Origin of the sequence: Streptomyces lacrimifluminis (genome assembly GCF_014646095.1) — a bacterium.
GTDB classification, from domain to species: Bacteria; Actinomycetota; Actinomycetes; order Streptomycetales; family Streptomycetaceae; genus Streptomyces; species Streptomyces lacrimifluminis.
In genome coordinates this window covers 1-56959 of sequence record NZ_BMMU01000027.1, presented here as the reverse complement: position 1 = coordinate 56959, position 56959 = coordinate 1, and the positions used below count along the sequence as shown (strand labels likewise).

Sequence of the window (56959 nt, the reverse complement as noted above, 5' to 3'; positions counted from 1 at the left end):
TCCCGGCGGTATCCATCAGCACCGGAGCCGTCGCGGTCGTAGTCGTCGGCGGCGTGGTCCTCACCGCACTCCTCGCAGCCGTCGCAGTCTCGGCCATCTCCGTAGCCATCGCCGCCGTGGTCCTGCGCTCCCTGATGCGCGAGCAGCACCGGCGCTGAACGATGCCCGACTCCCGGGGCGGCCATGACACGGCCAAGCATCCGGCCGCCCCGGGGCCATCCCTCCTGACCAAGCCAGCCAGCCAGCCAGAAGGAGTACGCCATCTTCACCCGCACCACCACGCCTCCACTGCCGGAACTCGCCAAGCTGGCCCAGCACGGCACCCTGCCCGGTATCGTCCAGCAGCTCTCGGGCCTCGGCGGCTGCACGCACCCGATCCGCCTCGACGGCCACCGCACCGAGTACGACGTGAACACCCGAACCGGCGAAATAGGCAACGTCCTCCACCACCTCGACTCCGCCACCCTCCCGGCCGGCCATCTGCTCGTCCGCTGCAACAACCGCCGTACGACCCGTTGCGCGGCCTGCTCCGAGGTCTACCGCCGAGACACCTTCCACCTGATCACCTCCGGCCTGCGCGGAGGCAAGGGCACCCCGGAACAAGTCGCTGCACACCCCCGCGTCTTCGCCACCTTCACCGCACCCGGCTTCGGCCCCGTCCATAACCGCCCCACAGGCCCGGCCGGAACGGTCCGCCCCTGCCGCTGCGGCACCCGCCACGACCAGGACGACGACGCCCTTGGCACCCCGCTCAACCCGGACACGTACGACTACGAAACCGCCGTCCTCTGGAACGCTCACGCCGGACCGCTCTGGCGACGCTTCTCCACCTACCTGCGCCGTGAGGTCGCCAAGCGTGCGGGCCTGTCACAGCGACGCTTCCGCGAGCACGCGCGCGTGTCCTTCGCCAAGGTCGCCGAGTACCAGAAGCGCGGCGCCGTCCACTTCCACGCTGTCATACGCATCGACGGCCCGACCGGCGGCGACACCCCGCCCCCGGCCTGGGCTACCGCCGAACTCCTCACCGACGCCATAGAAGCGGCGGCCACCAAGGTCCGCGTCGACGGCCCGACCATCGACGGACGCGCCCATACCTTCACCTTCGGCCGCCAACTCGACGTACGCACCATCCGCTCCGCCGACTTCGACGACGGCCAGCAACTCACCGAGCGCGCCGTGGCCGCGTACATCGCCAAGTACGCCACCAAGGGCGCCGAAGCCGCGACGGGTGCCCTCGACCGCCCGCTCAAGTTCGCCGCCGAACTCGCCCAGCTCGACATCAGCGACCACGCCCGCCGACTCATCCGAACCGCCTGGACCCTCGGCGCACGCAAGGACCTCGAACACCTCCGCCTGCGCGCCTGGGCCCACATGCTCGGCTTCCGCGGCCACTTCTCCACCAAGTCCCGCCGCTACTCCACCACCCTCGGCGCCCTACGCACTGCCCGTGCCGAATGGCGCCGCGCCCAACACAACGCCCCGCCAACGCAACACGAGACCAGCACGACGTACGTCCTCGCGCACTGGGTCTTCGCCGGAACCGGCCTGTCCGACGCCGAAGCCTGGCTTGCCGCATCCCTCGAACCTGCCCCCGGAACGGAAGGAGAGCCCACCTGTGGCTGAGCCCCAAGTCACCACCCTCCGGCCAGATTTCTCCGACCCGTCCTTGGCCCTCCTCACCGTGGAGGAGGCGGCCAGACGCCTCCGTATCGGCCGTACGACGTGCTTCCGACTCGTCCTCGCCGGAGAGATCGAGTCGGTCATGGTCGGTCGGCTGCGTCGCGTCCCGGCCGATGCCGTGCCCACCTTCGTGGCCAAGCTGCGCCACCGACCTGTCCAAGCGGCCTGAGGGGGACGACATGGCAGAGAAGAACCGCACCCGTCAGCCCAACGGCGCCTCGTCGATCTACCTCGGCAAGGACGGCAAGTGGCACGGCCGAGTGACCGTCGGCGTCCGTGATGACGGCAGGCCCGACCGCCGTCACATCGAGCGCAAGACCAAGGCGGAGGTGACCAAGGCCGTCCGCGAGATGGAGCGGGCGCGAGACGACAAGAAGCTCAGGAAGCCGGGGCAGAGCTGGACGCTCCAAGCCTGGCTTGAGCACTGGGTCGAGAACATAGCCAAGCCGTACGTCTCCGAGAACACGTATGACGGCTACGAGGTCGACGTGCGCGTTCACCTCGTCCCCGGCCTGGGCGCCCACAAGCTCGACCGCCTGGAGCCGGAGCACCTCGAACGCTTCTACGGGAAAATGCAGGCATCCGGGAGCTCCGCCGGCACCGCCCACCACACGCACCGGACGATCCGGGTCGCCCTCGGTGAGGCCGTCCGACGCGGGCACGTCACCACGAACGCGGCAGAGATCGCCAAGGCTCCCCGCCTCGAAGAAGAGGACATCGAGCCCTACACGATCGAGGAGGTACAGCGACTCCTGGTCGAGGCGGCCAAGCTTCGCAACAGCGCGCGTTGGGTCGTCGCTCTGGCCCTCGGCCTCCGCCAAGGGGAAGCGCTCGGACTCCACTGGGAAGACGTCGACCTGGACGCGGGATACACACGCATCCGCAAGAACCGGCTCCGTCCCAAGTACGCGCACGGCTGCGGCACCAACCCGTGTGGCCGTAAGGCGGGCTACTGCCCCAAGCGGGAGCAGACGCGTCGCGAGCACAAGTCGACCAAGTCTCGGGCCGGACGGCGAACCATCGGTCTCCCCGATCCGCTGATCAAGATTCTCCGGCTGCATAAGGAAGCCCAGGAGCGGGAGCGGATCGCGGCCGGCGCCGACTGGGAGGGCAAGGGGTACGTCTTCGCCTCGCCGATCGGTGGAGCGCTGAGCCCGAACACCGACTTCCACATCTGGAAGCGGTTGCTTCGGGATGCCGGGGTCCGGAACGGCCGTCTCCATGACGCTCGCCACACCGCCGCGACCGTCCTCCTGATCCTCGGAGTCCCGGACGTCGTAGTCGACGCCATCATGGGTTGGGAGCCTGGGGGAGCCGCCAGGATGCGTGCTCGGTACATGCACGTGACGGGCTCCATGCTCAAGAAGGTTGCCGACCAGGTTGGTCACGCGCTGTGGGACAGCGACTGGCGTAGTCGGCAAACGGAGACCTGATGATCACGGAAGCCCAGACCGCTAGTCGGTCTGGGCTTCCGCTTTGGTCTGGGAAATTCCAAGACCTTGTGACCTATCACTCTCTATCTTGTCTGGCATGTTGCTTCACCATGTCCGCCGCTACAGCCGTTTGGTCCCCGTTCATCCTCTTCTCCTCGGGTGGAGGTGGGATGGTGGGGTCGTCATTGAACGGTGAGTCCTTGCGCCGCCGAGAGGCACTGCGGGGATTGCGACGCATGCGCGCTGCGCCACCGGGTATGGCAGGACAGAATGCGCAGCGCTTGCGGACGTTCCAGGCAGCGCTGGAGCAGGCAGAGCAGTTCTTGAGCAGCGCTGAAAGCGCTGGGTACGAGACGAAGCCGGTCTTTGCGTTCTACGCGCTCTCGCAAGCGGGTCGAGCGATTGCGGCGGCCTCTGGGCACCTGACCGATGACGAGTACCGTCCTTCGGGTCACGGCATGAGGGTCCTCAACACCCGTGATCAGGCAGACCTGTGGGCGGCAGAGGTCGAGGTCAATAAGGCTGGCACGCCCCAGAGCGTGGCTCGGGCCATGGGCTCGCCTATGTGGCCAGCGAAGACCAAGTTGACGCTTGCTGAGATCTGGCCTTTGGTTCCCGAGACTGCCAGTGAACACCCGCCCTCGGCGGTGCCGAGTGACTTCCCTGCCCTCCGCTACGAGGCTCAGGGCACGAGTGGTGCGTGGGAGGTGGCCTATCTGCACGGAGTCCCAATGACCGTCTTCAGGCAGCGGGAGGACTCAAGCGCGGTGGCCAAGTGGTTGTCCCACTACCCCACGCTCGCCGGATGGCAAGGCGGCACGTCCACACACAACAGGGCGTTGCCCGCCATCGACTGGGTCGGCGGCGAACTGCGGATGATGTTGCTGTGGCAGAGATCCAGGACTCATCAATCAAGGCAGGTTGATCCTGCCCAGTGGGTTCGGCACGCTGAGCAGTATCGCGGCGGTTGGTGGGTGCTGCCGGCCCACGCGGGTATGGCACAGCCCGTCCAAGCCATGGTGGCGTGGTGGGCGGCACTGTTGGCACTCTCTACTTTCGCTCGTTACGAGCCGGAGTCGTGGGCAGCGATGATCGACGTCGATAATCCGGGGTCCCCGGCAGTGGCGATTGAGCACTTCCTCGACACGGCGTTGGATGCCATCCCCGAGCTGGTGGGCGGAGCCCTGTCGTATGTGTCGGCGTTCGCCTCCGACCCGTACGTTGCCGGGCAACCTCCTGCTCCGTGAGCAACTGAGACGGAAACTGAGACGGACAACGAAGAAGGGCCCCACCGCGAACGGTGGGGCCCTTCGACATCGTGCCCGGTGAGGCACTGGCGGAGGATACGAGATTCGAACTCGTGAGGGGTTGCCCCCAACACGCTTTCCAAGCGTGCGCCCTAGGCCACTAGGCGAATCCTCCGACGCGAACATTACATGACCGTGGGTGGTGCTTGCGAACTCGTTCGGGCCCCCTGCGATCAGGTACGCTGGGCCTCAGCCCCTCACGCGGCGCTATCTGACTGAACTCCCCCAGGGCCGGAAGGCAGCAAGGGTAGGTTGGCTCTGGCGGGTGCGTGGGGGGTCTTTGTGTGCCCTGGCGGGACTGGCCGGAGCGGCGTCCCGTACGAGGGGAGCCGGGCGGGCGGGGTCGACTGTCAGTGGGGCCCGATATCGTCGTATGCGTGTCGTCCCTTGCGCTGTACCGCCGCTATCGCCCGGAGTCGTTCGCCGAGGTCATCGGGCAGGAGCATGTAACCGACCCGCTGCAGCAGGCGCTGCGGAACAACCGGGTCAATCACGCGTACCTGTTCAGCGGGCCGCGCGGTTGCGGCAAGACGACCAGCGCGCGCATCCTGGCGCGCTGTCTCAACTGCGAGAAGGGGCCGACGCCGACACCCTGTGGCGAGTGCCAGTCCTGTCAGGACCTGGCGCGCAACGGGCCGGGATCGATCGACGTCATCGAGATCGACGCGGCGTCGCACGGTGGTGTGGACGACGCCCGTGACCTGCGGGAAAAGGCCTTCTTCGGGCCGGCGAGCAGCCGCTACAAGATCTACATCATCGACGAGGCCCACATGGTCACGCCGGCCGGTTTCAACGCGCTGCTCAAGGTCGTCGAAGAGCCGCCGGAGCACCTCAAGTTCATCTTCGCGACCACGGAGCCCGAGAAGGTCATCGGGACGATCCGCTCCCGGACCCACCACTACCCCTTCCGGCTGGTCCCGCCCGGCACGCTGCGCGAGTACCTCGCCGAGGTCTGCGGACAGGAGAACATCGCGGTCGCCGACGGTGTGTTCCCGCTGGTCGTCCGGTCCGGCGCGGGTTCCGTACGAGACTCGATGTCCGTCATGGACCAGCTGCTGGCCGGCGCCGGTGCCGATGGTGTGACGTACGCCATGGCCACCTCCCTGCTCGGTTACACGGACGCCTCGTTGCTCGACTCCGTGGTCGAGGCGTTCGCCTCCGGGGACGGAGCGGCGGCCTTCGAGGTCGTGGACCGGATCATCGAGGGCGGCAACGACCCACGCCGCTTCGTCGCCGACCTGCTCGAACGGCTGCGCGACCTGGTGATCCTCGCCGCAGTGCCGGACGCGGCGGAGAAGGGGCTCATCGACGCTCCTGTGGACGTGGTCGAGCGTATGCAGGCCCAGGCCGGCGTCTTCGGCGCCGCCGAACTCAGCCGTGCCGCCGACCTCGTCAACGACGGGCTCACGGAGATGCGGGGCGCGACCTCGCCCCGGCTCCAGCTGGAACTCATCTGCGCGCGCGTGCTGCTCCCCGCCGCGTACGGCGACGAGCGCTCCTTCATGGCCCGGCTCGACAAGCTGGAGCGCGGCGTCAACTTCTCCGGCGGCCCCGCCGTGGGCATGGGCGGCGCCGGAATCGCCATGGGGTACGTCCCGGGACCCGGTGCGCACGACGGCGGGGTGTCCGGCGGTCCCGTGGGCGCGTCGGTTCCGGCGGGCGGCGTCGCAGCGGCGCGGGCGGCTGTGCGCGGGGATGCGCCGGGCATGCCCGACCCGGCCGGTACGGCGGACACGGCCGGCGTACCCACCCCGTACCCGCAGCCCCAGCCCCAGTCCCAGTCCCAGCCTCCGGTCCAGTCCCAGCCGCCGGTGGCACCGACGCCGCCCCCGGCACCGGCGGCTCCCGCCCCGGCTGCCCCCGGCGCCTGGCCCACCGCGACGAGCGCGGGCAGTGGCCGGCGTCCCGGTGGCTGGCCCACGGCCACACCTGCGGGCGGCGGACAGTCCCCGGCAGCCGGCCCCGGCCCGGCGCCCGCCTCACCCGCTCCAGCAGCGGCCTACTCCCAGGCCCCCGCCCAGCCCCAGTCCCAGGCACCGGCCCAGGCACCGGCCCAGGCCCCCGCTGCGCAGGCCGGCGCCCCCGTGCCCGGCGGCCTCGACCCCCGCATGCTCTGGCCGAACATCCTGGAGTCGGTGAAGAACCGCCGCCGGTTCACCTGGATCCTGCTCAGCCAGAACGCCCAGGTCAGCGGCTTCGACGGCACCACGCTCCAGCTGGGCTTCATGAACGCGGGCGCGCGGGACAACTTCTCCAGCAGCGGCAGCGAGGAAGTGCTGAAGCAGGCGCTGGCGGAACAGTTCAACGTCCAGTGGAGGATCGAGGCGGTCGTCGACCCGACGGGTGGCGGCGCGGCGGCCCCGGCGGCCGGTGGCTACGGCGGGGGCGGCCCCTCCGGCGGTTACGGAGGCGGAGGCGGAGCTGGAGGTGGCTACGGAGGCGGTGGGTCGTCGCCGGCTCCTCGCCAGCAGGCCGCGCCCCCGGCACCAGCTCCCTCGGCCGCGCCCGCGTCGACACCGGGTGCCCCCCGCCCTCAGGCCTCCGCCCCGGTACCGCAGCCCTCGGCCCCGGAACCCCCGCCCATCGCACCCGAGGACGACACCGCCGAGGACGACGACCCCGACCTCGACGAGTCAGCCCTCTCCGGCCACGAACTGATCGTGCGTGAGCTGGGGGCGACGGTGGTGGAAGAGGTCTCGAACGAGTAGGTGGAAGGAGTAGACGGGGCTCGTGTCCCACCCGGCCGGTGTCCCGTCGGGCGAGGCCCGCACCGGCACCGGCAGGGACTCCCCACCCCGACCACTAAGCTGGCCCCGTGAAGGTCCTCCTCATCGGTAACGGCGCCCGCGAACACGCCCTGTGCCGCTCCCTGTCCCTCGACCCCGACGTCACCGCGCTGTACTGCGCCCCCGGCAACGCCGGCATCGCCGAGGTGGCCGAGCTGCACCAGGTCGACCCCCTCGACGGCGCGGCCGTGGCGGCGCTGGCCCTGGAGCTGGGCGCCGACCTGGTCGTCGTGGGGCCGGAGGCGCCGCTCGTCGCCGGGGTCGCCGACGCCGTGCGCGAGGCGGGCATCCCGGTCTTCGGTCCCTCCGGGGAGGCCGCGCGGCTGGAGGGCTCCAAGGCCTTCGCGAAGGACGTCATGGCGGGAGCCGGCGTCCCCACGGCCCGCTCGTACGTCTGCACGACGCCGGAGGAGGTCGACGAGGCCCTCGACGCCTTCGGTGCCCCGTACGTCGTGAAGGACGACGGACTCGCGGCCGGCAAGGGCGTGGTGGTCACCGCCGACCTCGAAGAGGCCGCCGCGCACGCGAACTCCTGCGACCGCGTCGTCATCGAGGAGTTCCTCGACGGCCCCGAGGTCTCCCTCTTCGCGATCACCGACGGCGTGACGGTCCTCCCGCTCCAGCCCGCCCAGGACTTCAAGCGCGCGCTGGACGGCGACGAGGGCCCGAACACGGGCGGCATGGGCGCGTACTCGCCGCTCCCGTGGGCCGACCCGAAGCTCGTCGAGGAGGTCCTCCAGACGGTCCTGCAGCCGACGGTCGACGAACTGCGCCGCCGCGGCACCCCCTTCTCCGGCCTCCTCTACGCGGGCCTCGCGATCACTTCGCGCGGCGTCCGCGTGATCGAGTTCAACGCCCGCTTCGGCGACCCGGAGACCCAGGTGGTCCTGGCCCGTCTGAGGACCCCGCTGGCGGGCATCCTGCTCGCCGCGGCGAACGGCGCCCTCGCCGACCTGGAGCCGCTGCGCTGGAGCGACGACGCGGCGGTCACCGTGGTCATCGCCTCGCACAACTACCCCGGCACCCCGCGCACCGGCGACCCGATCACAGGCCTCGCCGACGTGGCCGCCGAGGACGCCCCGCACGCGTACGTCCTGCACGCCGGTACGAAGCGCGACGGCGACGCGATCGTCAGCGCGGGCGGCCGGGTGCTCTCCGTGACGGCGACCGGCAAGAACCTGAGCCAGGCCCGCGACCGCGCGTACTCCGCCCTCGGCCGCATTCACCTGGACGGCTCCCAGCACCGTACGGACATCGCGGCGAAGGCGGCAGCGGGGGAGTAGGAGTACCGGTACATGTCGATGAACCTCTCGGGCCCCGCAGCCGTCTAAGGATGCGGGGCCCGAGAGTCGTTGTGGCGGTCTTCGGGACGCGGTCCTCAGGACGCGACCGCAGGCTTCTGGACCCTCTCAACCGCCCTGCCGTCGTCGCTGTGTGTCATCCACCTCTCCCCAAAGCCATTCCATCGGGTGACCGATCCCCCATCCGGCTGACGAGGACCGGGCCCCCAACTATGGTGCGGCGCAAGCGTTCCGGCACTTGGCCCACCGGCATTGCGATGTCAGTGCCGGGTGCCACAGTGGGGGAGTGAGCAACGTCAGGGTGAGAGCGGAAAAGGTAGGGGGTGGCATCCGGTCGTGACCGGTATGGGTGTGGAGGCGGGCGCGCAGGTCGCGCGTTCCCGGGCCCTCGCCGTGCTGCGCATCCGCGGCAGGGCCCTGGCCGTCGCCCTGCTGCCCGCGGCCGCCGCCGTCGTGCTGCTGGCCGGCGGCTCCACCGACCATCTCGTGGGCGGCGGCTGGCACCTCGCCCGCTGGATCACGAGCGTCGCCGCGCTGGTCGTCCTGCTTGCCGCGGCCGTCGTCGCCCTGGTCGTCGCCCGTGCCCGCCCGGCCATGAGCCCCACGGTCCCGATCGCCGAGGAGTCGGCGCTGGACCTCTATCACCTGGTGCGTGACCTGGCCGACCGCCTGGGCGTCCCCGCCCCCTCCGCGATAGCGCTCACCCCGGACTGCGACAGCTGGCTGGAGGACCGCACCCACCCCGCCAACGCCCCGCCCGCACCGGAGGGCCGGGACGAGATATCGGGCGTACGAGGTCTGCGCCCCGCCTTCCAGGGACAGCGCCGGCGTGCGGCGGCCACGGCGTCGCCCGTGCTGGTGATCGGCTCGCCGTTCCTGTGGTGGATGCGTGTCGGCGAGCTGCGCGCGGTCCTCGCCCCGGTCGTCGCGGGTACGGGACCGTCGGCGCACCCGGACATCGCTGCCGCTCGGCGCTTCGTACGGGGCCTGGACGCGGCGGTGGCCGTGGCCTCGGCCCAGCGGCGTGACCCGGTGTCCCGGGTGCCGCTCGCGGGTGTCGGCTGGGTGGCGAGGCTGCTGCTGCGCAGCTGCCGGGTGCACGCGGCCGAGATGGAGCGCGGGGTCGCGGCGGCTGCCGCCGAGCGTGCACAGGCTGTGGATTACGGGCTGCGGATCGTCGCCCAGGAGCAGGTCGGCCTGGCGTACGCGGGCTGGGACCGGCTGCTGACCCGGGTCGCGCTCCCCGCCTGGCGGATGGGCCGCTGGCCGGCGCGGCTGGACGCGGGAGTGGTCGCGGCGCTCACGGAACTGTCCCGCCGGGACCGGCTGGCCGAGGGCTTCACGACACGTCTGGGCGAACGCCCGGCCTGTGACCTCCTCGAAGAGCCAGGCCTGGTCGACGAGGCGGCCTCACTGCTGGCCGCCCGCCTCTTCCACGGGGGCCCCGCCGAGACCGGCCCGGACTGGGCGCCGGTGGACTGGCAGGAGTACCCGGAGGAAGTGGTCGACCGTAAGTGGCGTATGGACGCTGCACGCCTCCACCGGGTCCTGGACGCCCTGGACGCCAGCGGAGTCCACCGCACCCCCGCAGCCGCACCCCAGGACCCCGACGCCCCCACCCTGTCCCGCGTGATGAACCACCTGACGACGCCCCAGCCCTCCGTAACGGATGCGGAGACAGAGACGACGGCGGGGACAGCGGAGGAGACAGCGAACGACGAGTACGAAGACGGGGACGGAGACGACGAGCGCGTGGGAAGCGAGCGTGGTGAGGCTCTCGCCGCCGGGCTCAGCGCGGAGGTCGCCCGCGAGGAGGCGGCGGCGCCGGTGGGTGGACAGCAGGCCCCGGCAGGGCTGACCGGCCAGGGCCCGGACACGGCGCTCTGGGACGAGGGCTCGCTGCCCCTGTTCCCGTTGCAGCCTCCGCGCACGGGCCGCGAACTGCTCGCCGATCACGTCACCGCGATGGTGTGCTGCGCGGCGATGGACACGGCGGGCGCGATGCCCGGCCTGGACTGGCTCGACGGCCCCTCGCTCCTCCTGAACGGCGAACGGGCGGCCGACCTGGGCCCCAAGGTCCTGACCCTCATAGAAACGGGCGACCCCGCCCCCCTGGACGCATGGCTCCGCACGACAGGTGTCCGCCCGGAGAAACCCGTACGCCTGGTGTGACAGGCACCCTCCAGCCCGTCCGGCGTTTGAGGACGAGGCCGTTCAGGCCGAAGCGGGGGTCTGGGGGCGCAGTCCCCAGGTTCAGGATGGGGGACGGGCAGGGGCGGCGGGGGTGAAAAACCAGCCGGAACCCCCTCTTCCGCTTCTGCTCAATTCGCGACGAATGGTGACGGAGCGCGTGCGTAATGTGATGTGCTGGGACCGATCGCGCACATGGCAATCGCACGGGACATAAGACAGCTGCCGGGGGAGCCAGGGAAGGACGCCGTCATGGGACCGCAGCCGATCCGCCGCTGGGAGTCGGGAGCACTCGCGCACGCCGTCACGGACCCCTTCGGTCTGGGCCCCGTCCCCTGGCTCCGAGGCAGCGAGACCTACTTCGACGACACCGGCCACGTGGTCCCCTGGTACGTGGACCCCTTAGACCCGCCCCCCACCGCCGCCTCCACCTCCACCACACGCCAGAGGGACTCCAGAATCCCCGCCCCCCGCACCTCCCGCACCTCCCGCCCCGCCACCGGCGGCCCCCGCGCCGCCGACGACGTGCACCGGCAGATCAAGGGGTTCGTCTCCACCGGTCCCGCCTCCCCCGGCGAGGCCGTCGACTTCCACATCACGGTCGACCCGCCGCAGGAGTTCGCCGTGGACATCTATCGCATCGGCCACTACGGCGGTGACGGCGCGGCGAAGATCACCACCAGCCCCCGCCTCTCCGGCATCGTCCAGCCCCCACCGCTCACCGCCGACCGCACCGTCTCCTGCCACCACTGGTGGCTCTCCTGGCGCCTGCAGATCCCGTCGTACTGGAACGTGGGGGCGTACGTCGCCGTCCTCACCACCGCCGACGGCTACCGCTCCCACATCCCCTTCACCGTCCGCGACAACCACCCGGCGGACCTGCTGCTCCTCCTGCCGGACATCACCTGGCAGGCGTACAACCTCTACCCGGAGGACGGCCGTACCGGTGCCAGCCTCTATCACGCGTGGGACGAGCAGGGCCGGCTCCTCGGCGAGTCCGACGCCGCGACCACCGTCTCCTTCGACCGCCCGTACGCCGGGGCAGGGCTCCCCCTCCACGTGGGCCACGCCTACGACTTCATCCGCTTCGCCGAGCGCTACGGCTACGACCTCGCCTACGCCGACGCCCGCGACCTGCACGCCGGCCGCGTCGACCCCACCCGCTACCGGGGCCTGGTCTTCCCGGGCCACGACGAGTACTGGTCCACGGCGATGCGTCGCACCACCGAGCTCGCCCGGGAGAGCGGCACGTCCCTCGTCTTCCTCTCCGCCAACACCATGTACTGGCAGGTCGAGCTGGCCCCGTCCCCGTCCGGCGTCCCCGACCGCCTCCTCACCTGCCGAAAGCGCCGCGGCCCGGGAAAACCGGCCCTGTGGCGCGAAGTCGACCGCCCCGAGCAGCAGTTGATCGGCATCCAGTACGCGGGCCGGGTCCCCGAGCCCACCCCCCTGGTCGTCCGCAACGCCGACCACTGGATCTGGGAGGCGACCGGCGCCCACGACGGTGACGAGATCGACGGCATGGTGGCCGGTGAGGCCGACCGCTACTTCCCGCGCACCCAGCTCCCCGAGCACGACGACCGCATCCTCCTCGCCCACTCCCCGTACGCCGACAGCGAAGGCGCCCTCCGCCACCAGGAGACCTCCCTCTACCGGTCCCCCTCCGGGGCTCTGGTCTTCGCGTCCGGTACGTTCGCGTGGTCGCCGTCCCTGGACCGCCCCGGTCACGTGGATGCCCGGGTCCAGCGGGCCACCGCGAACCTCCTGGATCGCATCTGCAAACGGGACTGATCCCCTCACCGAGACGCTTCCTCCCGCCCCGGCGACAACGAGTGGTCCGCATACGGGAGAATCGAGCCACTTGGACATCACCACGGGGAGGAACCGTGTCCGGATTCGTAGAAAAGCCCGAGCCGCTCCAGGTTCCGGGTCTGGTGCATCTGCACACCGGCAAGGTGCGCGACCTGTACCAGAACGAGGCGGGCGACCTCGTGATGGTCGCCAGCGACCGCATCTCCGCCTTCGACTGGGTGCTGCGGACGGAGATCCCCGACAAGGGCCGCGTCCTCACCCAGCTCTCGCTCTGGTGGTTCGACCAGCTCGCCGACCTGGCCCCCAACCACGTCCTGAGCACCGAACTGCCGCCGGGCGCCCCCGCCGACTGGGCGGGCCGCACCCTGATCTGCAAGTCCCTGCGCATGATGCCGGTGGAGTGCGTGGCCCGCGGCTACCTCACCGGCTCCGGCCTCACCGAGTACAACGCCTCCCGTACGGTCTGCGGCCTGGCCCTCCCCGAAGGGCTCACCGACGGCTCCGAGCTCCCCGCCCCGATCTTCACCCCGGCCACGAAGGCCGCGGTCGGCGAGCACGACGAGAACGTGTCGTACGAGGAGGTCGCCCGCCAGGTCGGCGCCGAGTCCGCCGCCCAGCTCCGCCAGGCGACCCTCGCCGTCTACTCCCGCGCCCGGGACATCGCCCGCGCCCGGGGCATCATCCTCGCGGACACGAAGTTCGAGTTCGGGTACGAGAGCAGCGAGGACGGCGAGACGCTCATCCTCGCCGACGAGGTCCTCACCCCGGACTCGTCCCGCTTCTGGCCGGCCGACCGGTGGGAGCCGGGCCACGCGCAGCCCTCGTTCGACAAGCAGTTCGTACGGGACTGGCTCACGTCCCCGGAGTCCGGCTGGGTCCGCGCCGACGAGCAGCCCCCGCCGCCGCTCCCGCAGCACGTCACCGATGCGACCCGCGCCAAGTACATCGAGGCGTACGAGCGCCTGACGAGCCTGAGCTGGGCGTAGCCGACGCCCGGCGCGGCACAGGACAGCACACGAAACAGCAAACGAAGAAGACCCCGGTCCAATGGACCGGGGTCTTGATCTGGAGCGGACGACCAGGTTCGAACTGGCGACCTCAACCTTGGCAAGGTTGCGCTCTACCAACTGAGCTACGTCCGCATCGCGTCCCGTACGTGTTGTACGTGCCGTGGCGCGAGAGCAACTATACCCAACCCCGAAGCCGTGCGAGCCGCACTGCCGCATGCCGGTTCTCCGCCCCCAGTTTCGAGACGGCCGACGACAGATAGTTGCGCACGGTCCCCTGCGACAGCGCGGCCCGTTCCGCGATCTCCGCGACCGGTGCACCGTCGGCGGCGAGTTCGAGCACCTCGGCCTCGCGCGGGGTCAGCGGCGAGTCCCCGGCGGAGATCGCGTCGGCGGCCAACTCGGGGTCGACGTAACGGTTTCCGGCGTGCACGGTACGGATGATCTCGGCGAGCCGCTGTGCGCTGACCGTCTTGGGGACGAACCCTCGCACACCTGCCTCAAGCGCCCGCTTCAGATGCCCGGGCCGGCCGTGGCTGGTCACGATCAGCACCCGGCACTCCGGCAGTTCGGCCCGCAGCGATGTGGCGACCTTCACACCGTCCGCGCCCGGCATCTCAAGGTCGAGCACCGCGACGTCGGGCCGGTGCGCCCGGGCCATGGCCAGCGCCTCGGGCCCGGTGGCGGCCTCGGCGACGACAACGAGATCGTCCTCCAGGGCGAGCAGCGCGGCAAGCGCCCCCCGGATGAGGTGCTCGTCGTCGGCGAGCAGCAGCCGCACCCCGCTCATGAGGTGACCTCGTTCACCACGAACCCCGCACGAGACGCGGACCCCGACCCCGAACCCGCCCCCGCACCTGCCCCTGACTCCGACCCGGCACGAGACGCCGACCCCGGCCCCGAACTCGCTCCTGACTTCGACGCCGAACCCGCGCGAGACCCCGAACTCGCCCCCGCACCTGCCCCTGACTCCGACCCTGAACTCGCCCCCGCACCTGCCCCTGACTCCGACCCGGCACGAGACGCCGACCCCGACCCCGAACTCGCCCCTGACCTCGACCCCGAACGCGACCCCGATCCCGAACGTGATCCCGACCCCGCAGGCAACGGCACGGTGGCGACCACCCGGAACCGCTCCGCACGCTCGCCCACGACCCCCGCCTCCAGCCGCCCGTCGACGGCCGACAGCCGCTCCCGCAGCCCGACGAGCCCGGACCCCGTCCCCGAGCCCTCACCGGCCTGCTGCCGGACCCCGTCGTTCTCCACGGTCAGCACCACCAGCCCGTCATCGACCCGAACCCGCACCCCGCACCACCCGGCATCCCCGTGCCGCAGCACGTTGGTCGTCGCCTCCCGGACCACCCACCCGAGCGCCGACTGCACCTCACCCGGCAGCCCGACGGCTTCCCCGGTCACTTCGCAGGAGATCCCCGCAGCGGTCAACACCCCTTGCGCGCCGAGGAGTTCCGCGCCGAGGTCGGCCTCGCGGTATCCCCGTACGACATCCCGTACCTCCCGCTGCGACTCGCGCGCGATCCGCTGCACCTCGATCATCTGGTCGACGGCCTCGGGCCGTTCGCGCCGTGAGAGCTGCACGGCCAGTTCGCTCTTGAGGGCGATCACCGCCAGGTTCCGCCCCATCACGTCGTGCAGATCACGCCCGAACCGCAGCCGTTCCTCGGCGACGGCGAGCCGGGTTTTGGTCTCCCGGGCCTCGTCGAGTTCGTACACGACCTTGAGCAGCCAGACGGAGAGGGCGCAGGTGAACGTGATGAACCCGGCGCTGAGCAGTATCGCGAAGCCCGTGCCGACCGCCTCGCCTCCCGAGAAACCCAGCAGGTAGGCCGCGACGGTCGAGCCCACGGCCAGGCCGGTCACCAGCGCCAGCATCCGTATCCGACTGCGCACCCCGAGGGTGAGACTGCCCGCGCCGAAGGTCAGCACCCCCACGAACAGCGAGCCCGCACCGGTCTCCATGTCGTCGCCGCCCGGCCCGTGCTTGACCAGGACCAGGGCGCCGACACCGATCAGCACGGTGACAGCACCGAGTGCGACCAACAGCCGTACGGGCTGCTCCCGGGTCCCGCGGATCCAGTCCAGCGCCCGGGACGCGGTCACCGCACAGAGCGCGGCGTGCACTCCCACCACCAGGGACAGCCAGAGCACGAACCGCATCTCCCCCAGCCCCAGCACGGGCAGCCCGATCGCGGTGACCTCGACGAAGGCGATCACATGAAAGGTCCAGCGCGTGTAAGTCTCCACCTTCTCCGGCGTGCTCTTGCGCCCCCACCAGCTCCCCGGCCTGCGCATTTTCCCGATCCCCCGTCCCCTACCGCCGCGGTTCCCAGCGGAACCACCGGCGTACAGCAAACACCGACAGGGCGGTCCAGGCCAGGCCGGTCAGTACGGCGCCCAGGGCCTCGTACCCCGACAGGTCACCGGTCCAGGCGCCGCGTACGAGGGTGATCACGGGCGTCAGCGGGAGGAGTTCGCAGAAGGTGGCGAGCCGGTCGGGCAGCACCTCCAGCGGGACGGTGATCCCGGAGCCGAGGAACGAGACGAGCATCAGCGGCAGTGAGGTGACCTGCGCGCTCTCGGTGGTCCGGCTGAAGCTGGCGGTGAGCGCGGCCAGCGCCACACACATCACCACCCCCAACAGCAGTCCGATAACGGCGAGTTGGGGCGCCGGGGGCACGTCGAGATCGAGCAGGACAGCACAGCCGACGGCCAGCAGCAGGCTCTGTACGAGGCATGTCACGGCAGCCGGGAGCGCCGACCCGGTGAGTATCTCGATGTCACGCAGCTCACCGGTGCGCAGCCGCTTGAGGACGAGTTCCTCGCGCCGGGCGACGAAGACGCCGACGAGGGCCGCGTACACGGCGAAGAGCAGCGAGAAGCCGACCGAGGCGGGCAGGATGAGCGTCCCGATGTTGAGCCCGGCCTCCTTCAGGTCCGTGTCCGACATGGCGGACCGCACACTGAACGGCAGCACCAGTGGCACGAACAGGGCCGCGACGAGCGTCCCCTTGTTCCGCAGGAACAACGTCGACTCGGCCCGAACCAGGGCGCGCATCCGCCCGGCAGGGGTAGTCGTACTGCCACTACCGACAACCGCACTCACGCGACACGCTCCTCAGCGACAACGGAAGAACTCCCGGCCTCGGACGCGTCCTTGCCGGACGCCTGCCGGGCGATCCGCAGAAACGCCTCCTCCAGCGAGGCCGACCGCACGTCCAGCCCCCGCAACGTGACCCCGGCCTCCTCGGCCCAGACGAGCAACCGCGTTGCCGCGCGCTGGAGTTCATGGGTCCGCAGCCGTACGACGCGCCCCTCCTCCTCGTACCCGCTGACGCCGAGCGGGCCGAACGCCGGCAGATCGCCCACGAAGTATCCGGAGGGCAGCTCGAAGGAGATCCGGGAGGGCTGCGAGGCGGTCACCTCGGCCGGCGTACCGGCGGCGGCGATGCGCCCCTCGTGGAGGATGGCGAGCCGGTCGGCGAGATCCTCCGCCTCCTCCAGATAGTGCGTGGTGAGCAGCACGGTCGTACCACCGTCGCGCAGTTCCCGTACCAACTCCCAGGTGGCCCGGCGCCCTTCGGCGTCGAGGCCCGTCGTCGGCTCGTCGAGGAACAGCACCTCGGGGTTGCCGAGGAGCGCGAGCGCGAGGTCGAGTCGCCGCCGCTCACCCCCGGACAGCTGCTTCACGCGTACGTCGGTCCGCCGCTCAAGACCGACGAGCGCGAGCGCCTCCGCCTCGGGCCGCGCTCCGCTCGTGCACCCGGCCCACATCCGCGCGGTCTCGCCGACGGTCAGCTCGGACGGGAAGCCGCCCTCCTGGAGCATCACGCCGGTGCGCGGCCGTACGACGGCCCGCTCGGTGTACGGGTCATGGCCCAGCACCCGCACGCGTCCCCCGGCCGGCGGCGCCAGCCCCTCCAGCAGTTCGACGGTCGACGTCTTGCCCGCGCCGTTCGTGCCCAGCAGGGCGAAAATCTCTCCGCGGCCCACGGAGAAAGACACCCCGCGCACCGCCTCGAACCCGCCCCCGTACACACGCCGCAGGTCAGTGACCTCAATCACGTGTTCGTGTTCGTTCGTTTCCATGCCTTCAGCATCCCGGCCGGAAGGTGAGGAAGGCAGTGCGGGGTGTCATCACCGCACATGACAAATGTCAGACGCCCGTGGCAGATCAACCCGTGGCGGATCAACCCGCGACAGACGAACCCGCGATAGGTGAACACGAAGAAGACCCCGGTCCAATGGACCGGGGTCTTGATCTGGAGCGGACGACCAGGTTCGAACTGGCGACCTCAACCTTGGCAAGGTTGCGCTCTACCAACTGAGCTACGTCCGCATTGCCTCCAGTCGGCTTTCACCGACTGGCGCGAGCACCAGCCTACCTGATCCACAAACGTGGTCAGACCGGCGATGCAGAGCGGGTGACAGGAATTGCACACTGCGCCTTCCCCCTGGAAGGGGGATGTTCTACTACTGAACTACACCCGCAAGCCTCCGTGAGCCGGGCCTTTCGGCCTCGCCCCTCGGCGTGCTCCGAACTCTAGCTGATCGGCAGGGGGGCAACGCAAGTCGGTTGCGCCGAGGGGCTCCTGGGGGACGGCGGGGGTGCTGCTCGGCCGTTTCGAGGCGGCTACTGGGCGGCGGTGAAGGCCTCGTACACCTTCTTGGGGATGCGCCCGCGGGTCGGTACGTCGAACTTGTTGGCGAGGGCCCAGGCCCGGACAGCCGAGGGGTCGGGGGCGACCTCCGTCTGCTTGTACGCCTTGCCGGAGCGCGACCGCTTGCGGCCGGCCTCCACGTACGGCTCCAGGGCCTTACGCAGTTTCTTGGCATTGGTTTGATTCAGGTCGATCTCGTACGACTTGCCGTCGAGTCCGAAGGCGATGGTTTCCGCCGCTTCCGAGCCGTCGATGTCGTCTGAGAGTGTGACCACGACACGCTGAGCCACGAATATCGGTCCCTTCGTGCGACACCTTGGCCGCGACGTGCGAAGACGTCGGGAGGTGTCGGGAGATCTCGGTTGTCCGACTGTTATTGGGCAAAGTATCGGCTAATGCCTTTTCCTTTGTACAGTGCCCGGCATTGCAATGGGAAGACCGACTAAATCTGTCCGCGTGTCTCCCCCGCAATAGACATCCTGGGTGCGAACACGGATCTTTCCCAGAATTTTTCGGGATGGCACCGCTCCGATACCGGATCGTGATGCCGCCCTCCCGGGTTTCCGTAGATTCCTACGAATCTACCCGCGTAGAAATTTTGTACGGGTAGTCTGAAGTCACCTGTAGGAACCTGCTCAGCACCACAACACCGGGAGTGCCAGTGGCACGCGTCGTAGTCGACGTCATGCTCAAGCCGGAGATCCTCGACCCCCAGGGCCAGGCGGTGCAGCGTGCACTGCCGCGCCTCGGTTTCGAGGGTGTCTCCGACGTACGTCAGGGAAAGCGATTCGAACTGGAAGTTGACGGACCGGTGGACGACGCCGCGCTCGCCCGCATCCATGATCTTGCGGAATCCTTCCTCGCCAACACCGTGATCGAGGACTTCACCGTGAAGGTGGAGGAGATGGTGGGGGAAGAGAAGTGACTGCTCGTATTGGAGTCGTCACCTTTCCGGGTTCCCTGGACGACCGGGACACCCAGCGCGCGATCCGCCTCGCGGGTGCCGAGCCGGTAGCCCTCTGGCACAAGGACAAGGACCTGAAGCAGGTCGACGCGGTGGTTCTGCCCGGCGGATTCTCGTACGGCGACTATCTGCGCGCGGGTGCCATCTCGCGTTTCTCGCCGGTGATGGAGTCGGTCATCGAGCAGGCGAAGTCGGGCATGCCGGTCCTCGGCATCTGCAACGGCTTCCAGATTCTCACCGAGGCGCACCTGCTCCCGGGCGCGATGCTCGGCAACAACCACCTGCACTTCATCTGCCGCGACCAGAAGCTGCGGGTGGAGAACGCGGACACGGCCTGGACCGTCGACTACGACGCCGGCCAGGAGATCCACATCCCGCTGAAGAACATGGACGGCCGCTACGTCGCCGACGAGCACACGCTCGACGAGCTGGAGGCCGAGGGCCGGGTCGTGTTCCGGTACCGGGACTTCAACCCCAACGGCTCGCTGCGCGACATCGCCGGCATCAGCAACGCCGCCGGGAACGTCGTGGGCCTCATGCCGCACCCCGAGCACGCCGTGGAGCCGCTGGTCGGCAGCGGCCGTACCGACGGCCTCCCCTTCTTCACCTCGATCCTCAAGAAGCTGGTCAACGCATGAGCCGGACGCCTCTGGACACGGTCGAGCACGCGGCCGAGACCCCCGACGTCGAGCTGCCCTGGGCCGAACTCGGCCTGAAGAAGGACGAGTACGAGAAGGTCGTCGAGATCCTCGGCCGCCGTCCGACCGGTGCCGAGCTGGCCATGTACTCGGTCATGTGGTCCGAGCACTGCTCCTACAAGTCCTCCAAAGTCCACCTCCGCCAGTTCGGCGAGAAGGCCCCGCAGTCCGACGCCCTGCTCGTGGGCATCGGCGAGAACGCGGGCGTGGTCGACGTCGGCCAGGGCTACGCGGTCACCTTCAAGGTCGAGTCGCACAACCACCCGTCCTACGTCGAGCCCTACCAGGGCGCGGCCACGGGCGTCGGCGGCATCGTCCGCGACATCATCGCGATGGGCGCCCGCCCGGTGGCGGTCGTGGACCCGCTCCGTTTCGGTGCGGCGGACCACCCGGACACCAAGCGCGTCCTCCCGGGCGTCGTCGCGGGCATCGGCGGCTACGGCAACTGCCTGGGCCTGCCGAACATCGGCGGCGAGGTCGTCTTCGACGCCTGCTACCAGGGGAACCCGCTGGTCAACGCCGGTGCGATCGGTGTGATGCGGCACGAGGACATCCACCTGGCGAAGGCGTCGGGCACGGGCAACAAGGTGATCCTGTACGGGGCTCGTACGGGCGGTGACGGCATCGGCGGCGCGTCGATCCTGGCGTCCGAGACCTTCGACGACGCGAAGCCCTCCAAGCGCCCCGCCGTGCAGGTGGGTGACCCCTTCCAGGAGAAGCTGCTCATCGAGTGCACTCTGGAGGCGTTCAAGGAGAAGCTGGTCGTCGGCATCCAGGACCTGGGCGCGGCGGGCTTGTCGTGTGCCACGTCCGAGCTGGCGTCCAACGGCTCAGGCGGCATGCGCGTCACCCTCGACGACGTACCCCTCCGTGACTCGACGCTCTCGCCCGAGGAAATCCTCATGAGCGAGTCGCAGGAACGCATGTGCGCGGTGGTCGAGCCGGAGAAGGTCGACCGGTTCCTCGCTATCTGCGACAAGTGGGACGTCATCGCCACGGTGATCGGTGAGGTCACCGACGGCGACCGCCTGGAGATCTTCTGGCACGGCGGCAAGATCGTCGACGTCGACCCGCGCACGGTCGCGCACGACGGCCCGGTCTACGAGCGCCCGTACGCCCGCCCGGACTGGCAGGACGCCCTCCAGGCGGACGACGCCAACAAGCTTGCGCGGCCCGGGACTTCGGAGGAGCTGAAGGCCCAGGTCGTTCAGCTCGTCTCATCCCCCAACCAGGCCTCCAAGTCCTGGATCACCTCCCAGTACGACCACTTCGTGCAGGGCAACACGGTGTTGGCGCAGCCCGAGGACTCCGGGATGATCCGCATCGACGAGACGACCGGCCTCGGCGTCGCCATCGCGACGGACGGCAACGGCCGCTTCGCCAAGCTGGACCCGTACGCGGGCGCGCAGTTGGCGCTGTCGGAGGCCTACCGGAACGTGGCGACGACGGGTGCGAAGCCCCTCGCCGTCTCCGACTGTCTGAACTTCGGTTCGCCCGAAGACCCGGCGGTGATGTGGCAGTTCGCGGAGGCGGTACGTGGACTCGCGGACGCCTGCCAGCAGTTGGGCACCCCGGTGACCGGCGGCAACGTCTCCCTCTACAACCAGACGGGTGAGGTGGCCATTCACCCCACGCCGGTCGTGGCGGTCCTGGGCGTCATCGACGACGTGGCGCGGCGGACGCCGGTCGCGTTCCAGGAGGAGGGGCAGCTGCTGTACCTCCTCGGGGACACCCGCGAGGAGTTCGGCGGCTCGGCGTGGTCGCAGGTCGTGCACGACCACCTGGGTGGCCTGCCGCCCAAGGTCGACCTGGAGCGGGAGCGGCTCCTGGCCGAGATCCTGATCTCCGCGTCGCGTGACGGCATGATCGACTCCGCGCACGACCTGTCGGACGGCGGTCTGATCCAGGCGGTCGTCGAGTCGGCGCTCCAGGGCGGGAAGGGCGCGCGTCTGGTCGTACCGGACGGGCTCGACGCCTTCACCCTCCTGTTCTCGGAGTCGGCGGGCCGCGCGGTGGTCGCGGTTCCGCGCTCGGAGGAGCTGCGCTTCAACGACATGTGCGGGGCGCGGGGGCTGCCGGTGACGCGGATCGGCGTCGTCGACGGCGACTCCATCGAGCTCCAGGGCGAGTTCACCCTGACGCTGGCCGAACTGCGCGAGGCCCACGAGGCGACGATGCCAGCGCTGCTGGCGTAGTCGTCCAGTTCCCAAGTCGCCTTCGGCTGTACGAGGTTGAGGTCCCGTCCGGGTTCGGGCGGGACCTCTTCGTTTGGAGGGAGTGGGGGCGTATGGGGTTGGGATGTTCGGGTTCGGCGTGCTGGCATTGTTGCTGTTCGTGCTCGCCTCTGCCTGGGTTGTCGTCGGGCTGCACGCCCTGCTACTCGGCCGAATGCCGGGCAAGCGGCTCCCGCGGCTGGTGAGGCAGCCGAGGCTCTGGGGAGCGGGCGCCATTCTGGTGGTGGTCAGCGGGTACGCCCGGTCACCATCACTGCTCGCTGTTGCCTTCGGCGTGGTCGTTCTGGGGCATGTCATGAAGTCCCGGTGACGAGCGGGCAGTTGGCGTGACGCGGGCTGCGCACGCCTACGGCTTACCGCACGTAGTTCTTGAGGATCTCCGTGTCGAGTTCGATGCCGACCGGGTCGGGGAGGAGCACCTTCTCGCCGAACTTCGCCGTGCGGATGTCGCGGTAGCCGCCGACCTTCCGGTCCGGGGAGCTGTGCACGGTGACGGTGCAGGCGTCCCGGTCGATCAGGAGGTACAGGGGGATGCCGGACTGACCGTACGCGGCCGGCTTCTCGTGCCGGTCCCGTCGGCCGGTGTCCGAGTCGTACGAGGTGACCTCGACGACCATCAGAGCCCCGTCCGGGTCGGCCCACTCGCCGTGTCCCGCGAAGTGGGCCTCGGGTGCAAGTACCGCATCGGGCTTCGCCCGGCCCTCCCGGTAGGACTCCACGCGGAGCCCTTTGCCCTGGTATAGGTCCAGGTCGGGTCTGGACTGCATACAGTGCCGGGCAAGCCAGGTGAGGATGGTGCTGCGGTCCCCGTCCGGCGTTCTCTTGACGCCGATGCGTCCGCCGAGGAACTCCAACGTCACGGTCTCGGGGGCGGCGGAGGCGATCGTCTCGAACTCCGCCACCGACATCTCGGGCGTGTGCTCAGCCATGGCGGTCACGTTCCCACGACCCTGCGGTCCGTGCAGTCCAGACATGCGTACGAGGTCCGGCCCGGCCCCGTGCCCTGGTCCACCGTGGGCAGGGCGACCAGCGGGGTGCTGGTGGGCTGTTGGCAGATGGCGCACAGGCGGGTGCGGTGCAGGCACTCCGAGCACATGCGGCCGGTGTTCTCGAGGGTGCCGTAGCGGAGGAACGGGGCGCGGCCGACCTTGCAGATGTCGCAGCGGGGGTCCACCTCGATGCCGGTCACGGGCTCGGCTCCGTGTCGGCCACGAGTGACTGACGCTCGGTGCAGTCGGCGAGCCGCACCCAGAGGAAGTCACCCTCGGCGTCGACCTTGGGGTAACCGGACCCCACTTGTACTACGACTCCCTCGAAGCGTTCGGGTGCCTCGCGTTTACGGAGGTCGGGCGGGACGTAGGTGGTGCCGCGGACGCGGTCGCCGACGAGGAAGGGGGCGTTGGCTGGAGGAGTGGTCATGGGAATCACGGTCCCTCCGCGCGGACGGCTGCGCAATCGAACGAGGGAATCCCACACGAAGTGGTATATGCCTGAAAGTGAGGAAGTGTCTGCGAGTGGTGGGCTGGTGCTGTCACACTCAGGGCACGGGCAGTGATCTGCCGGGCACGGGGAGCCAACTGGCAGGCATCGACGTACGGTTGACCTGCTTGGCCGCGAAAGGAACGGACACGATGGCAGCGAAGACGGGGCCGACGATTCGGCGGATGCAACTCGGCCAGGAGCTAAGGCGGTTGCGCGAGCAGGCGGAGCGGGACGATGGCACGGGCAAGGGGATGACCAGGGTCCAGGCGGTCAGGGGAACCAGCGTTTCCGAGTCGACGCTGCATCGTGTGGAGAAGGGGCTGACCAGCCTTCCCAAGGTTCAGGACCTCAAGGAACTGCTGGACCGGTACGGGGTCGGCGACCCGGACGACGTGGAGTTCCTGCTCGACATCCACAAGAACTCGCTGAACCGGGGCTGGTGGTCGCCGTACCGCACCTTCATGCCGTCGGGATTCAGCATGAGCGTGGGACTGGAAGGCGATGCCAAGGTCCTTCGGATCTACCAGCCGAGCGTGATGTTCGGGCTGTTCCAGACCCCGGGGTACGCGCGGGCCATGTTCGAGACCGCCAAGCCTGTAGACGAGCGGAACACCGAGTTCGTCGAGCGGAACGTCGAGATCCGAGTGCGGCGCAAGGAAGCCATCACCCGCAGCGACGGCCCTGTCGAAGTCCACGCGATCCTCGACGAGGCTGCCGTCCGCCGCGTCTACGGAGGTCCGGAGGTGATGCGTGAGCAGTACGAGCACCTGATCGAGCTGACGAAGCTGGAGCACGTGACCGTGCAGATCCTGCCGTTTGCCGAGCCCGTCTACCGCGCCACGGAGAACTTCATCCTCATGGAGTTCATGCCGCCGCTGCCCACTCTGGTCAGCGTGGACACACACGACGGGGTGAGCGTCACCGACAAGGACACGGAGATCTGGCGGCACGCGCGCCGATTCGACGCCATGCGGGCCGGGGCGCCCGGGCCTCGGGAAACACCGCGATTCCTGGAACGACTAGCACGAGAGTTGAAGCATCCATGAGTACCCACTCCAGAGCCCTCGAACTGGCTCCAGAAGCCGCCTGGTTCAAGTCGTCGTACAGCGACGACCAGGGCGGCAGTTGCGTCGAAGTGGCCACCGTCGCCTCGGTCAACATCGCCGTCCGCGACTCCAAGATCCCTACAGGGCCCGCCCTGTTGCTGTCTCCGACTGCCTTCACTGCTCTCACCGAGTACGTGAAGGAATCAGGGCGATGAACGAACGCTGGTTCAAGTCCTCGTACAGCAGCGACGCGGGTGGCAGCTGCGTCGAGATAGCCACCCTCGCCTCAGCCCATGTCGCCCTCCGCGACTCAAAGTTCCCCCAAGGCCCCGCCCTCCTCCTCCCCCCAGAAGCCTTCGCGGCGTTGCTGGACCACGTACGGAGCTGATCCCCATGCCCCCAGCGCCGGCCAAAAAGCCAAAGCCCCGCCCCCGCACCTACGAGCCCGCCAAGACCCGCACCGCGGTCCTCACCCAGTACGCCAACATCCGCACCGCCATCGTCACCCTCACCCCCGACCAACTCGCCCTCCCCACCCGCCTCGGGGACTGGACGGTTCAGGACCTGGCCGCGCACGTCACGATGGCCGTCGAGACCGTCAGTCGCAACCTTGACCGGGACGAGCCGGAGAAAGCCGAACTCGCCCTTCTCGACTGGCCGTTGGCCACCGCTGCCCGCGCCGCCGACATCGCCGGGAGCACCCGCGAGCTGGCAGCCGCCCACCCCGACCCCGATTCCCTCAACGCCCTCTACGCCCGCACCGAGGAACGCCTCACCGAGCGCCTCGCCACCGCCCCCGGCAGCCGCCGGCTCGGCACCCGCACCGGTGGCATGACCCTCGCCGACCACCTGGTCACCCGTACCGTCGAACTGGTCGTCCACACCGACGACCTGAACGCCGCCGTCCCGGGCCTCGACATCCCGTACGACCGGCAGGCGCTGGCCACCTGCACCCGCCTCCTCGCCGACACCCTCGCCGCCAAGGCCCCCGGCGGCTCGACGGAGGTCCGTATCCCGCCGTACGCCGTGGTGCAGTGCGTCGAGGGACCCAGGCACACCCGCGGCACCCCGCCCAACGTCGTCGAGACCGACCCGCTGACCTGGATCCGCCTGGCCACCGGCCGGGTCCAGTGGGCCGACGCCCTCGACAACGCCCAGGTCAGCGCGAGCGGCGAACGAGCCGACCTCTCAGGGCTGCTGCCCCTCATGGCCTGACGGCAGCCCCCGTACGGAGAAGCCGCATCCCTCCGTACGGAGAAACCGCGGCCTCCTCCGAAAAGTAGCCGGACGGGAACCGCCCACCCGCCCCTTCCGTCTCATCGGCATGAAAAAGCAGCGACTGACGAGCGTGAGCCTCAGCGTCCTGACCCTGGCCCTGCTCCCCCTCGCCGCGGCCTGCGGCAGTGAGAAGGATGGCGGCGGCAGCCAGACCGTCGGGGCAGGGACGGGATCCGGAACATCGGAGGTCACCGGTGTCCACTGGAGTGTCAACGACCTCACCGTCGACGGGAAGAAGAGCGCGGCACCCGCCAGTGCCTGGCTGAAAATCGACAAGAACGGCAAGGTCAGCGGCAACCTCGGCTGCAACGGCTTCGGGGCCGATGCCACCGTCGACGGCGACGAGATCTCCTTCGCACAGTTCCTGTCGACGGACATGGCCTGCGCGAACGACCCGATGACCTTCGAGAACAGCCTTGCGAAGGCACTCAGGGACGGCACCCTCACCGCAAAGGCCGACGCCGACGCCAAGGGCGACAGCCCGCAGCAGCTCACCCTCACCACCGAATCCGGCGACACCATCCACCTCACCGAAGAGAAGGCCGCCCCCCTCTACGGCACGAAGTGGACGATCACGACAGTCGGTGCCACGGGCGACGGCGACAGCCAGGCCGTCTCCCCGCTCCCCTCCGCCGCCGAGGCCTATCTCGTCCTCGACCAGAAGAAGGGGACCGTCAGCGGCAAGGCGGGTTGCAACAACGTTTCTGCCGAGGCAACCGTCAGCGACGGCGATATCACTTTCGGCAGCCCGGCGACCACCCGAAGGATGTGCGACGGCTCACTCATGAAGGTCGAGAAGGAGCTGCTGAAGATCTTCGACGGCAAGACGGCGTACAAGATCGATCACCGCTCCCTGTCTCTGACCAGCGCAAACGGCACCACTGTCAGCGCGACCGCCACCGGTTGAGCCCTTACCGCAGTCCACGGCGGCTCAGCACCCGCACGTCACAGTCGCATTCCCTAATTCGGACCAGTGGTCGATCTCGCCTACACTCGGTGGCGTGCCACGTGGTGACGGTCGACTCAGTCATGATCTGCTCCCCGGCGAGAAAGGCCCCCAGGACGCTTGCGGCGTCTTCGGGGTCTGGGCCCCCGGCGAAGAGGTCGCCAAGCTCACTTACTTCGGGCTCTACGCCCTACAGCATCGAGGCCAGGAATCCGCGGGTATCGCGGTCAGCAACGGCTCGAAGATCCTCGTCTTCAAGGACATGGGCCTTGTCTCCCAGGTCTTCGACGAGACCTCGCTCGGTGCGCTCAAGGGTCACATCGCGGTCGGTCACGCCCGCTACTCGACCACTGGCGCCTCCACCTGGGAGAACGCCCAGCCGACCTTCCGCGCGACCGGCCACGGCTCCATCGCCCTCGGCCACAACGGCAACCTCGTCAACACGGCGCAGCTCGCCGAGATGGTCGCCGACCTGCCCAAGCAGCACGACGGCCGCACTCCGCGCGTCGCCGCGACCAACGACACCGATCTGCTGACGGCCCTCCTGGCCGCCCAGACCGACGACGACGGCAAGCCGCTGACCATCGAGGACGCCTCCGCGCGGATCCTTCCGCAGGTCCAGGGCGCCTTCTCCCTCGTCTTCATGGACGAGCACACGCTGTACGCCGCCCGCGACCCGCAGGGCATCCGCCCCCTGGTCCTGGGCCGGCTGGAGCGCGGCTGGGTCGTCGCCTCCGAGTCCGCCGCCCTCGACATCTGCGGCGCCGCCTACGTGCGCGAGATCGAGCCGGGCGAGTTCGTCGCCATCGACGAGAACGGTCTGCGTACGTCACGCTTCGCGGAAGCGAAGCCCAAGGGCTGTGTCTTCGAGTACGTGTACCTGGCCCGCCCGGACACCGACATCGCCGGCCGGAACGTGTACCTCTCCCGCGTCGAGATGGGTCGGAAACTCGCCAAGGAAGCCCCTGTCGAGGCCGACCTGGTGATAGCGACTCCGGAGTCCGGCACTCCGGCCGCCATCGGCTACGCGGAGGCCTCCGGGATCCCCTTCGGCGCCGGCCTCGTCAAGAACGCCTATGTCGGACGTACGTTCATCCAGCCCTCGCAGACGATCCGGCAGCTCGGTATCCGGCTGAAGCTGAACCCGCTGAAGGAAGTCATCAAGGGCAAGCGTCTGGTCGTCGTCGACGACTCGATCGTGCGCGGCAACACCCAGCGGGCGCTCGTGCGCATGCTGCGGGAGGCCGGCGCGGCGGAGGTCCACATCCGGATCTCCTCGCCGCCCGTCAAGTGGCCCTGCTTCTTCGGCATCGACTTCGCCACCCGCGCCGAGCTCATCGCCAACGGCATGACGATCGACGAGATCGGCACCTCGCTCGGCGCCGACTCCCTGTCGTACATCTCCCTGGACGGCATGATCGCGGCGACCACCATCGCCAAGCCGAACCTGTGCCGCGCCTGCTTCGACGGCGAGTACCCGATGGACCTCCCGGACCCCGAACTGCTCGGCAAGCAGCTCCTGGAGACCGAGCTGGCCGCAGGGCCCGCCGCCACGGCCGCGTCCGACGCGATCCGTCGCCCGTAAGCCCTGCTTCCGCAGCCCTGCTCCCGCTTCACACCAACCTGAAAGATCCCAGGCAATGTCTGCGACCAACTCTGCTTCCGGCGCTTCCTACGCTGCCGCCGGCGTCGACATCGAAGCGGGCGACCGCGCCGTCGAGCTGATGAAGGAGTGGGTGAAGAAGACGCAGCGCCCCGAGGTCCTCGGCGGCCTCGGCGGCTTCGCCGGCCTCTTCGACGCCTCGGCCCTCAAGCGCTTCGAGCGCCCGCTGCTCGCCTCCGCGACCGACGGCGTCGGCACGAAGGTCGACATCGCCCGGCAGCTCGGCGTGTACGACACCATCGGCCACGACCTGGTCGCCATGGTCATGGACGACATCGTGGTGTGCGGCGCCGAACCGCTGTTCATGACCGACTACATCTGCGTCGGCAAGGTCCACCCCGAGCGTGTCGCCGCGATCGTCAAGGGCATCGCCGAAGGCTGCGTACTGGCCGGCTGCGCCCTGGTCGGCGGCGAGACGGCCGAACACCCGGGCCTGCTCGGTCCGGACGACTTCGACGTCGCAGGCGCCGGTACGGGCGTCGTGGAGGCCGACCGGCTGCTCGGCGCGGATCGTATCCGTACGGGTGACGCGGTGATCGCCATGGCGGCCTCCGGGCTTCACTCGAACGGGTACTCGCTCGTCCGGCATGTGCTGCTGAATCAGGGCGGGCTAGCCCTGGACGCGCACATCGAGGAGTTCGGGCACACGCTCGGCGAGGAACTCCTCGTCCCCACCAAGATCTACTCGCTGGACTGCCTGGCCCTCATGCGCACCACCGACGTGCACGCCTACTCGCACGTCACCGGTGGCGGTCTGGCCGCCAACCTGGCCCGGGTGATCCCGGACACCCTGCACGCGATCGTCGACCGCTCCACCTGGACCCTGGCGCCGGTCTTCGACCTCGTCGGGAAGACGGGTGCCGTCGAGCGCCTGGAGCTGGAGAAGACGCTGAACATGGGCGTCGGCATGATCGCGATCGTCCCGGAGGACTCGGCGGACGCGGCCCTCACCACCCTGGCCGACCGAGGCGTCGACGCCTGGGTGGCCGGCGAGATCACCGACCGCGGCGACTACACGACGGGCGCGGAACTGATCGGCGACTACGCAACCAACTAGAAGCGCCCCCAAGGCGGCCGGCGCGCAGCCGCCGCCGAAGGGGCGCGGGGAACGAACGGCGCGGGCAACCACAACGCACCGGCACCGCCACACCACAGTGACCCCCGACCCACTAGGCGCCCCTGCCCAACCCAAGCGGAGCGACAACGCACGAAACCCGGCCCGAGTGTGGATCGCCCCGGACCGGGTGAGGTGCAGCTGATGCCCTACAGGAAACTGTGCAACCTGTTCAGCGAGCCGCAAGCAGACGCAAGACGTCAAGCCCCACGGCGTTGTTGCGACGACGCGGAACCTGAGGACTGATCGTCCTCGTCCTCATCGTCGTCGTTGTACCGATCCGCGTACTGGGCGTACGGGTCGTCTTCTTCCTCGTCATCGTCCTCGAACGGCTCGCCATTCGGCGGCTGGCTCGAAGTCGAAGCGCCCAGCTCATTGGCCAGGCGCGAGAGGTCAGTCCCGCCGCTGCTGTACTTCAGCTGGCGGGCGACCTTCGTCTGCTTGGCCTTTGCCCGGCCGCGCCCCATGGCTCGACCCCCTCGGATACGGGGCTCGGTGGCCCCAGAGTCTTGACACCCGTTCATGTTCTGGAACGGGCTCTCCGTGGAGAGACCGGTCCGTAGGGCTTCCACGGTACCTGAGCCCACGCCCATACGGTACGTCGCCCGCAGGACGTGCCTGTGCCCAGAACCCGCGAGGTGCCCTGTCCCCGCTGGTCAACCGCGATTTTAACCACTTCTTGGCGGACGACCCGCCGACGGGGGTGAGAGTTCTCTCCAACACCCCGCCGACAGGTACCTCCGGGCTCCCTCGGCCTACCTGCTCCGGCGGGCCTCCGCCATCCTCTGCTCGGCGATCCGGTCGGCCGCCGCGGCCGGCGGAATACCGTCTGACTTCGCACGTGCGAATATGGCCAGCGTGGTGTCGTAGATCTTCGCGGCCTTCGCCCTGGCCCGCTCGAAGTCGAACCCGTGCAGCTCGTCGGCCACCTGGATCACGCCACCGGCGTTCACCACGTAGTCGGGCGCGTAGAGGATCCCGCGGTCCGCGAGGTCCTTCTCGACGCCCGGGTGCGCGAGCTGGTTGTTGGCCGCCCCGCACACCACCTTCGCGGTCAGCACGGGCAGGGTGTCGTCACTGAGCGCCCCGCCCAGCGCGCAGGGCGCGTAGATGTCCAGCCCCTCGGTCCGGATCAGCGCGGCGGTGTCGGCGACGGCCGTGACCCCGCCGTCCGGGTGAGTGGCCAGAATCCGTCGTACGGCGTCCTCCCGTACGTCGGTGATCACGACCTCGGCGCCGTCCTCCCGCAGATGCCGCACCAGGTGGTGCCCGACCTTGCCGACGCCCGCGATGCCGACCAGGCGCCCGCGCAGCGACGGGTCGCCCCAGAGGTGCTGGGCGCTCGCCCGCATGCCCTGGTAGACGCCGAAGGCGGTCAGGACGGACGAGTCGCCGGCGCCGCCGTTCTCCGGGGACCGTCCGGTCGTCCAGCGGCACTCGCGCGCGACCACGTCCATGTCGGCCACATACGTGCCGACGTCGCACGCGGTCACGTAGCGCCCGCCGAGCGAGGCCACGAACCGGCCGTACGCGAGGAGGAGTTCCTCGCTCTTGACGATGTCCGGATCGCCGATGATCACGGCCTTGCCGCCGCCGTGGTCGAGACCGGCCATGGCGTTCTTGTACGACATCCCGCGGGCGAGGTTCAGCGCGTCGGCGACGGCCTCCGCCTCGCTCGCGTACGGGTAGAAGCGCGTACCGCCGAGCGCGGGGCCCAGGGCGGTGGAGTGGATGGCGATCACGGCCTTGAGGCCGGTGGCCCGGTCCTGGCAGAGCACGACTTGCTCATGACCCCCCTGATCCGAGTGGAACAGGGTGTGCAGTACATCAGCAGGCGCGCCGGTTACGTCGGTCACTGTGGTGACTCCAGGGAAGTAGCGGCGGTTGGGGCCGGGGCCCGTAGGGGTGGCGGGCCTCCGTGGGCATGAGAGTAGAGCTCCTCCCCGGCCCGCGTGTGCCAACCGTCCCCGCAGTGCCGAGGATCACCCACCGGTGACGTGGGAAGGTACGACGGTTTGCATAATTTTCCCGTGCCGCGGTGTGCTGGTTCCGCTGGTTGCGTGGGTTTTCCTGGTCGTCCAGGGGGGAGTGAGCAGGCGTGCCCAAGGTGTCCTCGGTGATCGTTCCGTACGCGTCCTACTTGCGTGTCTACGAGCCGCTGGCGGCCTTCCCGGAGCCGGAGCGCGGCCACTGGGCGCGCTACGCCCGACGGCCCGACCGCCCCTCGTACCAGGACGAACTGCGGCGCTCCCTGGCCGACTTGCTGCCCACCCCGCCGGTCGCGGTGCCGGTGCACGAGAGCGCCGACGCGTTCGTGATCGAGGCCGGGGGCGTGGTGTGCGTCTGCCCCTGGCGCACCCGGCTGCGCGGCTGGCAGGCGCTGGACGGGCTGGGGGAGGAACTGCCCGTGTCGGTCCTGGACGCCGTCCTGCCGCCCCTCGTACGCCACCAGGCGGCCCAGGACTACGAGCGCTGGCTCGCCCGCAACCCGGACGCCCGCCCCTGGATCCGCACGGCGACCTGGCAGGTGCCGCTGAACTGGTTCGTGCTCGTGACCGACGAGGAGCGCGAGTACGACAAGGGCTCGGGAGCCGACGGGGGCGCGGCGCCCGTGCTGCGCTACCGGACGCCCATGGTGCAGGCGCGACGGCGCGTGGCGCGCGGGCTGCGGACCCTGCGGGACACCCTCGACGAGGGGCCGCTGATCGACGGGCTGCTGGACGTCGGGCGCTGGCTGGAGGAGTTCCACCCGCGGTCGCTGGTCGAGCTGGACTACGGCGGGCTGGTGCATGTCCTGTCGGCCGTCGATCTGGCCGGCGACCACTCGGCGGCGGACGTGGCCGCCGGGATCGAGGCGCTGCGCGACGGGGACGGTGAGGCGGCCGGCGAGGCCTACGGGCGGCTCGTGGAGCGGTGGCGGGCGGTGCGGGACCGGCGGTCGGCGAACTGACGATTTAACTGACAGTTCGTCAAAAAAGGACTCCCTGGAACGTGAGTTCCATTTTTGTGGGACGCTCTTGGGGCTGCCGTGGGACGTAGGTCCCGATCCGGGCGTTTGTGTCAAGCGTGACGGACCGCACGTACAGGTGGCTTGCGTCCCTTGCCCCTCCTCGTGCCAAAATAGGACAAGGAGTCCGGGGGAGGCTCTATCTGCCCAGCTATGGGTGGAATCTCAGCATTGCACGCTATGGGGGGTCTCGTGACTCCTGATCGCCACTGTGACTGATCGTCACAGTGGCGTGACTGTCCGCTATGGCATGGTCCATTGGCTTCCGTCGCCGATGGACACCTGGGAGGGCAATTCCATCGGTTTGGCCTACGCGGTTGGACAGATGGTGTAGTTGTAGTGCCGAGGACAAGCCGTTCGTCCTATAACCGACTCGACCCGCATCCGCCATTTCGGGCAACGCGGGTCAAGGTGCAGAATTTAGAGGAATGAACCGAGAAGGTTCGGTTCTCCCGAGGAGGCCGCTCATGACCGCTCGCACCCCTGATGCCGAGCCGCTGCTGACCCCGGCTGAGGTCGCCACCATGTTCCGTGTTGACCCCAAGACGGTGACGCGGTGGGCGAAGGCCGGCAAGCTCACATCCATTCGCACGCTCGGCGGACACCGCCGTTACCGCGAGGCCGAGGTCCGCGCCCTGCTTGCGGGCATTCCGCAGCAGCGCAGCGAGGCCTGACCAACTGAATAGTCGGACGAACCGGCAGGTCCCCCAACTATCGGCCGAGCCGTCCGACTGGCAACACCAGCACCATCAGAGTCACCATGCAACACCAGAGTCACCTGCTTCACGACCAACAGCTTCAAGCGACGCGGGTCCTGCCCCAACAGGCCCCACACCCAAGGCAGTTCCATCAGTTCCATAGCTTCAAGGGCGCGTCGTAGAGATCGCGCTGGACTCCGCCGGGTCCAGCGCGATCTTTTTTGTGCCCGCGACCGGGGGTGGCACGGAGTGCTGTGAGCGGGCTTGTTGAAGTCTGGGGAGGGGTGTCGGATCCGCTGTGGGGAGCCCGTCGAGGCTGGTGCAATTGCACATATTAAATTGACCAGTTGTGTGAGACCGGTAAGAACCCACATGGTGAAAACTCATGCGGTGACACCCGTCACACGCCGCGCGCCTTGTTGACGATGCGCCACGGGTGCTAGAGGGAGCCGCTGTTGGCACCCGGTGTCTCGTCGGCCTGGCACTCGGCCTCGGTGTCCCAGTCGGTCTCGGTGCACCGCTCCATGGCGAGCTTCTGCAGCCGGTGGCAGATCGGGCAGTGCCGCGTGAGATGCGGGTACCCGCTGGCGGCCGACAGATGTGCCCGAAGCAGAGCACGCGTCTCATGCCGTCGCGCGGTCGCCGCCATACGCCACCTCCGGAACCGGGGCAGGGCATCGAGGGCCCTGTTCCCTGGGTACCGGGGGAGGGCGGCGCCGTCAATACGCCGACACAGGCCTGGCGGCGCGTCCAGACGCCGCGAGAGAGCCCGGGCCGATGAGCCGGGCTCTCTCTGTTGAGGTGGCGGCACGAGAGAGGCCCGCTTCCGTTGCCGGATGCGGGCCTTCGTCTTTCACTGCGGTCCTGACGGGATTTGCTGCATCGGATTGCGGCTGCGCCGCGGGCGCGGCCTCCGCCTTGACAGGGTGACGAGCAGGTTGGAGGTGGCGCTGTGGCACGAGAAAGGCCCGCTTCCGTTGCCGGATGCGGGCCTTGTCCTTCACTGCGGTCCTGACGGGATTTGAACCCGCGGCCTCCACCTTGACAGGGTGGCGAGCACTCCAAACTGCTCCACAGGACCAGGTTTCGCGGCACTTGATGTTGCGCTGTGCTGCGAAAACAGACTGTACAGGAGGGTGAGCCCAGGGTCGAACTCACCCACCGTACCGGCCTCGTTACGGCATCGGCGCCCGATTTGCGGCCTTACGGGGCCTGCGCGTCGATCGCCTTCACGATCCGCTTGTCCGACACCGGGTACGCCGTGCCCAGCGCGTGGGCGAAGTAGCTGACGCGGAGTTCCTCGATCATCCAGCGGATGTCCAGCACCGCCGACGGCACCGGCCGGCCCTGCGGCAACTGCTCAAGAAGCCACGCGTACTCGTCCTGCATCTCGTGCACCTTGTCCATGCGGGAGGTGTCCCGCTGGACGTTGGTGGGCATCTGCTGCAGGCGCCGGTCCACGGCGACGAGGTAGCGCATCAGGTCGGGCAGGCGCCGCAGACCGGTCGCCGTCACGAACCCGGGCCGTACGAGGGCGTCCAGCTGCTTCCGTACGTCCGTCAGGTTCGGGAGGAGCACGGCGCTGCGTACGCCCTTCAGGCGGCGCTCACAGGCCTGCCAGGCGGCCAGCACCTGCTGGACCTGGTTGACCGTACGGACCGTCGTGTCGACGATCTCCGCGCGCACCTTCTCGTAGAGCTTCCGGTGCGACTCCTCGTCCCACGCCGGGCCACCGAAGTCGGCGATCAGTTTGTCGGCCGCGGCCGTCGCGCAGTCGTCGAACAGGGCCTGGATCGAACCGTGCGGATTCGCCGACAGCGCGAGCTTCTGAACATTCGTCAACTTCTCGGACGCGAACTTCGCAGGATTGACCGGGATGTTGCGCAGAACGAGCCGCCGGGTGCCCTTCCACATCGCCTGCTGCTGCTCCGCCTCGGTGTCGAAGAGGCGTACGGAGACGGTGTCGCCGTTGTCGACCAGCGCCGGATACGCCTTCACCGGCTGGCCGGCTCTGCGCGTCTCGAAGAGCGGCGTCAGGGTGCCGATCGACCAGTCCGTCAGGCCCGTGCGTTCCAGGGACTCGCCGCCGGCGCGCTCCGCGGTGGCAGCGGCGGCCTGGGAGATGGCCTGGCGGGCCTTCGGCTTGAGCTGGAGCCGCAGTACTTCGAGGTCCTTGTCCTCGGCCAGTTTGCGGCGCCGCTCGTCGACGATCCGGAAGGTGACGCGGAGGTGGTCGGGGACCCGGTCCCAGTCGAAGTCGTCGGCGGAGAACGGGACCCCGACCATGCGCTTCAACTCGCGGGCCATGGTGACGGTCAGCGGTTCCTGGAGGGGCGTCGACGTGGCCAGGAAGCGCTGAGCGAAGTTGGGGGCCGGGACGTAGTTGCGGCGGATCGGCTTGGGCAGGGAGCGGATGAGCTCCGTCACCAACTCCTCGCGCAGGCCCGGGATCTGCCAGTCGAAGTTCTCGTCCGTCACCTGGTTCAGCACCTGGAGCGGGATGTGGACGGTCACGCCGTCGGCGTCCGCGCCCGGCTCGAACTGGTACGTCACCCGGAACTTGAGCGGTCCCTGATGCCAGGCGTCCGGATAGTCGTCCTTGCTGACGTCCCCGGCGCGCTCGTTGATGAGCATCGCCCGCTCGAAGTCGAGGAATTCGGGCTCCTCGTGACGCTTGTGCTTCCACCAGGAGTCGAAGTGGGCCCCGGACACGACGTGTTCGGGGACGCGCTCGTCGTAGAAGTCGAAGAGCGTCTCGTCGTCGACCAGGATGTCCCGGCGGCGGGCCCGGTGCTCCAACTCCTCGACCTCGGTGAGGAGTCGGCGGTTGTCGGCGAAGAACTTGTGGTGCGTCCGCCAGTCGCCCTCGACCAGCGCGTTCCGGATGAACAGCTCGCGGGACGCCTCCGCGTCGATGCGCCCGTAGTTCACCTTCCGCTGGGCGACGATCGGTACGCCGTACAGCGTCACCTTCTCGTACGCCATCACCGCGGCCTGGTCCTTCTCCCAGTGCGGCTCGCTGTACGTGCGCTTCAGCAGGTGCTCGGCGAGGGGCTCGACCCACTCCGGCTCGATCCTGGCGTTGACGCGGGCCCACAGGCGTGACGTCTCGACGAGTTCCGCCGACATCACGAAGCGCGGGGGCTTCTTGAAGAGGGCGGAGCCGGGGAAGATCGCGAACTTGGCGTTGCGGGCACCCACGTACTCGTTCTTGCCGGAGGTGTTGCGGTTGCTGTCACCGGTCGATGTGGACGCGCCGGTTCCCGCCGACGTGGACTTCGGTACGTCCTTCATCCCGATGTGGGAGAGGAGGCCGGCCAGGAGGGAGACGTGGACGCTCTGCTCGGGGGCATCGTCCTCGTTGGGGTGGATGCCCATCTGGCGGGCCACGGTACGGAGTTGGGTGTAGATGTCCTGCCACTCGCGGATGCGCAGGAAGTTCAGGTACTCCTGCTTGCACATCCGCCGGAACGAGGACGAGCCCCGCTCCTTCTGCTGCTCACGCACATACCGCCAGAGGTTGAGCAGGGCGAGGAAGTCGGACGTCTCGTCCTTGAAGCGGGCGTGCTGCTGGTCGGCCTGCGCCTGCTTCTCGACGGGGCGCTCGCGCGGGTCCTGGATGGAGAGCGCGGCGGCGATCACCATCACCTCGCGGACACAGCCGTTCTTGTCGGCCTCCAGGACCATCCGCGCCAGCCGGGGGTCGACGGGCAGCTGGGCGAGCTTGCGACCGGTGTCGGTGAGCCGTTTACGGGGGTCCTTCTCGGCCGGGTCGAGCGCGTTGAGCTCCTGGAGGAGCTGCACGCCGTCGCGGATGTTGCGGTGGTCCGGCGGGTCGATGAAGGGAAACTTCTCGATGTCGCCCAGCCCGGCCGCGGTCATCTGGAGGATGACGGAGGCGAGATTCGTCCGCAGGATCTCGGCGTCCGTGAACTCCACGCGGGACTCGAAGTCGTCCTCGCTGTAGAGCCGGATACAGATGCCGTCCGACGTACGGCCGCAGCGGCCCTTGCGCTGGTTGGCGCTGGCCTGGGAGATCGCCTCGATGGGCAGCCGCTGGACCTTCGTGCGGTGGCTGTAGCGGGAGATACGGGCGAACCCGGGGTCGATGACGTACTTGATGCCCGGCACGGTGAGCGAGGTCTCGGCGACGTTGGTCGCCAGAACGATCCTGCGCCCGGTGTGCTGCTGGAAGACGCGGTGCTGCTCGGCGTGCGAGAGGCGGGCGTAGAGGGGCAGGACCTCGGTGAACCGGTAGTTCTTCTTGCCGAGCGCGTCCGCCGTGTCGCGGATCTCGCGCTCGCCGGAGAGGAAGACGAGGATGTCGCCCTTGCCCTCGCCCTGGAGCTCCTCGACGGCGTCGCAGATCGCGGTGATCTGGTCGCGGTCGGAGTCCTCGCTGTCCTCTTCGAGAAGTGGCCGGTAGCGGACCTCGACGGGGTACGTACGGCCGGAGACCTCCACGATGGGGGCGTCGCCGAAGTGCCGGGAGAAGCGCTCGGGGTCGATGGTCGCCGAGGTGATGACGACCTTCAGGTCAGGCCGCTGGGGCAGCAGCTGCGCCAGATACCCGAGCAGGAAGTCGATGTTGAGGGACCGCTCGTGGGCCTCGTCGATGATGATCGTGTCGTAGGCGCGCAGCTCGCGGTCGGTCTGGATCTCGGCGAGCAGGATGCCGTCCGTCATCAGCTTGATGACCGTCGCGTCCTGGTTCACCTGGTCGGTGAACCGGACCTTCCAGCCGACGGCTTCACCGAGGGGCGTGTCCAGCTCGTCCGCGATCCGCTCGGCGACGGTACGGGCGGCGATACGACGGGGCTGTGTGTGCCCGATCATGCCGCGTACGCCGCGACCGAGCTCGACGCAGATCTTGGGGATCTGGGTGGTCTTCCCGGATCCGGTCTCACCGGCGACGATGACGACCTGGTGATCGCGGATGGCGGCGGCGATCTCGTCCTTCTTCTGACTGACGGGAAGCTGCTCGGGATAGCTGACGGCCGGAACGCGGCTGCGCCGCTCGGCCATCCGCAGCTCGGCCTTCGCGACCTCCGCCTCGATCTCGGCGAGGACGGCGGAACGGGCTTCCGGCTTGCGGATCCTGCGCGCACCTTCGAGCCTGCGCCCGAGCCGGTGCGCGTCGCGCAGGGACAGCTCGGTCAGGCGGGGGGCGAGGTCACCGAGAGCGGGTGCGCCGGGGGCGGAGGCGGGATGCGTAGACATACGCGGTCCAGGATCTCACCTCGGCCAAATTACTGGCGAACCTTTTTGTCTCGGCCCCGCCGGCTCATGGGTACGACGAAGGCCCCGTCCGTTTGGACGGGGCCTTCGGGTTGTGGCTGGGGCCGGGGTCGAACCGGCGACCTATCGCTTTTCAGGCGATCGCTCGTACCAACTGAGCTACCCAGCCACGAGGTTTCACGTGAAACATGCAACCTCAGCGGTCCTGACGGGATTTGAACCCGCGGCCTCCACCTTGACAGGGTGGCGAGCACTCCAAACTGCTCCACAGGACCTTGCTGTTGTGCGCGAAGTAAGTCTCGCACACCGTTCCTCGTGCTCCCAACGGGATTTCCCGCCTGCTCGCCTTCGTCGATCTGGTGGTTCCGGGTGATCGATTGGGGCTGGTCGGCGGGCCGATGTCGCTGGAAAAGCGTATCAGACCACGGGGGATGGTCCGCGCACGCGACCACGCAGGTCGAGGGGCATGCGGTCCGTGTTCGGCGTTGTTCCGGGGTGGGCCGGAGTGGGTTCCGGAGGGCGTGGAGGTCGCCGCGCGGGGTACTCCCGGGCGCATGCGAACGAGTGTGCTGGACGTGGGTTCGAACACGGTTCGGCTGGTGGTCGCGGACACCCATAACGGTGTCCCCTGCCGGCGCACACGGTGAAGTGGAAGCTGCGGCTCGCCGAGAAGGTGGAGCCCGGCGGGGTGATCCCCGAGGAGTCCGTGCGGCAGCTCGTGAGCGCGGTCGCGTCGGCCGACGAGACCGCCAGGCGGTGGGGTGCGGGAGGGCCGCCGGCCTTCGCGACCGCGGTCGTGCGCACCGCGCCCAACCGGCTCGACGTGCTGCGGACCGTGCGTGACGAGACCGGCGTACGACTGTGCACGCTGCCGGGAGAGGCCGAGGCCGAGCCCACCTTTCTCGGTGCCCGGCGGTGGATGGGCCGGCGCGCCGGGTCCCTCGTGCTGTTCGACATCGGCGGCGGCTCGCTGGAGATGGCGCTCGGGCGCGGCAGGCTGCCCGACTTCGCGGCGTCGCTGCCGCTCGGCGCGGGCCGGCTGACCCGGGAGTTCCCCGGCGGCCAGGACCCGCCGTCCGGCGAGGACCTGAGGGCGCTGCGCCGCAGGGTGCGCCATCAGCTGCGGGACCGTGGCCGCACGGCTCAGGTGGGAAGGGCCCCACATGGCGGTGGCGACCTCGCGGACCTTCCAGCAGCTGGCCCGGCTCTGCGGGGCCCCACCCGGCCGCCAGGGCGTCTTCGTGGCGCGGCAGCTGTCCCGGGGAGATCTCCGCACCTGTCTGCCCCGGCTCGCCGCCCTGTCGGCGGCCGAGCGGGCGATGCTCCCCGGCGTCTCCGCGCCGTGGGCCCTGCGGAGTTTGGCCGGAGCGGTGGTAGGGCACACGGCGATGAAGCTGACAGGCATCGAGACGCTCACCATCTGCCCGTGGGCCATCCGCGAAGGAGTGCTGCTGCGGTGTGTCGAGGACGGCGGATCGTGGTGGGCCGAGATCACCCAGGAGCAGGACGAAGCGGCGCCCGCGAAGCCGACGCGGCTGCGGATCGCGACGCCGGAGGCCTACGCCGCCGGCGCCTCTGCGGGCGAGCCGCACCCGACCCAGGAGGAGTCACAGCCATGGCGGACAAGGGCCGTACCGACAAGATCAAGGGCAAGGCCAAGGAGATCGTCGGCAAGGCCACGAGCGACCGCGAGCAGGAGCTGGAAGGCAAGCTGGAACAGGCTCGCGGCGAGGCCAAGAAGATCAGGGGAGAGGCTCAGGAGCGCGCCTCGAAGGCCGCGCGCTCGGACAAGCGGGACCGCGGCTGAGCCTTCGGCGATGGCGATGGCGATGGCGATGGGGGCGGCGTCGGCGGCGATGGCCTGTTCCGGCACGGCGTATAGGGGACTCGAGGGGCGCACCCGTATGACCTGGGAGGTGCCTCCTCATGGAACCCGGCGCCAGGACAGGCAGCCGGTGACAGGCGTTCGGTGACAGGCGTTTGGCCGGCGCGTGAGGTCGCGACGGCCTGGGCCGGTGGGCGTGAGCCGGAGAGTCCCGGCGAGGACGCCGGCATCGTCAGGGGCGAGGACCAGGGGGCGACGGGTCCTCCGGTGGCGCCCGGAGGGCGGCGACCGTCTCGGCGATCTTGAGTCGGAACACGTCGGGGAGCGCGTCGCCCGCGACGGCGCCGATGAGGTTGTCGGCCACCTCGTGCAGCTTGGTGTTGGTGTCCTGGGAGACCGTGACCAGCACCTGCCAGGCGTCCTCGGCGCTCAGCCCGAAGGACGCCATGAGGACGCCCCGCGCGAGGTCGATGACGGGGCGTGTCTGCATGGCGCGCCGGAGCTGGATCACCTCGATCCTCAGGTCCTGGTCGGTTTCACCGAGAGGGGCGATCTTCGCCCCGCGGGAGTGGGACGCGGTGGGGCGTGCGTCCGGGGCCCGGTCGGTCGCGTCGGCCTCGCTCGTGACGGCGGGTTCGCCGGCGTCGTTCGGGCCGGCGAACAGCGGCAGCGTGCCGGTGACCGAGAAGAGCCGGAGTACCGCGGTGCCGGCCGACCGAATGGTGATGATCTTCCCCTCGTCGAGGGCACGCCTGCGGACGCGGAGCAGGACGTTGAGACCGGAGCAGTCACAGAAGTCGACGCCGCTCAGATCGAGTTCGATTCCGCGCTCCGAACGGGCGAGAGCCTGGCTCAGGGCGTTGTGCAGTGTCTGCTCCGTGACGAGGTCGATCGCACCGGACACCACGACGAGCGTCGCATAGCCCTCGGGCCGGGTCTCGATGCCGAGCAGCGGTGCCTGGACGTCGCGCGACGCAGGGCCGAGCGGTGCCGGACGAACCTCTTCCGCCACCGTGAGCTGCGTGGTAACTGCGCGGTCTGACATTGCGGCCACTCCGTAGGCATCGGGTAGTACGTGGCCCCTCAAGCGTCGGTCCGGAAGGCCTCGTACGTCAAGATATACACGAACTGGACTTCAGTCTTTTGGATACGTGAATCAAACAGCTTATGCTTTCAGCATGCCTGGAGTACCCGAACCGCATACCGGCTGGACGTTCCTCACCAACCACTCCCGTGTGCTGGCCGCGATCGCGGAGAATCCCACCATCCGCATCCGTGACATCGCCGCACACTGTCGGCTCACCGAGCGCGCCGTACAGAAGATCGTCGCGGATCTGGAGTCGGCCGGTTATCTCACCCACACCCGCCAGGGGCGCTCCAACACGTACCGGATCGAGGACGGGACCATCCTGCGGCACCCCGCCGACGAGGGGCTGAGCGTGGCGGAGCTGCTGTCCCTCCTCTCGCGACACGACGACGCACACACCGGCGGCCGGCGTGAGCTGCAGTCGACGGCTCCCCACGCGAGGAGCCCCGAAGACGACCAGTGACGCCCTGAGCGTCGCCCCCCGCGGTGTGCAGGGGGGCCCTGCGGGGCGATGACGAGGTGGCGGTCCCGCGCCTGCTCGGAGTGCTGGCGGGCACTCCGCTGGGTACCCGCACGGGTGACCGGAGGCCGTCGACGAAAGGACAGCGCTGTGAGCGACTACCGCACCAACACTCCCGGGGACGACGGAGACGCAGCACAGGAACAGGATTCCCGGCCGAATCCCGTCCCGAGGGACATGCCCGACCAGCAGACGGGCGCCGACGAGGACCCCTGGGAAGTGGACGACCCGGCGGGCACCGAGGCGGACGAGCGGCCCGACCCGGAGGTCCCCGACACGGACGAAGCCGGCACGGGCAAGCGGGGCGCGGCCCAGTCCGGCAGCGACCGCCCCGAGCAACCCGTACCCGACGAGTCGCCCGCCTGACCTTCCCGGCCGCCGAAAGGACACGCGACGCTCCGACAGCGGACGGGCCGGGGTCACCGCCCCGACCCACCACACACCACGCGACGCGAGCCCGAGCCGTGCGTCGCCGACGCGGGCCCCTCGACACGGTCGTTCCGCAACGTCCCCGAACGCACGAAATGGCGGTCACCCCTGATGCGGGATGCCGCCAACCGTACTTACTACCTGTGCCCCCAACGGGATTCGAACCCGTGCTACCGCCTTGAAAGGGCAGCGTCCTAGGCCGCTAGACGATGGGGGCGAGGACGTGAGAAGCATAGGTGATGCCGGGGAGGTTCGCCAAAACCGTTTACGGGCTCCGAACGGGGGACGGCGAGGGTGAAGTCGAGGGTGAGGGAACCGGCGTGGCGCCCGGCTGGTTCTCCTTCGGCAGATGGCGGCTCACCTCCGCCGTGGTCAGTCCGAGGCCGCCCAGTTTGATCTCGTCCCAGGCCTGCAGGCGCTGCGTGTCCCGGTCCAGGTAGAGGACGGACATCTCGATCTGGTCCGGGTTCCGCTTCTCCAGCGCGCGCAGCCCGCTGCCGCCCGTCGAGCCCTCGATGCGCAACCGCGTCCCCTTCTTCATGACCTCCATCTCCGCGTGGTGGAGATGCCCGGCCAGGACCAGCGGGACCTCGCCGTCCGTCCGCCGGGCCGCGTCCGGCTCGTGGACCATCGCCACGTCGACCGGGGTGCCCAGGGCCCGCTGCTCGCGGAGGGCCGCGGCCAGCCGGTCGCCCGCCAGCTCCTGGTCCCGGCCGCCGTCCTGCTCGCCCGCCGCGCGGTCCGGGGTGAACGCCGGGTCGCCGATGCCCGCGAAGCGCAGTCCCCCGACGGTGACCGCGCGGCCCTCGTCCAGGACGTGCACGTTCTTCATGCGCTGCAGATAGCGCTGGGTGAGCCGCGAGTCGTGGTTGCCGCGCACCCAGACGTACGGGGCGCCGAGGTCCCTGATCGGATCCAGGAAGCCGTTCTCGGCCGCTGTGCCGTGGTCCATGGTGTCGCCGGTGTCGACGATGACGTTGATGTCGTACTGCTCCACCAGCGACGCGATGATTTTCCAGCTGGCCGGGTTGAGATGGATGTCCGAGACGTGCAGGACACGGATCGTGGCTGGGTCGGGCTGGTAGGTCGGGAGCGTGGACGTGACGTCGTACAGCTTCGTCACGTTCGTCACCAGGCGCGCCAGCTCCTTCTGGTAGACGTCGAATTCGGCGACGATGCTGCGCGCGTTGCCGACCAGCGAGGGGGCCGAGGAGAGGAGCCCGGAGAACTTCGGTTCCAGGACCGACTTGGGGTTCCAGGTCGCGTACGCCGTCGCTCCCGACGCCACCAGGAGGGTGAGGGCGAGGCCGCCGGCCGCGAGGGCCCGGCGGGGGCGGCGGTATACCGCGAGGCCGAGGGCGGTGGCTCCGGAGACGACGGCCACGCAGGAGCGCAGGGCCAGGTCGAGGGTGCCGTGGCCGACGTCCTGGGCCACCTCGTCCTGGAGGCCGGAGAGGCGTTCGGGGTGGTCGACGAGTGCCTGGGCGCGCGCCGGGTCGAGCTGGTCGACGTTCACGTCGAGGCGGACGGGGGCCGTGTGGCTGCCGAGTTCCAGGGCGCCCAGGGGCGAGACGTTGATCTTCGTGCCGCCGGTGAGGGACGGGCGCAGGGTCATCGTGGTGTCCATCGGGCCGACCGGCGCGCGTACGTTGCCGACGATCAGCAGTCCCAGCCAGGCACCCAGAAGGACCACCGCGACCAGGCCCAGGGCGCGGGTCCAGGGGTGCGGCGGATGGACCAGCTCGGCGGCCGGGTGCGCGCGCCGGGCGCGGTAGGGGCCGCCGAGGGCGCTCAGGGGGCGGGTGAAGCGGCTGGTGGTGCTGTGGGGGCTTTTGGGGTGCGGGGTGTTGGCGGGTACGCGTGCCATTGGTCCCGTATGCCCAAAGCGGGTCGCGGCTATGCGGGGTGACGCAGAGCACGGCTTTCCGCGGAGCGCGGGTCAGTGGCCCCCGTGCGGGCGGCGCGTACCGGACAATGGGCGTGTGCTGGAGATGACGCGCGAGGAGTTCGAGGAACTGGTCGCCGAGTCCCTCGACCGGATTCCGCCGGAGTTGACGAGGCTGATGGACAACGTCGCGGTGTTCGTCGAGGACGAGCCGCCGACGGACGATCCCGAGCTGCTCGGGCTGTACGAGGGGACGCCGCTGACCGATCGCGGGGAGTGGTACGCCGGGGTGCTCCCCGACCGGATCACGATCTACCGGGGGCCGACCCTGCGGATGTGCGAGACGCGGGACGACGTGGTCGCGGAGACCGAGGTGACGGTCGTCCATGAGATCGCTCACCATTTCGGGATCGACGACGAGCGGTTGCACGCGCTCGGATACGGCTGACGGGGGTCGAGGCCGGGGACGCGGTCGGCGAGCCGGGGGCGGGGTGGCGGTCGCATTCCCGGCCGGGTCGCCTGTCTCACTGCGGCCGGGCGGCGGTTGGTCCGCTGGGCCACCGCGTTCGCCCGGCGGCCATGGCGGGCGGTCTCGCCCGTCGCGGGTACGGCTGACGGACAGGGGTGGGGCGCGCGGAGGCTGGTGCGGGGCGCGTGTCTTCTTGTGGGCGACGGGAGTTGAGCACCTTGACTCCTCGACTCCCCACCGGAGGTGGCTGCCCGTGCGCCCCTTGCATGTACCTGTCCGTCTGGCCGCCACGGTTGTGGCCGTCGCCGCTGCCGCCGGCTGTATGAGCGTGGGCGCCGACGACGCCGGCCAGGTCAAGCCCTCCCACTCCGCGGGCCAGAAGGGCGCGAAGGCGCCCGACGGAGGGGCGGCGGTGACCGGCGGTGGCGGTGCCGGGTGGGCCGGCGGGTCCGCGGGTGACGGCAAGAGTGGGCGCGGGAAGGGCAAGGGGGGCGCGAAGGGGGCCAGCGGGGCGCCCGCCTCCCCGGGCGCCTCACCGTCCGCCGGCCGGAGCGCGTCCGCGTCGGCGCCCGCCGAACCGGGCGGCGGCGGCAGTGCAGGGCCCGTCGGACCCGGGGCGTCCACGCCGACGAAACCGCAGCCCACGCCGACGAAGACCGCCGAGCCGGAGCCGGAGCCGCCGCCCGAGTCGCCCACGCCTCCGCCCGTCTCGCCGGACCCGACGATCGCGGAGCCGTCGTCCTCGGTGCAGCCGCAGCAGGCCCAGCCGCAACTGGTCACGCGGGAGCCGGCGCCCGAGGCCGGAGTGGCGGTCTAGTGGAGGGTCCGGAAGGGGGGTGACCTGCGATGATGGCACTCAATTTGCCCAAAGGGGAGGTGGGTGCGTATGGTAGTAGATCGTTTGATCCCATTGCCTGGCGCCGAAGAGATGCGCCGCGTGTGGCGCGTACTCTCCTTTGCCGTGGCTGACCGCATTGAGGCGGTCAATTTGCGAAATCACGGAGTTGACGGGCGCGTGCCGACGAGACTCCGGAAGGTTTCGCATTCGCATGTCCATTTCCAGTACTGATCACATCGTCGTGCCCGAGAACGAGAACGAGAACGACGAGGCCGTCAGCCTCGACCTCGACCTCGCTGAGACGGCCGCCGACACGGACGCCGCCGACTCGGTCGACACCGAGCCCGGCGAGCCGGAGATCACCTTCACCGATCTCGGTCTCCCCGAGGGCGTCGTGCGCAAGCTCACGCAGAACGGTGTGACCAGCCCCTTCCCGATCCAGACCGCGACCATCCCGGACGCCCTGGCCGGCAAGGACATCCTCGGCCGTGGCCGCACCGGCTCCGGCAAGACCCTCTCCTTCGGTCTCCCGCTGCTGACGAAGCTGTCCGGCGGCCACACCGAGAAGAAGAAGCCCCGCGGCATCATCCTCACGCCGACCCGTGAGCTCGCGATGCAGGTCGCGGACGCCCTCCAGCCGTACGGCGACGTCCTCGGCCTGAAGATGAAGGTCGTCTGCGGCGGCACGTCGATGAGCAACCAGATGTACGCCCTGGAGCGCGGCGTCGACGTCCTCGTCGCCACCCCGGGCCGGCTGCGCGACATCATCAACCGCGGCGCCTGCTCCCTGGCGAACGTCGAGGTGGCCGTCCTCGACGAGGCCGACCAGATGTCCGACCTGGGCTTCCTGCCCGAGGTCACCGAGCTGCTCGACCAGATCCCGGGCGGCGGCCAGCGCATGCTGTTCTCGGCCACGATGGAGAACGAGATCTCCACGCTGGTCAAGCGCTACCTGACCAACCCGGTCACGCACGAGGTCGACAGCGCCCAGGGCAACGTCACGACGATGTCCCACCACATCCTCATCGTGAAGCCCAAGGACAAGGCGCCGGTCACCGCCGCGATCGCCTCCCGCAAGGGCCGCACGATCATCTTCGTCCGCACCCAGCTGGGCGCCGACCGTATCGCCGAGCAGCTCTGCGAGTCCGGCGTGAAGGCCGACGCACTGCACGGCGGTATGACGCAGGGCGCGCGTACCCGCGTGCTGGAGGACTTCAAGAAGGGCTACGTCAACGCCCTCGTCGCCACCGACGTCGCCGCCCGCGGCATCCACGTCGACGGCATCGACCTGGTCCTGAACGTGGACCCGGCCGGCGACCACAAGGACTACCTGCACCGCTCCGGCCGTACGGCCCGCGCGGGCCGCTCCGGCACGGTCGTGTCGCTGTCCCTGCCGCACCAGCGGCGCCAGATCTTCCGGCTGATGGAGGACGCGGGCGTCGACGCCGGGCGTCACATCATTCAGGGCGGCGCCGCCTTCGACCCCGAGGTCGCCGAGATCACCGGCGCCCGGTCGATGACCGAGGTCCAGGCGGAGTCCGCGGGCAGCTCCGCCCAGCAGGCCGAGCGTGAGGTTCTGCAGCTCACCAAGGAGCTGGAGCGCGCCACGCGCCGTGCCGCCGAACTGCGCGAGGAGGCCGACAGGCTGACCGCGCGTGCCGCGCGCGAGCGGGGCGAGGACCCGGAGGCAGCCGTGGCCGCGGTGGCCGAGGCCGCTGCCGCCGTCGTCGCGGAGGCCGCTGCCGCCGCCGAGGCGGAGGCCGTCGCGGCGGCGCAGGTGCGCGAGGAGCGTCCGCGCCGTGACGAGCGGGGCAACTACGAGCGCCGTGACCGTCGTGATGACCGTCCGTCGGGTGGTTTCAACCGTGACAACGACCGTGGTGGCCGTTCTTTCGAGCGTCGTGACGAGCGTCCCTCGGGTTCGGGTGGTGGCTTCCGCCGCGACGACCGTCGTGACGGTGGTGACCGTGGTGGTTTCCGTCGTGATGACCGTCCGTCGGGTGGTTTCAACCGTGACAACGACCGTGGTGGCCGTTTCGAGCGTCGTGACGAGCGTCCCTCGGGCTCGGGCGGTGGCTACCGCCGCGACGACCGTCCGTCGGGCGGCTTCAACCGTGACAACAACGACCGTGGCGGCTTCCGCCGCGACGACCGTCCGGCCACCGGTCACCGGGGCAGCGACCGCCCCTTCAACCGTGACCGCCAGGGCGACCGTCCCACCGGCGGCGGCTTCCGCGCCGGCGGCCACGACCGCCCGCAGGGCCGTCGTGACGACCACCGCGGCACCGGCACGGGTTCGGGCTCCGGCTCGGGTTCGTCCTTCGGCCGCCGCGACGACAAGCCGCGCTGGAAGCGCAACGGCTGATCGCCGGTCGATCAGCGAGTGGTCACCGTGATCGCCGACTGATGTCCGACTGATGTCCGAAGGGCCCGTACGACTCCGGTCGTACGGGCCCTTCGGCGTTGCCGCACCCCTTCCCCGGCGCCGCGAAAATCGCAACTCGCTTGTCAGTAGCGGCTGTTACGCTCCGGCGCGGAATCGATGGTCCGGCGATGAGCCGGATCCAGGGGGAGGGAACTAGTTGAATCCGTTGGATCGTCATGCCTTCGCACGCTGCGGGGTCGCCGCGGTGCTCGCGGCGTCGGCCGTCGTCGCCGCGCCATGGGCGGCCTCCGCCGCGGAGAACCGACCGCCGTCCCAGCCCGCGCTGTCCGAACTGACCACCGAGAACGAGGCGTGCGTCGCCGGCGCGGACCGGCCGTACGTCGATACGCGGCCGACGCTCAGGACGGTTCTCCGCGACCCGGACGGGGGCCGGATGAGCGCCGAGTTCGAGGTGTCCTGGACGGACGGCTCGGGTGTACGGCAGATACGAACGAGCGGGACGACCACCGCCCTGCTCAGTGGTTCGCCGTTCAGCTGGACCGTGCCGACCGACGTGCCGGCGTTCACGGAGGTGAGCTGGCGGGTGCGGGCGAGCGACGGCACGCTGTGGGGGCCGTGGAGCTCCGACGGCGGCAGCGGGCCGTGCGAGTTCGTGTACGACACCGAGGCGCCCGCAAAGCCCTTGGTGTCGTCGCCGGAGTACCCGGACGACAAGCTGTGGCACGACGGGGTGGGTGTGTACGGCACGTTCACCGTCGACTCCACGTCGGACGACACGGTGTCGTACCGCTACAGCTTCTTCGGCGGGCCGCAGCTGACGGCCCTACCTGCCGAGCCCGGCGGGCCGGTGGAACTGCGCTGGCTGCCGCAGTCGGAGGGTGTCAAGTGGCTGGACGTCCAATCCGTCGACCGGGCGGGCAACGCGAGCACGCCCGCCACCCACCAGTTCCGGGTGAGCGGGGGTCGTACGGCCGTCGCCGCCTGGACGCTCGCGGACCCGACCGGGGCGAGTGAGGCCGCGGCGGAAGCGGGCGGTAGGACCGCGACGGCGGGAGACGGGGTCGTGTTCGGCGCCGCGGGCCCGGCGCGGACCTCGGTGACGGGGGCCGTCGGCCTCGACGGGTCGGACTCCGCGTATCTGACGAGCGGCGCACCGGCTGTGGACACCGGCGGCGCCTTCTCCGTGAGCGCCTGGGTGCGGCCGGATGTGGTTGCCGCGGATATGACCGCGGTCGGCCAGGGCGGGGCGGCCGGGTTCGGGCTCGGGGCGGAGGACGGCGCCTGGTCGTTCTCGGTGGGCGGCTCGGTCGTACGGGGTGGTGTGCCGGAGACCGGTGACTGGGCGCATCTCACCGGGGTGTACGACCCGGTCGCCGGTACGGCCCGGCTGTATGTGGACGGGCGGGCGGTCGGCACGGCCCAGAACGTCACCGGCACCTCGGTGTCCGGGAACCTCCAGATCGGGCGCACGCTCGCCAGAGGGAGCGCGAGCGGGAACTGGCGCGGTGGGCTGGCCGGCGTACGGGTGTGGGACCGGATCGTCGTCGCCGCCGAGGCTGCCGGGGCGGCCAAGCGGGGCACCGTGAGCGAGGGGTACTGGGCGCTCGACGAGGTGACCGGCGGCAACAGCCCGGAGCGGGACGGCGGGCGGCCACTGACGCTCGGCGGGGACGCGGCGATCTACCGCGACGGCGCCCCCTGCGACTGGCTCGACCCGGACTGCCTGCCGGGACAGTCCCCCCTCTTCGGTTCCGGACACCTGCTGCTGGACGGCGACGGGGACTTCGCCGCGACGGACGGCCAGGGCATCGCCACCGAGGACAGTTTCTCGGTCGCCGCGCACGTACGGATCGACGCGGCGGCGCAGGACCGGCCGATGACGGTGCTGTCGGTGGGAGGTGAGGGCAACTCCCTTGCCGAGGTGCGTTATTCGGGGTCCACGCAGAACTGGGAGATGGCCCTGACGGACGCCGGCGGAGAGCAGGTCACGCTCACCGCGGGCGGCGCGTGGGCCTCCCCGGACGATGTCCATCACCTGGCGCTCGTGTACGACGACGAGGCCGACGAGATCCTGCTCTACGCCGACGGGCAGCTGTCTGCGAGGCAGGCGTACCGGCCCGGCTGGACGACGACGGGTGACCTGCAGATCGGCCGGTCGCAGGGTGTGGACGGCTGGGGCGGACACCTGGCCGGAGCGGTCGACGAGGTGCACGTCTACGCGGGCGTGCTCAGCGCGACGCAGGTGGCTCATCTGGCTGTCGGCGCGACGGACGTCTGACCGCGGGGCAAGGACAGGCATGTTTCCAGCCAACTGGATCCACTTGTGACGCATGTCATACCCCCAGCGAGGGAATTGCTGGGGGCATGACAGATGACGTCAGAGTGAGTGGGCTGTCGGACGAGGAACGGCTGGCCCAGCTCGGTTACACGCAGGTCCTCGCCCGCCGGATGTCGGCGTTCTCCAACTACGCGGTGTCCTTCACGATCATCTCGGTCCTGTCGGGCTGCCTGACCCTCTACCTGTTCGGCATGAACACGGGCGGCCCGGCCGTGATCACCTGGGGCTGGGTCGTCGTAGGGCTCATGACCCTCTTCGTCGGGCTGGCGATGGCCGAGATCTGCTCGGCCTACCCGACCTCCGCCGGCCTGTACTTCTGGGCGCACCGGCTCGCTCCCCCTCGAACGGCCGCCGCCTGGGCCTGGTTCACGGGGTGGTTCAACGTCCTCGGGCAGGTCGCGGTGACCGCCGGCATCGACTTCGGGGCGGCCTCCTTCCTGGGCGCCTACCTGAACCTCCAGTTCGGCTTCGAGGTCACCCCGGGCAGCACGATCCTGCTCTTCGCCGGCATCCTCGTCCTGCACGGGCTCCTGAACACGTTCGGCGTACGCATCGTGGGCCTGCTGAACAGCGTCAGCGTGTGGTGGCACGTGGTGGGTGTGGCCGTCATCGTCGGCGCCCTGACGTTCGTGCCCGACAAACACCAGTCCGCCTCCTTCGTGTTCACCGAGTTCGTGAACAACACGGGCTGGGGGAGCGGCGTGTACGTCGTCGCGCTCGGGCTGCTGATGGCCCAGTACACCTTCACCGGCTACGACGCCTCCGCACACATGACCGAAGAGACCCGCGACGCGTCCACGGCGGGCCCCAAGGGCATCGTCCAGTCCATCTGGACCTCGTGGATAGCGGGCTTCGTCCTGCTCCTGGGCTTCACCTTCGCCATCCAGTCGTACGAGGGTGCCCTCGGGTCCCCGACCGGCGTGCCGCCCGCGCAGATCCTGCTCGACGCGGTGGGCGCGACCGCCGGCAAGCTGCTCCTGCTCATCGTCATCGGCGCCCAGCTGTTCTGCGGCATGGCGTCGGTCACGGCCAACTCCCGCATGATCTACGCCTTCTCGCGCGACGGCGCCCTCCCCTACTCCCACCTCTGGCACACGGTCAGCCCGCGCACCCGTACCCCCGTCGCGGCGGTCTGGCTGGCGGCGTTCGGGGCACTGCTCCTGGGCCTGCCCTACCTGATCAACGTGACGGCGTACGCGGCCGTGACGTCGATCGCGGTGATCGGCCTCTACATCGCGTACGTCATCCCGACGCTGCTGCGGCTGCGCAAGGGCGAGGCGTTCGAGCGGGGGCCGTGGCATCTGGGCCGGTGGTCGCGGGCGATCGGGGTGGTGTCGGTGATCTGGGTGGCCGTGATCACGGTGCTGTTCATGCTGCCCCAGGTGGCGCCGGTCACCTGGGAGACCTTCAACTACGCCCCGATCGCCGTCCTGGTGGTGCTGGGGTTCGCGGCGCTGTGGTGGACCGTGTCGGCGCGGCACTGGTTCCTCAACCCCGAACACGAACGGACCCGGGCCCGGGAGGCGGCTCGCAAGGGGGCGCCCGAACCGGTCGATCCATAACGAGGGGGCCCATTTCCTCCGGGGGCCGCTGCCCCGCTCGTGGAGTGACCCGGCCGTGTCTCCGATACCCGATCGGAGTCGTGGCCGGGTCCGGCTATGCTCGGGGGAGCAACATCGCGGGGACCCTTAGCTCAATTGGCAGAGCAGTGGACTTTTAATCCATTGGTTGTGGGTTCGAGTCCCACAGGGTCTACGGGTAGCGGGGGAGGGAAACGCCCTCTGACCTGCTATGCAGCGTCCGGGTCGGCTTCGGCTGGCTCGGGCGCTGACTCGTTTTCGGGCCCGTGCGTGAGCGATGCGTGAGCGGATGTTCGATCAGGGCCGCACGTTTTGTCATGGTGACAAGATCACTCGCGGGCGCGTCTGGGAGGCTTCACAGCGACGCGGCGCCTCTTGCCCCGTGCTGCGGTAGCCGGCGGACCGGCCGCAGCCGAAGCTAATTAGCTCATCTGTCGTTTTCTCAGCCTGCGATGTCAGAGCAGTAGCCCGCACCCTCCAACTGATCTGCCATGACTGACGGCAGTCGACTCAAGACCAAACTTCAGTGGACTACTGCGTGCGGGACAGCGTGATCCCACGCCGCTTTAGGCTTGGGCACGCGCACAACGCTCAATCACGAGAGGGCTCCTGCTGATGGCCAAAGAGATCACCGGTGATGTGACACGCTGGGACATCTCAGCGGCAGACCTGCCCGAGACGGTGCTGACTGCCCCAACGGGCGACCGCGTGTTTCTGCTCCCCGACTCAAGTATCGACGAGATGGCCGTCTACCGGGACGATGTGGCCGGCTTGATCAAGACACTGCGACACCGTGGCGTGGACATCGACTTCGCATGCGCGCGAGAAGACCGCCGCTATCTCAGTGAGTACGGGGCCACCGAGGTGGTGGCCACCATCGCTATCGCTGTGGCCACCACGCTTACCACCGATCTGGTCAAAAGCATCGTTCTGACTGCCTGGCAGCGGGCACGCTCCTCACTGGGGCCCAACTGCCCTGATGACGAGGTCGGCGAGGCGCGTGTAACGGTCAAGATCGCTGAGATCGTTCGGACCGAGAACGAAACGGCCATCCGAGGTCTGGAGATCACGAGCCGGCTGGCAGACATCGAGAACCTCATCCAAGCGGCCGTGTCCGACCCGGCCCGTGCCGAGCTTCCCCTGGCAGAGCCAGACGATGCCGCTCCGGAGAACACCACCGGATGAGAGTCTCCGGCCTCGTCATCCGCACCGGAGTACCTTTGCCCCCGGCATCAGGCTCTGTGCGCCTGGCCATGATGCACCAGGACGGCGTGACGGCCCTGCGAGAATCCATGCGCCTGAACGGGCAGTGCTGTCGCAGCATCTCCCTCACCTGGGGCCTGTCCCTGGCCCGCCTTCCGTCCTGGACATCGACGACAGAGGAAATTCACCGTCGCGGACTGTGGACGATGAGCGCGCAGCGGGACTTCCTTATCCACGTGTGGTCGCAAGCCCGGCGCCAACTACGAACCGACATCGCGGCGCGTACTCTGCCTTCCCGGCCTATCAGGCCGCCCGCCTCCGACCGGCGGGGTCACCGCCAGTACCTGGCACTGGCGCGTTCTCTACACCTGCCGCGCGACACGTCCCAGCTCACCGATCCATGGCATGACCTGGAAGCGGCGGCACGCACCTCGCTCGCCCGCGCAGTTGACGCCTACAACTTCCTTGAGGACAGCGAGCTTTCCGACCTCGCTCACCGACACGCTCACCACGTCGCAGCCCTCGTCGGCGGACTCTTCGGCTGCAACATCGAGTACTCCGACGACACCTACTGGGACGTATGCCGACTCACGCTCATGCACAGCAGATGGGGCATGTCTGCAGGCTTCACCGCGACTCGCAATTGTTCTTTGTGCGGGCAGGACATCGATTCCTGCCCGCACTTGCTCGATACCCGATACAACGTCACCGTGCGGCATGACGCTGACGGCGCGTGCAACGTTTGCGGTCGGCTCAACTGTCCACACACCGATGGTGAGACCGTTTCTGCCTTTCCGCGGCCCGTTATGTCCCAGCTGCAGCTCCACGAAGTGAGTTTGGTGTCCCGGCCCAGAGACCCCCTGGCCCGCTTCACCAAGATTGAGTTGAGCCAGGAGGTCCTCCGGGGCGGCTTGGGCGAAGACCCGACGGGGAGAGACATCTGTTGCTACCGGTGCCTACACCCCTGCAGCGGATTTGGCCAGCTGCCGAACCGGGACTAGGACCTGTCCTGCATCGGTGGCAGCTTCCTGAACGCGGCGGTCGACGTGTCCGCTCCACACCAGAACCGTGTAATCCACCCGTCAGCGCAGGTCGGGGGAGATAGAGCCCCGCCAGAGCTACTGCCCAGGACTGACAGGGGAGGTAGGCGCTTCCAGAAGGTCCTCGATGGCCGCTACAGCGCCGGTGAGCCGACGGTAGACCTGTGCCGAGCGTCCCATGCGCTTCAAACCGTGCTGCAATGGGTCGCGCATATGCTTCTCACAGACGACGAAGTCCGCGTATCCGGCTGCGCAGGACAGGTGCAATATGTCCGTTAAGTCATTACGTTGCCACGTCGTGCCCTTGTTGAGGTGCCGACTATGAAGCATCTCCCGGAATAGGCCGACGGCCGGGGACTCACCGACCGCCCGCACCCATCCCTTGAAGCCCCACTGCCGGAACAGCTCTGTGGGAACTCCCGCCGTGGCCGCCTCCTTAGCCAACTCCTGCTGAAGATCCGTAATGATGTGGATGTCGACAGCCCTCCGCTTCTGCTGTGAATCCTGATCCAGTTCGTCCAGCCAGTTGCTGAACCGCTGACTCACCGCCGTCCAGCCGGTGTCTGGTCCCTCACCGACCCGTTCGGTGTCGAGCATGGTGTCGATGGAAGCAGAGGCAGCGACAAGCGCGTCGGGGTGGAACCCAAACTGGCTCAGCAACGTCGACGGCAGCCCGGAGCCAGTCCATCGAATTGGAGAGAAGAGGGCATCCGGATCGAGGGTGAAGATTGGGGCGGAGCGGATGTCGCCGGGGCGGCCCAGACGATGGCAGAAGGCATCGTGAAGCTCGTTTCGCCGGACCTGCAAGGGGTCACGCATCTGCCAACCCCGGCTGTACTGCAAGACTGTGAGCCCCAGGGCGTAGCGCTTTCCGTACTGAACCGCTTGCCGGTCTCGAAATAGTGACTGGAAGAGGATGGCAGGATGATCCGACGTTGTTCCACCCAATCCCTGAGCTTCCGACCAGCGGCTTGATCTTCCTCGCTACTCTTCCGCAGGTCATGGCAGGCGTTGCTCAAAGTGCTCCACTGGTTCTGGTCGAGATACACGACGAGCCGTCCTTCGAGCTGATCAGCAGCCCTTTGGAGCGGCAACTCGAAGAGAATCTGATCCCCCGCCAGGGTGGTGACGAGGAGTGCCGGTAGCGCCGGGCTGAACTCTAGTTTGGCCACGACGCTCGTGTCCTCGAACAGGGAAGGGGTTGGAATCTGCCATGCCCCGTTCCCGTCCAGGCGGGAGGCGACCGTGCTCGACGACGCACGGTCGATCGTGATCAGGGTGAGGGACAGATTGCTCTCGTTCTCCACGACAGCATTCTTTCGGTGCTCTCCTCAAACCGTGCCCTGATTTTTCTCCGCAACCTTCCGCTTGCGGGCGCGGGGTACCAGCTTTACTGCAGCCTCGGCGATCTCACGGTCCAGCTCAGGGAGCAGGCTCGTGTACGTGTCCGAGGTCAGCGTGATGGTGGAGTGCCGCAGGGTCTCCTTCACCGTGTGGATGTCGCCGCCACCTCCGTGCGTGAGCGTCGCGGTGACGTGGCGTAGGTCCCGCAGGGTGATGGGTGGCAGGTCGGTCGTGGCGAGGATGCGGCGGAAGGTCTCGGAGACCGTCCCCGGGTGCAGCCAGGAGCCGTCCTCCTTGGTGAAGACCTTGCCCGTGTCCTTCCAGGCATCGCCCCACTGCGCGCGCTCCTTCTCCTGGCGGGCTTTGTGGTCGCGCAGTTCGGAGATGGTCGTGCTGTCGAGCGCGATCGTGTTCGCGCTGCCGTCTGTCTTCGGCTCCGACTCGTAGATGTCCCAGCCGTCCACCACGATCTCCTTGGCGGGAGTGATGAGGCCGACGTCGAGGTCGATCTCGTGCCAGTCCTGGCCGACCGCCTCGCCGCGCCGGAGGCCACGGGTGCCCATGAGGTGGAGTATCGCGTAAAGCCGGTCGCCCTCGGCTGCGTCGAGGAAGGCGCCGAACTGCTGTGGCGTCCACACCATGACCGGGCCGGGGATCTGCCCGGTCTCTCGCCACCGCCGGACGCGTTCATCGGTCCACAGGAGGGGCTTCGGGCGCCTGCCGGACTCCAACTCGACGTGGGACGCCGGGTTGAAGGTGATCAGCTGCTGGGCGATCGCGGAGTTCAGGGCCGCGCGCAGGGTGCGGCGGATTGCCTGACGGGTGGCCGGGCCGGTGATCTTCCGGAACGGTTTCATCTCTGCCAGTTTGGCTCGTTCGGGGGCGAGCCGCTTCCGCTCCGCCCCGACAGGGCGACCGGGCGTGCTCGGCTTGCAGCGGGCGATCTGCTCGCGGCGGGCCTCGTTCTCGGCTGAGATCACCTCGTTGTCGTCGGCTATCGCGTCGAACATCTCCACCAGGTGGCCGACGTTGAGCCGGTCGAGGCGTACGTGGCCGATGCGCGGCTTCAAATGGACGCGGATGTGGGAGGCGTAGGCGTTGAGCGTGGTCTTGCGTCGCTTCTTCGCGGAGAACCACTGGTCCAGCCACTCGCCGACGGTGAGGTTGCCACGGAGGGCCAGGCCCGCCCTCAGACGGCGCCGAGTCTCCTCGATGGCTGGGAGCGGGGCCTTCTCGACCGAGACCTTCTCCAGCATGTCGACGAGGCGCCGGAGGCTGTCGGGGTCGTCCTTCTCTGCCAGCGCCAGCAGGGAACGGACGTGGTCGAGGTCCGTCTGCGCGGCCTTGAGGGACTCGTAGCCGGCGCGGCTGAAGGAGCGGCGGGCGCCGTCTTCGGGGTCGTGTCCCTTGTCGTGGTGTAGCCGATCATCCGGCGGTCGTGTTGGTGGTGTTGGG

Annotated in this window: 49 protein-coding genes, 9 tRNA genes, 1 other RNA gene and 2 pseudogenes (1 of these 61 cut by a window edge); 35 read left to right on the top strand and 26 right to left on the bottom strand. The window is 69.2% G+C overall.

Annotation, left to right across the window (positions count from 1 at the left end; genetic code table 11):
• From IEY89_RS31175 to IEY89_RS31155, 5 genes are all read left to right on the top strand, one after another.
• A protein-coding gene (locus IEY89_RS31175) for a SpdD protein (RefSeq protein WP_189150865.1) crosses the window boundary here: on the top strand, nt 1–158 show its 3' portion. The gene continues 91 nt to the left of window position 1, outside the view; 158 of the gene's 249 nt are visible here — the last part of the coding sequence; the start codon falls outside the window, past its left edge; the stop codon is at nt 156–158.
• 148 nt (nt 159–306) lie between these two features.
• On the top strand, nt 307–1623 hold the full coding sequence (locus tag IEY89_RS31170; protein WP_229695502.1) for a replication initiator: 1317 nt from the start codon (nt 307–309) through the stop codon (nt 1621–1623).
• Nucleotides 1616–1849, top strand: a complete 234-nt coding sequence (locus IEY89_RS31165; protein ID WP_189150864.1) for an excisionase family DNA-binding protein — start codon at nt 1616–1618, stop codon at nt 1847–1849. Before IEY89_RS31170 ends, IEY89_RS31165 begins: the two co-directional genes overlap by 8 nt.
• A gap of 10 nt (nt 1850–1859) precedes the next feature.
• Complete coding sequence (locus tag IEY89_RS31160; protein WP_189150863.1) at nt 1860–3113, top strand: tyrosine-type recombinase/integrase; 1254 nt, start codon at nt 1860–1862, stop codon at nt 3111–3113.
• Between the two features lie 257 nt (nt 3114–3370).
• On the top strand, nt 3371–4360 hold the full coding sequence (locus IEY89_RS31155) for a YaaC family protein (RefSeq protein WP_189150862.1): 990 nt from the start codon (nt 3371–3373) through the stop codon (nt 4358–4360).
• Nucleotides 4361–4447: 87 nt separating this feature from the next.
• Here the strand turns inward: IEY89_RS31155 and IEY89_RS31150 are convergent.
• Nucleotides 4448–4535 (bottom strand) — tRNA-Ser (locus IEY89_RS31150).
• 73 nt (nt 4536–4608) lie between these two features.
• On the opposite strand from IEY89_RS31150, the gene ffs reads away from it, so the two are divergent.
• From ffs to IEY89_RS31120, 6 genes are all read left to right on the top strand, one after another.
• Nucleotides 4609–4705, top strand: an RNA gene (gene ffs / locus IEY89_RS31145) — signal recognition particle sRNA small type.
• Between the two features lie 92 nt (nt 4706–4797).
• Nucleotides 4798–7128: a DNA polymerase III subunit gamma and tau gene (locus tag IEY89_RS31140; RefSeq protein WP_189150861.1), complete on the top strand. Its 2331-nt coding sequence runs from the start codon at nt 4798–4800 to the stop codon at nt 7126–7128.
• Between the two features lie 107 nt (nt 7129–7235).
• A complete protein-coding gene (gene purD / locus IEY89_RS31135; protein ID WP_189150860.1) occupies nt 7236–8489 on the top strand; it encodes a phosphoribosylamine--glycine ligase in 1254 nt (417 codons plus the stop codon).
• 363 nt (nt 8490–8852) lie between these two features.
• Nucleotides 8853–10679, top strand: a complete 1827-nt coding sequence (locus tag IEY89_RS31130) for a hypothetical protein (RefSeq protein WP_229695501.1) — start codon at nt 8853–8855, stop codon at nt 10677–10679.
• Between the two features lie 270 nt (nt 10680–10949).
• The gene (locus IEY89_RS31125) at nt 10950–12488 is read left to right on the top strand and encodes a N,N-dimethylformamidase beta subunit family domain-containing protein (RefSeq protein WP_189150858.1); all 1539 of its coding nucleotides are present in this window, start codon (nt 10950–10952) and stop codon (nt 12486–12488) included.
• A gap of 95 nt (nt 12489–12583) precedes the next feature.
• Nucleotides 12584–13495, top strand: coding sequence for a phosphoribosylaminoimidazolesuccinocarboxamide synthase (locus IEY89_RS31120; protein ID WP_189150857.1), 912 nt, complete (start codon nt 12584–12586; stop codon nt 13493–13495).
• Between the two features lie 80 nt (nt 13496–13575).
• Here IEY89_RS31120 and IEY89_RS31115 read toward each other — a convergent pair.
• The 8 genes and pseudogenes from IEY89_RS31115 to IEY89_RS31080 form a co-directional block, all read right to left on the bottom strand.
• Nucleotides 13576–13651 (bottom strand) — tRNA-Gly (locus tag IEY89_RS31115).
• 43 nt (nt 13652–13694) lie between these two features.
• Nucleotides 13695–14306 (bottom strand): response regulator transcription factor, encoded by a 612-nt coding sequence (locus IEY89_RS31110; RefSeq protein ID WP_189150856.1) that lies wholly within the window; start codon nt 14304–14306, stop codon nt 13695–13697.
• 278 nt (nt 14307–14584) lie between these two features.
• Nucleotides 14585–15826: pseudogene (locus tag IEY89_RS31105) on the bottom strand (sensor histidine kinase); the annotation flags it as partial.
• A gap of 19 nt (nt 15827–15845) precedes the next feature.
• The gene (locus IEY89_RS31100; protein WP_189150854.1) at nt 15846–16589 is read right to left on the bottom strand and encodes an ABC transporter permease; all 744 of its coding nucleotides are present in this window, start codon (nt 16587–16589) and stop codon (nt 15846–15848) included.
• A 44-nt stretch (nt 16590–16633) separates the two neighbouring features.
• Entirely contained in the window at nt 16634–17620 is a 987-nt protein-coding gene (locus tag IEY89_RS31095; protein ID WP_189150853.1) for an ABC transporter ATP-binding protein, read from the bottom strand.
• A gap of 174 nt (nt 17621–17794) precedes the next feature.
• Nucleotides 17795–17870: transfer RNA gene (locus tag IEY89_RS31090), tRNA-Gly, on the bottom strand.
• Nucleotides 17871–17950: 80 nt separating this feature from the next.
• Nucleotides 17951–18022, bottom strand: a tRNA-Gly gene (locus IEY89_RS31085).
• Nucleotides 18023–18164: 142 nt separating this feature from the next.
• Complete coding sequence (locus IEY89_RS31080; RefSeq protein WP_189150852.1) at nt 18165–18482, bottom strand: histone-like nucleoid-structuring protein Lsr2; 318 nt, start codon at nt 18480–18482, stop codon at nt 18165–18167.
• Nucleotides 18483–18853: 371 nt separating this feature from the next.
• Here IEY89_RS31080 and purS point away from each other — a divergent pair, with 371 nt between their 5' ends.
• The 4 genes from purS to IEY89_RS31060 all read left to right on the top strand — a co-directional run bounded on the left by purS (nt 18854) and on the right by IEY89_RS31060 (nt 22398).
• Nucleotides 18854–19117 carry a phosphoribosylformylglycinamidine synthase subunit PurS gene (gene purS / locus IEY89_RS31075; protein ID WP_006377276.1) on the top strand — a complete coding sequence of 88 codons (264 nt, stop codon included), beginning with the start codon at nt 18854–18856 and terminating at the stop codon, nt 19115–19117.
• Complete coding sequence (gene purQ, locus IEY89_RS31070; RefSeq protein WP_189150851.1) at nt 19114–19794, top strand: phosphoribosylformylglycinamidine synthase subunit PurQ; 681 nt, start codon at nt 19114–19116, stop codon at nt 19792–19794. The genes purS and purQ overlap by 4 nt, the downstream gene beginning before the upstream one ends.
• The gene (purL, locus tag IEY89_RS31065; RefSeq protein WP_189150850.1) at nt 19791–22049 is read left to right on the top strand and encodes a phosphoribosylformylglycinamidine synthase subunit PurL; all 2259 of its coding nucleotides are present in this window, start codon (nt 19791–19793) and stop codon (nt 22047–22049) included. Before purQ ends, purL begins: the two co-directional genes overlap by 4 nt.
• 103 nt (nt 22050–22152) lie before the next feature.
• Nucleotides 22153–22398, top strand: coding sequence for a hypothetical protein (locus IEY89_RS31060; RefSeq protein WP_189150849.1), 246 nt, complete (start codon nt 22153–22155; stop codon nt 22396–22398).
• A gap of 43 nt (nt 22399–22441) precedes the next feature.
• Here IEY89_RS31060 and IEY89_RS31055 read toward each other — a convergent pair whose 3' ends face one another.
• Genes IEY89_RS31055 through IEY89_RS31045 form a run of 3 tightly spaced genes read right to left on the bottom strand, consistent with a single transcriptional unit; the run spans nt 22442 to nt 23507 of the window.
• The gene (locus tag IEY89_RS31055) at nt 22442–23026 is read right to left on the bottom strand and encodes a Uma2 family endonuclease (protein ID WP_189150848.1); all 585 of its coding nucleotides are present in this window, start codon (nt 23024–23026) and stop codon (nt 22442–22444) included.
• Nucleotides 23023–23277, bottom strand: a complete 255-nt coding sequence (locus tag IEY89_RS31050; RefSeq protein WP_189150847.1) for a hypothetical protein — start codon at nt 23275–23277, stop codon at nt 23023–23025. Before IEY89_RS31050 ends, IEY89_RS31055 begins: the two co-directional genes overlap by 4 nt.
• Nucleotides 23274–23507, bottom strand: a complete 234-nt coding sequence (locus IEY89_RS31045; RefSeq protein ID WP_189150846.1) for a hypothetical protein — start codon at nt 23505–23507, stop codon at nt 23274–23276. The genes IEY89_RS31050 and IEY89_RS31045 overlap by 4 nt, the downstream gene beginning before the upstream one ends.
• A gap of 212 nt (nt 23508–23719) precedes the next feature.
• Between IEY89_RS31045 and IEY89_RS31040 the strand changes: the two genes are divergently transcribed.
• The 7 genes from IEY89_RS31040 (at nt 23720) to purM (ending at nt 29560) form a co-directional block, all read left to right on the top strand.
• A complete protein-coding gene (locus IEY89_RS31040; RefSeq protein WP_189150845.1) occupies nt 23720–24616 on the top strand; it encodes a helix-turn-helix domain-containing protein in 897 nt (298 codons plus the stop codon).
• The gene (locus tag IEY89_RS31035; protein WP_189150844.1) at nt 24613–24831 is read left to right on the top strand and encodes a DUF397 domain-containing protein; all 219 of its coding nucleotides are present in this window, start codon (nt 24613–24615) and stop codon (nt 24829–24831) included. Before IEY89_RS31040 ends, IEY89_RS31035 begins: the two co-directional genes overlap by 4 nt.
• Nucleotides 24828–25004, top strand: coding sequence for a DUF397 domain-containing protein (locus tag IEY89_RS31030; RefSeq protein ID WP_189150843.1), 177 nt, complete (start codon nt 24828–24830; stop codon nt 25002–25004). Before IEY89_RS31035 ends, IEY89_RS31030 begins: the two co-directional genes overlap by 4 nt.
• A gap of 5 nt (nt 25005–25009) precedes the next feature.
• Nucleotides 25010–25831 (top strand): maleylpyruvate isomerase family mycothiol-dependent enzyme, encoded by an 822-nt coding sequence (locus IEY89_RS31025; protein ID WP_189150842.1) that lies wholly within the window; start codon nt 25010–25012, stop codon nt 25829–25831.
• A gap of 109 nt (nt 25832–25940) precedes the next feature.
• Nucleotides 25941–26801 (top strand): META domain-containing protein, encoded by an 861-nt coding sequence (locus IEY89_RS31020; RefSeq protein WP_189150841.1) that lies wholly within the window; start codon nt 25941–25943, stop codon nt 26799–26801.
• Between the two features lie 94 nt (nt 26802–26895).
• Nucleotides 26896–28425, top strand: coding sequence for an amidophosphoribosyltransferase (gene purF / locus IEY89_RS31015; protein WP_189150840.1), 1530 nt, complete (start codon nt 26896–26898; stop codon nt 28423–28425).
• A 55-nt stretch (nt 28426–28480) separates the two neighbouring features.
• Nucleotides 28481–29560: a phosphoribosylformylglycinamidine cyclo-ligase gene (purM, locus tag IEY89_RS31010; protein WP_189150839.1), complete on the top strand. Its 1080-nt coding sequence runs from the start codon at nt 28481–28483 to the stop codon at nt 29558–29560.
• 257 nt (nt 29561–29817) lie between these two features.
• On the opposite strand, the gene IEY89_RS31005 is transcribed toward purM, so the two are convergent.
• Both IEY89_RS31005 and IEY89_RS31000 read right to left on the bottom strand, forming a co-directional pair.
• Nucleotides 29818–30084, bottom strand: a complete 267-nt coding sequence (locus IEY89_RS31005; protein ID WP_164320396.1) for a DUF3073 domain-containing protein — start codon at nt 30082–30084, stop codon at nt 29818–29820.
• A gap of 288 nt (nt 30085–30372) precedes the next feature.
• Entirely contained in the window at nt 30373–31473 is a 1101-nt protein-coding gene (locus IEY89_RS31000) for a Leu/Phe/Val dehydrogenase (RefSeq protein WP_189150838.1), read from the bottom strand.
• A gap of 242 nt (nt 31474–31715) precedes the next feature.
• On the opposite strand from IEY89_RS31000, the gene IEY89_RS30995 reads away from it, so the two are divergent.
• Nucleotides 31716–32567 (top strand): DUF8083 family protein, encoded by an 852-nt coding sequence (locus IEY89_RS30995; RefSeq protein WP_189150837.1) that lies wholly within the window; start codon nt 31716–31718, stop codon nt 32565–32567.
• Nucleotides 32568–33091: 524 nt separating this feature from the next.
• Nucleotides 33092–33298, top strand: a complete 207-nt coding sequence (bldC, locus tag IEY89_RS30990; protein WP_003949541.1) for a developmental transcriptional regulator BldC — start codon at nt 33092–33094, stop codon at nt 33296–33298.
• Between the two features lie 463 nt (nt 33299–33761).
• On the opposite strand, the gene IEY89_RS30985 is transcribed toward bldC, so the two are convergent.
• The 5 genes from IEY89_RS30985 to IEY89_RS30965 form a co-directional block, all read right to left on the bottom strand.
• On the bottom strand, nt 33762–33971 hold the full coding sequence (locus tag IEY89_RS30985) for a DUF6274 family protein (RefSeq protein WP_189150836.1): 210 nt from the start codon (nt 33969–33971) through the stop codon (nt 33762–33764).
• Nucleotides 33972–34328: 357 nt separating this feature from the next.
• Nucleotides 34329–34403: transfer RNA gene (locus tag IEY89_RS30980), tRNA-Asp, on the bottom strand.
• Nucleotides 34404–34525: 122 nt separating this feature from the next.
• Nucleotides 34526–38542, bottom strand: a complete 4017-nt coding sequence (hrpA, locus tag IEY89_RS30975) for an ATP-dependent RNA helicase HrpA (RefSeq protein ID WP_189150835.1) — start codon at nt 38540–38542, stop codon at nt 34526–34528.
• A 113-nt stretch (nt 38543–38655) separates the two neighbouring features.
• Nucleotides 38656–38729 (bottom strand) — tRNA-Phe (locus IEY89_RS30970).
• A 31-nt stretch (nt 38730–38760) separates the two neighbouring features.
• Nucleotides 38761–38835: transfer RNA gene (locus IEY89_RS30965), tRNA-Asp, on the bottom strand.
• Nucleotides 38836–39114: 279 nt separating this feature from the next.
• On the opposite strand from IEY89_RS30965, the pseudogene IEY89_RS30960 reads away from it, so the two are divergent.
• Both IEY89_RS30960 and IEY89_RS30955 read left to right on the top strand, forming a co-directional pair.
• Nucleotides 39115–40110 (top strand): annotated as a pseudogene (locus IEY89_RS30960) (Ppx/GppA family phosphatase); the annotation flags it as partial.
• Between the two features lie 65 nt (nt 40111–40175).
• A complete protein-coding gene (locus IEY89_RS30955; RefSeq protein ID WP_189150905.1) occupies nt 40176–40367 on the top strand; it encodes a CsbD family protein in 192 nt (63 codons plus the stop codon).
• A gap of 250 nt (nt 40368–40617) precedes the next feature.
• Here IEY89_RS30955 and IEY89_RS30950 read toward each other — a convergent pair whose 3' ends face one another.
• On the bottom strand, nt 40618–41430 hold the full coding sequence (locus tag IEY89_RS30950) for an ANTAR domain-containing protein (RefSeq protein ID WP_189150834.1): 813 nt from the start codon (nt 41428–41430) through the stop codon (nt 40618–40620).
• Between the two features lie 133 nt (nt 41431–41563).
• Between IEY89_RS30950 and IEY89_RS30945 the strand changes: the two genes are divergently transcribed.
• Together IEY89_RS30945 and IEY89_RS30940 are read left to right on the top strand one after the other, a co-directional pair.
• Nucleotides 41564–41935: a helix-turn-helix transcriptional regulator gene (locus IEY89_RS30945; protein WP_189150833.1), complete on the top strand. Its 372-nt coding sequence runs from the start codon at nt 41564–41566 to the stop codon at nt 41933–41935.
• A 147-nt stretch (nt 41936–42082) separates the two neighbouring features.
• Nucleotides 42083–42358 carry a hypothetical protein gene (locus IEY89_RS30940; RefSeq protein WP_189150832.1) on the top strand — a complete coding sequence of 92 codons (276 nt, stop codon included), beginning with the start codon at nt 42083–42085 and terminating at the stop codon, nt 42356–42358.
• A 207-nt stretch (nt 42359–42565) separates the two neighbouring features.
• Here the strand turns inward: IEY89_RS30940 and IEY89_RS30935 are convergent.
• Both IEY89_RS30935 and IEY89_RS30930 read right to left on the bottom strand, forming a co-directional pair.
• Nucleotides 42566–42638, bottom strand: a tRNA-Glu gene (locus IEY89_RS30935).
• A gap of 48 nt (nt 42639–42686) precedes the next feature.
• Entirely contained in the window at nt 42687–44288 is a 1602-nt protein-coding gene (locus IEY89_RS30930) for a metallophosphoesterase family protein (RefSeq protein WP_189150831.1), read from the bottom strand.
• Nucleotides 44289–44403: 115 nt separating this feature from the next.
• Between IEY89_RS30930 and IEY89_RS30925 the strand changes: the two genes are divergently transcribed.
• The 7 genes from IEY89_RS30925 (at nt 44404) to IEY89_RS30895 (ending at nt 53102) form a co-directional block, all read left to right on the top strand.
• Nucleotides 44404–44754, top strand: a complete 351-nt coding sequence (locus IEY89_RS30925) for a metallopeptidase family protein (RefSeq protein WP_189150830.1) — start codon at nt 44404–44406, stop codon at nt 44752–44754.
• A gap of 274 nt (nt 44755–45028) precedes the next feature.
• Complete coding sequence (locus IEY89_RS30920; RefSeq protein ID WP_189150829.1) at nt 45029–45592, top strand: hypothetical protein; 564 nt, start codon at nt 45029–45031, stop codon at nt 45590–45592.
• A 232-nt stretch (nt 45593–45824) separates the two neighbouring features.
• Nucleotides 45825–47978, top strand: a complete 2154-nt coding sequence (locus tag IEY89_RS30915) for a DEAD/DEAH box helicase (RefSeq protein WP_189150828.1) — start codon at nt 45825–45827, stop codon at nt 47976–47978.
• A gap of 217 nt (nt 47979–48195) precedes the next feature.
• Entirely contained in the window at nt 48196–50277 is a 2082-nt protein-coding gene (locus tag IEY89_RS30910; protein WP_189150827.1) for a LamG domain-containing protein, read from the top strand.
• A gap of 86 nt (nt 50278–50363) precedes the next feature.
• Nucleotides 50364–51899, top strand: a complete 1536-nt coding sequence (locus IEY89_RS30905; RefSeq protein WP_189150826.1) for an amino acid permease — start codon at nt 50364–50366, stop codon at nt 51897–51899.
• Nucleotides 51900–52019: 120 nt separating this feature from the next.
• Nucleotides 52020–52092, top strand: a tRNA-Lys gene (locus IEY89_RS30900).
• 440 nt (nt 52093–52532) lie between these two features.
• Nucleotides 52533–53102 carry a hypothetical protein gene (locus tag IEY89_RS30895; protein WP_189150825.1) on the top strand — a complete coding sequence of 190 codons (570 nt, stop codon included), beginning with the start codon at nt 52533–52535 and terminating at the stop codon, nt 53100–53102.
• A gap of 380 nt (nt 53103–53482) precedes the next feature.
• Here the strand turns inward: IEY89_RS30895 and IEY89_RS30890 are convergent, their stop codons facing one another.
• From IEY89_RS30890 to IEY89_RS30880, 4 genes are all read right to left on the bottom strand, one after another.
• Nucleotides 53483–53947 (bottom strand): hypothetical protein, encoded by a 465-nt coding sequence (locus IEY89_RS30890; protein ID WP_189150824.1) that lies wholly within the window; start codon nt 53945–53947, stop codon nt 53483–53485.
• 291 nt (nt 53948–54238) lie between these two features.
• Entirely contained in the window at nt 54239–54757 is a 519-nt protein-coding gene (locus IEY89_RS41040; protein WP_229695493.1) for a hypothetical protein, read from the bottom strand.
• Nucleotides 54758–54813: 56 nt separating this feature from the next.
• Nucleotides 54814–55467: a hypothetical protein gene (locus IEY89_RS41035; RefSeq protein WP_229695492.1), complete on the bottom strand. Its 654-nt coding sequence runs from the start codon at nt 55465–55467 to the stop codon at nt 54814–54816.
• Between the two features lie 24 nt (nt 55468–55491).
• A partial coding sequence (locus tag IEY89_RS30880; RefSeq protein ID WP_229695491.1) for a site-specific integrase occupies nt 55492–56959 on the bottom strand: 1468 nt, incomplete at its 5' end.

Bases quoted from the DNA above. Each gene is read 5' to 3' on its own strand.
- IEY89_RS31025 (WP_189150842.1), top strand. From the start codon at position 25,010: ATGCCCCCAGCGCCGGCCAAAAAGCCAAAGCCCCGCCCCCGCACCTAC.
- IEY89_RS31060 (WP_189150849.1), top strand. From the start codon at position 22,153: ATGTTCGGGTTCGGCGTGCTGGCATTGTTGCTGTTCGTGCTCGCCTCT.
- IEY89_RS30955 (WP_189150905.1), top strand. From the start codon at position 40,176: ATGGCGGACAAGGGCCGTACCGACAAGATCAAGGGCAAGGCCAAGGAG.
- IEY89_RS31110 (WP_189150856.1), bottom strand. From the start codon at position 14,306: ATGAGCGGGGTGCGGCTGCTGCTCGCCGACGACGAGCACCTCATCCGG.
- IEY89_RS31020 (WP_189150841.1), top strand. From the start codon at position 25,941: ATGAAAAAGCAGCGACTGACGAGCGTGAGCCTCAGCGTCCTGACCCTG.
- purM (WP_189150839.1), top strand. From the start codon at position 28,481: ATGTCTGCGACCAACTCTGCTTCCGGCGCTTCCTACGCTGCCGCCGGC.
- IEY89_RS30895 (WP_189150825.1), top strand. From the start codon at position 52,533: ATGGCCAAAGAGATCACCGGTGATGTGACACGCTGGGACATCTCAGCG.
- IEY89_RS41040 (WP_229695493.1), bottom strand. From the start codon at position 54,757: ATGCTCGACACCGAACGGGTCGGTGAGGGACCAGACACCGGCTGGACG.
- IEY89_RS31095 (WP_189150853.1), bottom strand. From the start codon at position 17,620: ATGGAAACGAACGAACACGAACACGTGATTGAGGTCACTGACCTGCGG.
- purL (WP_189150850.1), top strand. From the start codon at position 19,791: ATGAGCCGGACGCCTCTGGACACGGTCGAGCACGCGGCCGAGACCCCC.
- hrpA (WP_189150835.1), bottom strand. From the start codon at position 38,542: ATGTCTACGCATCCCGCCTCCGCCCCCGGCGCACCCGCTCTCGGTGAC.
- IEY89_RS31155 (WP_189150862.1), top strand. From the start codon at position 3,371: ATGGCAGGACAGAATGCGCAGCGCTTGCGGACGTTCCAGGCAGCGCTG.
- IEY89_RS30930 (WP_189150831.1), bottom strand. From the start codon at position 44,288: ATGGCACGCGTACCCGCCAACACCCCGCACCCCAAAAGCCCCCACAGC.
- IEY89_RS30945 (WP_189150833.1), top strand. From the start codon at position 41,564: ATGCCTGGAGTACCCGAACCGCATACCGGCTGGACGTTCCTCACCAAC.
- IEY89_RS30985 (WP_189150836.1), bottom strand. From the start codon at position 33,971: ATGGCGGCGACCGCGCGACGGCATGAGACGCGTGCTCTGCTTCGGGCA.
- IEY89_RS31130 (WP_229695501.1), top strand. From the start codon at position 8,853: ATGGGTGTGGAGGCGGGCGCGCAGGTCGCGCGTTCCCGGGCCCTCGCC.
- IEY89_RS31125 (WP_189150858.1), top strand. From the start codon at position 10,950: ATGGGACCGCAGCCGATCCGCCGCTGGGAGTCGGGAGCACTCGCGCAC.
- IEY89_RS30915 (WP_189150828.1), top strand. From the start codon at position 45,825: ATGTCCATTTCCAGTACTGATCACATCGTCGTGCCCGAGAACGAGAAC.
- IEY89_RS31040 (WP_189150845.1), top strand. From the start codon at position 23,720: ATGGCAGCGAAGACGGGGCCGACGATTCGGCGGATGCAACTCGGCCAG.
- IEY89_RS31160 (WP_189150863.1), top strand. From the start codon at position 1,860: ATGGCAGAGAAGAACCGCACCCGTCAGCCCAACGGCGCCTCGTCGATC.
- IEY89_RS30950 (WP_189150834.1), bottom strand. From the start codon at position 41,430: ATGTCAGACCGCGCAGTTACCACGCAGCTCACGGTGGCGGAAGAGGTT.
- IEY89_RS31035 (WP_189150844.1), top strand. From the start codon at position 24,613: ATGAGTACCCACTCCAGAGCCCTCGAACTGGCTCCAGAAGCCGCCTGG.
- IEY89_RS30905 (WP_189150826.1), top strand. From the start codon at position 50,364: ATGACAGATGACGTCAGAGTGAGTGGGCTGTCGGACGAGGAACGGCTG.
- IEY89_RS31005 (WP_164320396.1), bottom strand. From the start codon at position 30,084: ATGGGGCGCGGCCGGGCAAAGGCCAAGCAGACGAAGGTCGCCCGCCAG.
- IEY89_RS31100 (WP_189150854.1), bottom strand. From the start codon at position 16,589: ATGCGCGCCCTGGTTCGGGCCGAGTCGACGTTGTTCCTGCGGAACAAG.
- bldC (WP_003949541.1), top strand. From the start codon at position 33,092: ATGACCGCTCGCACCCCTGATGCCGAGCCGCTGCTGACCCCGGCTGAG.
- IEY89_RS31030 (WP_189150843.1), top strand. From the start codon at position 24,828: ATGAACGAACGCTGGTTCAAGTCCTCGTACAGCAGCGACGCGGGTGGC.
- IEY89_RS31045 (WP_189150846.1), bottom strand. From the start codon at position 23,507: ATGACCACTCCTCCAGCCAACGCCCCCTTCCTCGTCGGCGACCGCGTC.